Source organism: Streptomyces sp. S063 (genome assembly GCF_002832675.1).
GTDB classification, from domain to species: domain Bacteria; phylum Actinomycetota; class Actinomycetes; order Streptomycetales; family Streptomycetaceae; genus Streptomyces; species Streptomyces sindenensis.
The window spans coordinates 6,550,449-6,606,293 of the sequence record NZ_CP021707.1; the positions used below are offsets into that span (position 1 = coordinate 6,550,449).

52 protein-coding genes, 2 pseudogenes and 1 riboswitch (2 of these 55 running past the window's edge) are annotated in these 55,845 nt (G+C 72.1%); of the genes and pseudogenes, 40 read left to right on the forward strand and 14 right to left on the reverse strand.

Going from position 1 to position 55,845, the window contains the following annotated elements; translation table 11 throughout:
- Positions 1-763: the 3' portion of a DMT family transporter gene (locus CCZ36_RS29760; protein WP_069736774.1), read on the forward strand. 164 nt of this gene lie to the left of the window's left edge; the window shows 763 of its 927 coding nt (coding positions 165-927); its start codon lies off the left edge, out of view; the stop codon is at positions 761-763.
- Here the strand turns inward: CCZ36_RS29760 and CCZ36_RS29765 are convergent.
- Entirely contained in the window at positions 753-956 is a 204-nt protein-coding gene (locus CCZ36_RS29765) for a hypothetical protein (RefSeq protein WP_069736775.1), read from the reverse strand. The genes CCZ36_RS29760 and CCZ36_RS29765 overlap by 11 nt on opposite strands.
- A 146-nt stretch (positions 957-1,102) precedes the next feature.
- Between CCZ36_RS29765 and CCZ36_RS29770 the strand changes: the two genes are divergently transcribed.
- The 3 genes from CCZ36_RS29770 to CCZ36_RS29780 all read left to right on the forward strand — a co-directional run bounded on the left by CCZ36_RS29770 (position 1,103) and on the right by CCZ36_RS29780 (position 4,409).
- Positions 1,103-2,323, forward strand: a complete 1,221-nt coding sequence (locus tag CCZ36_RS29770; RefSeq protein ID WP_128818973.1) for a sensor histidine kinase — start codon at positions 1,103-1,105, stop codon at positions 2,321-2,323.
- 70 nt (positions 2,324-2,393) lie between these two features.
- Entirely contained in the window at positions 2,394-3,131 is a 738-nt protein-coding gene (locus CCZ36_RS29775) for a response regulator transcription factor (protein ID WP_128818974.1), read from the forward strand.
- An 81-nt stretch (positions 3,132-3,212) separates the two neighbouring features.
- Entirely contained in the window at positions 3,213-4,409 is a 1,197-nt protein-coding gene (locus tag CCZ36_RS29780; protein ID WP_128818975.1) for a cytochrome P450 family protein, read from the forward strand.
- Between the two features lie 17 nt (positions 4,410-4,426).
- Here the strand turns inward: CCZ36_RS29780 and CCZ36_RS29785 are convergent, their stop codons facing one another.
- Complete coding sequence (locus tag CCZ36_RS29785) at positions 4,427-5,446, reverse strand: Gfo/Idh/MocA family protein (RefSeq protein ID WP_128818976.1); 1,020 nt, start codon at positions 5,444-5,446, stop codon at positions 4,427-4,429.
- A 98-nt stretch (positions 5,447-5,544) separates the two neighbouring features.
- On the opposite strand from CCZ36_RS29785, the gene CCZ36_RS29790 reads away from it, so the two are divergent.
- From CCZ36_RS29790 to CCZ36_RS29835, 10 genes are all read left to right on the forward strand, one after another.
- Positions 5,545-6,303, forward strand: coding sequence for a GntR family transcriptional regulator (locus tag CCZ36_RS29790; RefSeq protein ID WP_176734537.1), 759 nt, complete (start codon positions 5,545-5,547; stop codon positions 6,301-6,303).
- 211 nt (positions 6,304-6,514) lie between these two features.
- On the forward strand, positions 6,515-7,519 hold the full coding sequence (locus CCZ36_RS29795; RefSeq protein WP_443069826.1) for a sugar ABC transporter substrate-binding protein: 1,005 nt from the start codon (positions 6,515-6,517) through the stop codon (positions 7,517-7,519).
- Complete coding sequence (locus CCZ36_RS29800) at positions 7,516-8,562, forward strand: ABC transporter permease (protein ID WP_069736780.1); 1,047 nt, start codon at positions 7,516-7,518, stop codon at positions 8,560-8,562. Before CCZ36_RS29795 ends, CCZ36_RS29800 begins: the two co-directional genes overlap by 4 nt.
- A complete protein-coding gene (locus CCZ36_RS29805; RefSeq protein WP_069736781.1) occupies positions 8,559-9,404 on the forward strand; it encodes an ATP-binding cassette domain-containing protein in 846 nt (281 codons plus the stop codon). The genes CCZ36_RS29800 and CCZ36_RS29805 overlap by 4 nt, the downstream gene beginning before the upstream one ends.
- Before the next feature lie 133 nt (positions 9,405-9,537).
- Positions 9,538-10,704 carry an ROK family glucokinase gene (locus CCZ36_RS29810; protein ID WP_069736782.1) on the forward strand — a complete coding sequence of 389 codons (1,167 nt, stop codon included), beginning with the start codon at positions 9,538-9,540 and terminating at the stop codon, positions 10,702-10,704.
- A gap of 77 nt (positions 10,705-10,781) precedes the next feature.
- Complete coding sequence (locus CCZ36_RS29815; RefSeq protein ID WP_069736783.1) at positions 10,782-11,378, forward strand: hypothetical protein; 597 nt, start codon at positions 10,782-10,784, stop codon at positions 11,376-11,378.
- 471 nt (positions 11,379-11,849) lie between these two features.
- Complete coding sequence (gene pcaDC / locus CCZ36_RS29820) at positions 11,850-13,223, forward strand: bifunctional 3-oxoadipate enol-lactonase/4-carboxymuconolactone decarboxylase PcaDC (protein ID WP_443069852.1); 1,374 nt, start codon at positions 11,850-11,852, stop codon at positions 13,221-13,223.
- A 12-nt stretch (positions 13,224-13,235) separates the two neighbouring features.
- Complete coding sequence (locus tag CCZ36_RS29825; RefSeq protein WP_069736784.1) at positions 13,236-13,889, forward strand: MBL fold metallo-hydrolase; 654 nt, start codon at positions 13,236-13,238, stop codon at positions 13,887-13,889.
- 42 nt (positions 13,890-13,931) lie between these two features.
- Positions 13,932-14,711: an exodeoxyribonuclease III gene (locus tag CCZ36_RS29830; protein WP_069736785.1), complete on the forward strand. Its 780-nt coding sequence runs from the start codon at positions 13,932-13,934 to the stop codon at positions 14,709-14,711.
- Positions 14,712-14,853: 142 nt separating this feature from the next.
- On the forward strand, positions 14,854-15,597 hold the full coding sequence (locus tag CCZ36_RS29835; RefSeq protein WP_069736786.1) for a Clp protease N-terminal domain-containing protein: 744 nt from the start codon (positions 14,854-14,856) through the stop codon (positions 15,595-15,597).
- Positions 15,598-15,630: 33 nt separating this feature from the next.
- Here CCZ36_RS29835 and CCZ36_RS29840 read toward each other — a convergent pair whose 3' ends face one another.
- Entirely contained in the window at positions 15,631-16,410 is a 780-nt protein-coding gene (locus CCZ36_RS29840) for an SDR family NAD(P)-dependent oxidoreductase (protein WP_128818977.1), read from the reverse strand.
- A gap of 109 nt (positions 16,411-16,519) precedes the next feature.
- Between CCZ36_RS29840 and CCZ36_RS29845 the strand changes: the two genes are divergently transcribed.
- The 5 genes from CCZ36_RS29845 (at position 16,520) to CCZ36_RS29865 (ending at position 20,345) form a co-directional block, all read left to right on the forward strand.
- On the forward strand, positions 16,520-16,960 hold the full coding sequence (locus CCZ36_RS29845; protein WP_069736788.1) for a DUF6278 family protein: 441 nt from the start codon (positions 16,520-16,522) through the stop codon (positions 16,958-16,960).
- A 145-nt stretch (positions 16,961-17,105) separates the two neighbouring features.
- A complete protein-coding gene (locus CCZ36_RS29850; RefSeq protein WP_069736789.1) occupies positions 17,106-17,849 on the forward strand; it encodes an amino acid ABC transporter ATP-binding protein in 744 nt (247 codons plus the stop codon).
- An 11-nt stretch (positions 17,850-17,860) separates the two neighbouring features.
- On the forward strand, positions 17,861-18,790 hold the full coding sequence (locus CCZ36_RS29855) for a glutamate ABC transporter substrate-binding protein (RefSeq protein WP_128818978.1): 930 nt from the start codon (positions 17,861-17,863) through the stop codon (positions 18,788-18,790).
- 17 nt (positions 18,791-18,807) lie between these two features.
- Entirely contained in the window at positions 18,808-19,452 is a 645-nt protein-coding gene (locus CCZ36_RS29860; RefSeq protein WP_069736791.1) for an amino acid ABC transporter permease, read from the forward strand.
- Entirely contained in the window at positions 19,449-20,345 is an 897-nt protein-coding gene (locus tag CCZ36_RS29865; protein WP_128818979.1) for an amino acid ABC transporter permease, read from the forward strand. The genes CCZ36_RS29860 and CCZ36_RS29865 overlap by 4 nt, the downstream gene beginning before the upstream one ends.
- Positions 20,346-20,377: 32 nt before the next feature.
- Here the strand turns inward: CCZ36_RS29865 and CCZ36_RS29870 are convergent.
- Positions 20,378-20,694 (reverse strand): annotated as a pseudogene (locus tag CCZ36_RS29870) (CocE/NonD family hydrolase C-terminal non-catalytic domain-containing protein); the annotation flags it as partial.
- A gap of 32 nt (positions 20,695-20,726) precedes the next feature.
- Positions 20,727-21,935 carry a L,D-transpeptidase gene (locus CCZ36_RS29875; RefSeq protein WP_069736794.1) on the reverse strand — a complete coding sequence of 403 codons (1,209 nt, stop codon included), beginning with the start codon at positions 21,933-21,935 and terminating at the stop codon, positions 20,727-20,729.
- 169 nt (positions 21,936-22,104) lie between these two features.
- Here CCZ36_RS29875 and murJ point away from each other — a divergent pair, with 169 nt between their 5' ends.
- Positions 22,105-23,754, forward strand: a complete 1,650-nt coding sequence (gene murJ / locus CCZ36_RS29880) for a murein biosynthesis integral membrane protein MurJ (protein WP_128818980.1) — start codon at positions 22,105-22,107, stop codon at positions 23,752-23,754.
- An 11-nt stretch (positions 23,755-23,765) separates the two neighbouring features.
- Here the strand turns inward: murJ and CCZ36_RS29885 are convergent, their stop codons facing one another.
- Complete coding sequence (locus CCZ36_RS29885) at positions 23,766-24,509, reverse strand: hypothetical protein (protein ID WP_128818981.1); 744 nt, start codon at positions 24,507-24,509, stop codon at positions 23,766-23,768.
- Between the two features lie 105 nt (positions 24,510-24,614).
- Between CCZ36_RS29885 and ggt the strand changes: the two genes are divergently transcribed.
- Together ggt and CCZ36_RS29895 are read left to right on the forward strand one after the other, a co-directional pair.
- Positions 24,615-26,432, forward strand: coding sequence for a gamma-glutamyltransferase (gene ggt, locus CCZ36_RS29890; protein ID WP_128818982.1), 1,818 nt, complete (start codon positions 24,615-24,617; stop codon positions 26,430-26,432).
- Positions 26,433-26,512: 80 nt separating this feature from the next.
- Complete coding sequence (locus CCZ36_RS29895) at positions 26,513-27,238, forward strand: glycoside hydrolase family 75 protein (protein WP_128818983.1); 726 nt, start codon at positions 26,513-26,515, stop codon at positions 27,236-27,238.
- A gap of 28 nt (positions 27,239-27,266) precedes the next feature.
- On the opposite strand, the gene map is transcribed toward CCZ36_RS29895, so the two are convergent.
- The gene (gene map, locus CCZ36_RS29900; RefSeq protein WP_128818984.1) at positions 27,267-28,034 is read right to left on the reverse strand and encodes a type I methionyl aminopeptidase; all 768 of its coding nucleotides are present in this window, start codon (positions 28,032-28,034) and stop codon (positions 27,267-27,269) included.
- A 72-nt stretch (positions 28,035-28,106) separates the two neighbouring features.
- Between map and CCZ36_RS29905 the strand changes: the two genes are divergently transcribed.
- From CCZ36_RS29905 to CCZ36_RS29940, 8 genes are all read left to right on the forward strand, one after another.
- Complete coding sequence (locus CCZ36_RS29905) at positions 28,107-28,406, forward strand: helix-turn-helix domain-containing protein (protein ID WP_069741546.1); 300 nt, start codon at positions 28,107-28,109, stop codon at positions 28,404-28,406.
- Between the two features lie 41 nt (positions 28,407-28,447).
- Positions 28,448-28,828, forward strand: coding sequence for a PPOX class F420-dependent oxidoreductase (locus CCZ36_RS29910; protein WP_128818985.1), 381 nt, complete (start codon positions 28,448-28,450; stop codon positions 28,826-28,828).
- Positions 28,829-28,988: 160 nt separating this feature from the next.
- Positions 28,989-30,404, forward strand: coding sequence for a hypothetical protein (locus tag CCZ36_RS29915; protein ID WP_128818986.1), 1,416 nt, complete (start codon positions 28,989-28,991; stop codon positions 30,402-30,404).
- A gap of 196 nt (positions 30,405-30,600) precedes the next feature.
- Positions 30,601-31,443, forward strand: a complete 843-nt coding sequence (locus tag CCZ36_RS29920; protein WP_069737273.1) for a nitrilase-related carbon-nitrogen hydrolase — start codon at positions 30,601-30,603, stop codon at positions 31,441-31,443.
- Positions 31,440-32,723, forward strand: a complete 1,284-nt coding sequence (locus CCZ36_RS29925; protein WP_069742181.1) for an aspartate aminotransferase family protein — start codon at positions 31,440-31,442, stop codon at positions 32,721-32,723. Before CCZ36_RS29920 ends, CCZ36_RS29925 begins: the two co-directional genes overlap by 4 nt.
- 98 nt (positions 32,724-32,821) lie before the next feature.
- Entirely contained in the window at positions 32,822-34,222 is a 1,401-nt protein-coding gene (gene hydA, locus CCZ36_RS29930; protein ID WP_128818987.1) for a dihydropyrimidinase, read from the forward strand.
- 11 nt (positions 34,223-34,233) lie between these two features.
- Positions 34,234-35,235 (forward strand): TIGR03842 family LLM class F420-dependent oxidoreductase, encoded by a 1,002-nt coding sequence (locus CCZ36_RS29935; protein ID WP_069737270.1) that lies wholly within the window; start codon positions 34,234-34,236, stop codon positions 35,233-35,235.
- Positions 35,236-35,324: 89 nt separating this feature from the next.
- Positions 35,325-36,875 carry an NCS1 family nucleobase:cation symporter-1 gene (locus CCZ36_RS29940; protein WP_069737269.1) on the forward strand — a complete coding sequence of 517 codons (1,551 nt, stop codon included), beginning with the start codon at positions 35,325-35,327 and terminating at the stop codon, positions 36,873-36,875.
- On the opposite strand, the gene CCZ36_RS29945 is transcribed toward CCZ36_RS29940, so the two are convergent.
- A complete protein-coding gene (locus CCZ36_RS29945) occupies positions 36,862-37,623 on the reverse strand; it encodes a hypothetical protein (protein ID WP_069737268.1) in 762 nt (253 codons plus the stop codon). The genes CCZ36_RS29940 and CCZ36_RS29945 overlap by 14 nt on opposite strands.
- Before the next feature lie 200 nt (positions 37,624-37,823).
- Here CCZ36_RS29945 and CCZ36_RS29950 point away from each other — a divergent pair, with 200 nt between their 5' ends.
- Positions 37,824-38,210 carry a hypothetical protein gene (locus CCZ36_RS29950; protein ID WP_069742184.1) on the forward strand — a complete coding sequence of 129 codons (387 nt, stop codon included), beginning with the start codon at positions 37,824-37,826 and terminating at the stop codon, positions 38,208-38,210.
- 170 nt (positions 38,211-38,380) lie between these two features.
- Positions 38,381-39,889, forward strand: a complete 1,509-nt coding sequence (locus CCZ36_RS29955; protein WP_128818988.1) for an amidase — start codon at positions 38,381-38,383, stop codon at positions 39,887-39,889.
- 10 nt (positions 39,890-39,899) lie between these two features.
- Here the strand turns inward: CCZ36_RS29955 and CCZ36_RS36470 are convergent, their stop codons facing one another.
- A complete protein-coding gene (locus CCZ36_RS36470; protein ID WP_257791375.1) occupies positions 39,900-40,034 on the reverse strand; it encodes a hypothetical protein in 135 nt (44 codons plus the stop codon).
- Between the two features lie 95 nt (positions 40,035-40,129).
- Here CCZ36_RS36470 and CCZ36_RS29965 point away from each other — a divergent pair, with 95 nt between their 5' ends.
- The 3 genes from CCZ36_RS29965 to CCZ36_RS29975 all read left to right on the forward strand — a co-directional run bounded on the left by CCZ36_RS29965 (position 40,130) and on the right by CCZ36_RS29975 (position 44,426).
- Entirely contained in the window at positions 40,130-40,360 is a 231-nt protein-coding gene (locus CCZ36_RS29965; protein WP_443069827.1) for a hypothetical protein, read from the forward strand.
- 104 nt (positions 40,361-40,464) lie between these two features.
- Positions 40,465-42,687 carry an NADP-dependent isocitrate dehydrogenase gene (locus CCZ36_RS29970; protein WP_069737264.1) on the forward strand — a complete coding sequence of 741 codons (2,223 nt, stop codon included), beginning with the start codon at positions 40,465-40,467 and terminating at the stop codon, positions 42,685-42,687.
- 158 nt (positions 42,688-42,845) lie between these two features.
- Positions 42,846-44,426, forward strand: coding sequence for a molybdopterin-dependent oxidoreductase (locus tag CCZ36_RS29975; protein ID WP_128818989.1), 1,581 nt, complete (start codon positions 42,846-42,848; stop codon positions 44,424-44,426).
- Between the two features lie 119 nt (positions 44,427-44,545).
- Here the strand turns inward: CCZ36_RS29975 and CCZ36_RS29980 are convergent, their stop codons facing one another.
- Together CCZ36_RS29980 and CCZ36_RS29985 are read right to left on the reverse strand one after the other, a co-directional pair.
- Positions 44,546-45,412, reverse strand: a complete 867-nt coding sequence (locus CCZ36_RS29980; protein WP_128818990.1) for an oxygenase MpaB family protein — start codon at positions 45,410-45,412, stop codon at positions 44,546-44,548.
- Positions 45,413-45,473: 61 nt separating this feature from the next.
- Positions 45,474-46,538 carry a lipoate--protein ligase family protein gene (locus tag CCZ36_RS29985; protein WP_069737261.1) on the reverse strand — a complete coding sequence of 355 codons (1,065 nt, stop codon included), beginning with the start codon at positions 46,536-46,538 and terminating at the stop codon, positions 45,474-45,476.
- Positions 46,539-46,823: 285 nt separating this feature from the next.
- Here CCZ36_RS29985 and CCZ36_RS29990 point away from each other — a divergent pair, with 285 nt between their 5' ends.
- Positions 46,824-47,315 carry a MarR family winged helix-turn-helix transcriptional regulator gene (locus CCZ36_RS29990; protein ID WP_069737260.1) on the forward strand — a complete coding sequence of 164 codons (492 nt, stop codon included), beginning with the start codon at positions 46,824-46,826 and terminating at the stop codon, positions 47,313-47,315.
- Positions 47,316-47,333: 18 nt separating this feature from the next.
- Here CCZ36_RS29990 and CCZ36_RS29995 read toward each other — a convergent pair.
- Positions 47,334-47,570: pseudogene (locus CCZ36_RS29995) on the reverse strand (IS5/IS1182 family transposase); the annotation flags it as partial.
- Positions 47,571-47,600: 30 nt separating this feature from the next.
- Here CCZ36_RS29995 and cobF point away from each other — a divergent pair.
- The gene (cobF, locus tag CCZ36_RS30000; protein ID WP_069737259.1) at positions 47,601-48,479 is read left to right on the forward strand and encodes a precorrin-6A synthase (deacetylating); all 879 of its coding nucleotides are present in this window, start codon (positions 47,601-47,603) and stop codon (positions 48,477-48,479) included.
- A 10-nt stretch (positions 48,480-48,489) separates the two neighbouring features.
- On the opposite strand, the gene CCZ36_RS30005 is transcribed toward cobF, so the two are convergent.
- Positions 48,490-48,687: a hypothetical protein gene (locus CCZ36_RS30005; protein ID WP_006128668.1), complete on the reverse strand. Its 198-nt coding sequence runs from the start codon at positions 48,685-48,687 to the stop codon at positions 48,490-48,492.
- Positions 48,688-49,120: 433 nt separating this feature from the next.
- A riboswitch (cobalamin riboswitch) is annotated at positions 49,121-49,335 on the forward strand.
- Positions 49,336-49,499: 164 nt separating this feature from the next.
- On the opposite strand from CCZ36_RS30005, the gene metE reads away from it, so the two are divergent.
- The 3 genes from metE to CCZ36_RS30030 all read left to right on the forward strand — a co-directional run bounded on the left by metE (position 49,500) and on the right by CCZ36_RS30030 (position 55,410).
- Complete coding sequence (metE, locus tag CCZ36_RS30015; protein ID WP_128818992.1) at positions 49,500-51,824, forward strand: 5-methyltetrahydropteroyltriglutamate--homocysteine S-methyltransferase; 2,325 nt, start codon at positions 49,500-49,502, stop codon at positions 51,822-51,824.
- A 564-nt stretch (positions 51,825-52,388) separates the two neighbouring features.
- A complete protein-coding gene (locus CCZ36_RS30025; RefSeq protein ID WP_237302763.1) occupies positions 52,389-53,942 on the forward strand; it encodes a pyridoxal phosphate-dependent decarboxylase family protein in 1,554 nt (517 codons plus the stop codon).
- A 70-nt stretch (positions 53,943-54,012) separates the two neighbouring features.
- The gene (locus CCZ36_RS30030) at positions 54,013-55,410 is read left to right on the forward strand and encodes a lysine N(6)-hydroxylase/L-ornithine N(5)-oxygenase family protein (protein WP_128818994.1); all 1,398 of its coding nucleotides are present in this window, start codon (positions 54,013-54,015) and stop codon (positions 55,408-55,410) included.
- Between the two features lie 65 nt (positions 55,411-55,475).
- Here the strand turns inward: CCZ36_RS30030 and CCZ36_RS30035 are convergent, their stop codons facing one another.
- Positions 55,476-55,845, reverse strand: partial view of an electron transfer flavoprotein subunit alpha/FixB family protein gene (locus CCZ36_RS30035; protein ID WP_128816916.1) — the final stretch only. The gene runs 593 nt beyond the window's last position; the window shows 370 of its 963 coding nt (coding positions 594-963); its start codon lies beyond the right edge, outside the window; the stop codon is at positions 55,476-55,478.

The following is a 55,845-nucleotide window of genomic DNA, read 5'->3' on the forward strand; positions in this document are numbered from 1 at the left end:
CGCGATCGTGCTGCCGGTTCTCGTGGCGGTCGGACGGCGCAAACTGCGGGCGCTGACCGGTGCGCAGTGGCGGGGCGCCGGAGTGCTGGGCCTGGTGCTGAGCGGCATCTTCCTGCTGGAGACATACGGGGTGGTGCACACCTCCGCCACCAACGCCGGACTGATCATCAGCCTCACCATGATCTTCACACCGCTGGCCGAGGCCGCCGTGACCCGGGTGCGCCCGTCGGCCGGATTCGTCGCCGCGGCCGGGCTCTCCGTCGCCGGGGTCGTCCTGCTGACCCAGGGCGGCGGATTCACCAGCCCCTCGACCGGCGATCTCCTGATGCTCCTCGCCGCCCTCGCCCGTACGGTCCACGTCCTGGCCATGGCCCGGATCAAGTCGGTGCGGGACGCCGATTCGCTCTCCCTGACCACCGTCCAACTCGGCGGCGCGGCCGCCGTCTTCGCCGTGCTCGCCGCCGTCCCCGGCACCGGAGCCTCGCCGTGGAGCACGGCCGTGGGCTTCGGTGCCCGGGAGTGGGCGGGCCTGGTCTTCCTCTCCGTGTTCTGCACGCTGTTCGCGTTCTTCGTGCAGATGTGGTCCGTACGCCGCACCTCGCCGTCCCGGGTCAGCCTGCTGCTCGGTACGGAACCGCTGTGGGCCGCCGCGGTCGGCATCGGCCTCGGCGGGGAACAGCTCGGGCTGCCCGGGGCGGCCGGGGCGGTCCTCGTGCTCGCGGGCACCGCGTGGGGGCGGCGGGCCGCCCTCGTCAGGTCTTGATCGAATCCGCCGCGATCATCACGGCCGCCCCCGCCACCACCAGCACGATGTTGACGAACAGCATGCGGTCGCTGAGGAAGTCGATGTGACGCACCAGCGTCCAGAACCGGAACCAGCCCGTCCACTCGTACAGCAGCCCGCCCACGCCCTGGACGAAGACGAGGAACCCGGCCGTCTCGACGATTTTCTTCATGGCCCGAGCCTCCCCCGCGCCCCGCGCCCGGCGCGTCGGCCACCGGTCCCGTCCCGCCGCGCCGAAAGTAGCGCGGGGCGCGACTTTGGTAGCTCCCGCGCCGCTCGAAGCCCTTCTCCGTCGTCCGGCTGCGTAACTTTGCCGACATGACGCGCACCGAGTACCGCTGGCTGCTCCCGTCGGCGATGGCCGACCCCGGTCTGCCGGTCGACCGGATCCGGACGCGGCGGACCGTGCGGGACTGGGCCGTCGACATCACGGCCTTCCTCATCGCCGCGGGCATCGGCATGCTGGCCCTCGGCACGATCGAGGCCGACGACACCACCGCCGACATCGTCGTCTTCGTCGACTCCGTGGTCGGCGCGGTGGCCTGCTGCGCCCTCTGGCTCCGGCGGCGCTGGCCCGTCGGGCTGGCCGTGGCCCTGACCGTCGTGTCCGTCGTCGAGCCCGTGGCCGCCGGAGCCCTGCTGGTCGCCCTCTTCAGCCTGGCCGTCCACCGCCCGTTCAAGCCGGTCGCGATCGTCGGGGCTTTCGCGCTGGCCCTGGTACCCGTGCAACCGCTCCTGCGCCCCGACCCGGCGACGTCCTTCCTCGCCTCGGTGCTCTTCGGCGTCCTGCTGATCCTCCTGGTGATCAGCTGGGGCATGGCCGTACGCTCCCGGCGCCAGCTCGTCGTCACCCTCCGCGAACGGGCCCGCCGCGCCGAGGCCGAGGCGGAACTGCGCGCCGAACAGGCCCAGCGCCTCGCCCGGGAGGCCATCGCCCGCGAGATGCACGACGTCCTGGCCCACCGGCTGACCCTCCTCAGCGTGCACGCCGGGGCCCTCGAGTTCCGGCCCGACGCCCCCGCCGCCGAGGTCGGCCGGGCCGCCGGCGTCATCCGGGACAGCGCCCACGAGGCCCTCCAGGACCTCCGCGAGATCATCGGCGTCCTGCGCGGGCCCGGCGACACGGACGAGGCCCACCGGCCGCAGCCCACCCTCGCCACCCTGGGCGCCCTCGTCGCCGAATCCCGGCTCGCGGGCATGAAGGTCGCCGTCGACAACCGGGTCGCCGAACCCCAGGACGCCCCCGCCGCCACCGGTCGCACCGTCTACCGCATCGCGCAGGAGGCCCTGACCAACGCCCGTAAGCACGCGCCCGGCACCGAGGTCTCCCTCACCGTGGCCGGCGGACCGGGCGAGGGTCTCACCGTCGAGGTGGTGAACCCGGCCCCCACCGAACCCTTCGAACGGGTCCCCGGCTCCGGCCAGGGGCTCATCGGCCTCACCGAACGCGCCACCCTCGCCGGGGGAGAACTGGAGCACGGCCCGACGAAGGACGGCGGCTTCGCGGTCCGGGCCCGACTGCCGTGGCCCGCCGCGTGAGCGCCGCCGTACGGGAACAGATGACGCCCGCCGCGCCGGCGCCGCGTACCGGCTGGCTACGGTGGCTGCCATGAACACCCCGGCGTCCCCGACACCACCCCCGGCCTCCTCCGCGCCCGTCCGGCTGCTGATCGTCGACGACGACCCGCTGGTCCGTGCGGGACTGACCCTGATGCTCGGCGGCGACCAGGGCATCGACATCGTCGGGGAGGGCGCGGACGGCGCCGAGGCCGAGGAACTGGTCGAGCGGCTGCGTCCCGATGTCGTCCTGATGGACATCCGGATGCCGGTCATGGACGGACTCACCGCCACCGAGCGGCTGCGCCGTCGGCCCGACGCCCCCGAAGTCGTCGTCCTCACCACCTTCCACGCCGACGAACAGGTGCTCCGGGCCATCCGGGCCGGGGCGGCGGGATTCGTCCTGAAAGACACCCCGCCGGCCCGGATCGTCGACTCGGTCCGCCGGGTCGCGGCCGGAGACCCGGTCCTCTCGCCCGCCGTCACGCGCCAGTTGATGGCCCGCGCCGCCGGCGGCGGGTCCGGCGACCGGGGCGACCGCACCGAGCGCGCACGCAGGCGCTTCGGCCAACTCGCCGAACGCGAGCAGGAAGTCGCCGTCGCCGTCGGCCGCGGCGGCTCCAACGCGGAGATCGCGGCCTCTCTCTACCTCAGCGTCGCCACCGTCAAGACCCACGTCTCACGGATTCTCGCCAAACTCGAACTCAACAACCGGGTACAGATCGCGCTGTTGGTCCACGACGCGGGTCTCCTCGACACGGACGGCGAGGGCGGGAGCCCCCTAGGCTGAACGCGACGCCCCCGCCCGCGGCGCCCCTCGAGGGCGCCGCGACGTCGTGACGCACCGCAACTCATCGAGAAGGGAACCGTGTTGACCACCGCACCCCTGGTCGATCTCGCCGCCCTCGGCGATCAGTTCACCCGCGATCCCTACCCGGTCTACGCCGCGCTGCGCGCGAAGGGCCCGGTCCACCGGGTCCGGATCCCCGAAGGGGCGGACGCCTGGCTCGTCGTCGGGTACGAGCCGGGCCGCGCCCTCCTCGCCGACCAGCGGCTCTCCAAGCACTGGAGCCGCGCCTCGCCCACGCTCGGGGTCGGCAAGGTGTCCGCGGGCTCCTCGATGCTCGGCTCCGACGCCCCCGACCACACCCGGCTGCGCAAGCTGGTCGCCCGTGAGTTCACCCCGCGCAGCATGGAGCAACTGGCGCCACGGATACAGGAGATGGCCGACGAGCTGCTGGACGCCATGCTCGCGGCTCCGGACCGCTCGGCCGACCTCGTCGAGGCGCTGTCCTTCCCGCTGCCCATGTCGGTGATCTGCGAGCTGCTCGGCGTGCCGTTCCTGGACCGCGAGGACTTCCGTACCTGGTCGGGTCAGGCGGTCTCCGCCATCGACCCGTCCGTGCGCGCCTCCTCCACCCAGGCCATGACCGCGTACATCGCCGGCCTGCTGGCCGACAAGCGCGAGAAGCCCGGCGAGGACCTGCTGAGCGCGCTGATCCACACCGCCGACGAGGACGGCGACCGGCTGTCGGGCGAGGAACTGATCGGCATGGCCTGGCTGCTGCTGGTCGCCGGACACGAGACCACCGTCAACCTCATCACCAACGGCGTGCACAACCTCCTCGCGCACCCGGATCAACTGGCCGCCCTGCGAGCGGACTTCTCCCTGATCGACAACGCCGTCGAGGAGATCCTGCGGTTCGAAGGCCCCGTGGAGACCCCCACGTACCGCTTCACCACCGAGCCGATCGAGGTGGCCGGCACAGTGATCCCCGGCGGCGGCGAACTGGTCCTGGTCGCGATGTCGGACGCCAACCGGGACCCCGACCGCTACCCCGGCGGGGACCGCTTCGACATCACCCGGGACGCCCGGGGCCACCTCGCCTTCGGGCACGGCATCCACTACTGCCTGGGCGCCCCGCTGGCCCGCATCGAGGCCCGGACCGCCATCCGGTCGCTGCTGGAGCGCTGCCCGGACCTGCGGCTGACGGCCGACCCCGCGACGCTGACCTGGCGCACCGGGATGCTGATGCGCGGGCCGCTGAGCCTTCCGGTCGCCTGGTAGCGGCGGCCGGGCCCCGTTCAGCCGCCGGGGATCTCGCCCATCGCCACCGGCCGGCGTTCGCGGCGGGAGACCTCGCACGCCTCGGCGATCCGCAGGGCGTGCAGGGCTTCCCGCCCGTCGCACGGATTGGCCAGCTCGCCGCGGGCCACGCGCAGGAACGCGTCCAGCTCCGCCTCGTACGCCGGGGCGAACCGCTCCAGGAAGCCCGGCCAGGGCTTCGCCGGGGCGCCGGGGCCGCCGCGCTCGGCCGAGGTCAGCGGCGTACGGTCGTCCAGGCCGACGGCGATCTGGTCCAGCTCGCCGGCCAGCTCCATCCGTACGTCGTACCCGGCGCCGTTGCACCGGGTCGCGGTGGCGGTGGCGAGCGTCCCGTCGTCGAGGGTGAGCAGGGCCGCGGCCGTGTCCACGTCCCCGGCCTCCCGGAACATCGCGGGCCCGGTGTCCGATCCGGTGGCGTACACCTCGCTCACCTCGCGGCCCGTCACCCAGCGCAGGATGTCGAAGTCGTGGACCAGGCAGTCGCGGTACAGCCCGCCGGAGAGCGGGAGGTAGGCGGCGGGCGGCGGGGCGGGGTCGGAGGTGACCGCCCGCACGGTGTGCAGCCGGCCGAGCCTCCCCTCCCGCACGGCGTCCCTGGCCTCGCCGTACCCGGCGTCGAAGCGCCGCATGAAGCCGAGCTGGAGCAGGCTCCCCGCCGCCTCGACCTCGGCCAGCGCGGCGAGCGTGCCGGGCAGGTCCAGGGCGATCGGCTTCTCGCAGAAGGCGGGCAGCCCGGCGCGGGCGGCGCGGGCGATGAGCCCGGCGTGCGCGGCGGTCGCCGAACAGATCACCACGGCGTCGGGCGCGCCCCGGGCCTCGCCCGCACCCGTGAACAGATCGTCGACGGAGACGGCCGTGGCCCCCGTCCGCCCGGCCGCGGCGGCCGCGCGCTCGGGGTCCGCGTCCGCCAGCAACAGGGCGTCCACGGCGGGGTGGCGGCTCAGCACCTCCGCATGGAATGTGCCGATCCGTCCCGTTCCGATCAATCCGATGCGCATGGGCCCCAAGGTGGCTTCGCCCGGTCGCCATGTCAAGCGTTTGTCCTGACAAACGCCATGCCATGGCTATGTCCGGACAAGCGAACTACGCTCGCCCCGTGACCGCACATGGAACCGACCGGCCGCTGCCGCTGAGCGTGGACCGCACCAGCCCGGTGCCGCTCTACTTCCAGCTGGCGCAGCAGCTGGAGGCAGCCGTGGAGCAGGGCCGGCTGGCCCCCGGTGCCCTGCTCGGGAACGAGATCGACCTCGCCGCGCGGCTCGGCCTTTCCCGGCCGACCGTCCGCCAGGCCATCCAGACGCTCGTCGACAAGGGGCTGATGGTGCGCCGGAGGGGGGTCGGCACCCAGGTCGTCCACAGCCAGGTCCGCCGCCCGCTGGAGCTCAGCTCGCTCTACGACGACCTGGAGGCGGCGGGCCAGCGCCCCGCCACCACGGTCCTGCGCAACACGACGGAACCGGCCGCGGCCGAGGTCGCCGCCGCGCTCGGCGTCGCCGAGGGCAGCGAGGTCCACCTCGTGGAGCGGCTGCGCAGCGCGCACGGCGAACCGATGGCGCTCCTGCGCAACCACCTGCCGCCGGGGCTGGTGCCCCTGCGCACCGAGGAGCTGGAGGCCACCGGCCTCTACCGGCTGATGCGCGCTGCCGGGATCACGCTGCACAGCGCCCGCCAGTCGGTGGGGGCGCGCGCCGCGGCGGCGGGGGAGGCGCGGTCCCTGGACGAGGAGCCGGGGGCGCCGCTGCTGACGATGGAGCGGGTGACGTACGACGGCACGGGGCGGGTGGTGGAGTTCGGCTCCCACGTCTACCGGGCGGCGCGGTACGCGTTCGAGTTCCAGCTCCTGGTCCGCCCGTAGGTCCGTCCCGGCGCGCCGGGGCGGGCCGAGGGGCCGCAATGGTGCGGGCACACGGGTTGCGCTCGGCGGCTCCGTGGCCCAGGCTCCTGTGACCGTCGGCCACCCGCGCAAGGCCCCTGGGCAGGGCTCGGGGATACTGGGCAGTCGGCCCGGGACCGTACACCCCCGGCCCGGTCAGGCGAAGCGCACAGCAGAAGAAGGGCACGGTGTCGTGGCAAGGGTTCGGACAGGGGTACGCGCACTGGGCGCCGTGCTGGCAGTGATGCTGGCGGCCGCGGGATGCAGCAGCACCGGCGGCAAGCGGGCGGAAGAACGCGCGGCCGAGGCCGCCGAGGGGCGGGCCGCGGTGAACACCCCGCGCTGGACCTTCGCCATGGTCACCCACTCGGGAGACGGCGACACCTTCTGGGACATCGTCCAGAAGGGCGCCGAACAGGCGGCCCTCAAGGACAACATCAACTTCCTCTACTCGCACAACGACGAGGGCAACCAGCAGGCCCAGCTCGTCCAGACCGCGATCGACAAGAAGGTCGACGGGCTGATCGTCTCGCTGGCCAAGCCGGACGCGATGAAGGCCGTGGTCGCCAAGGCCGTCAAGGCCGGCATCCCGGTCGTCACCGTGAACTCCGGCTCCGCCGAGTCGAAGGAGTTCGGGGCGCTCACCCACATCGGCCAGGACGAGACCATCGCCGGTGAGGCGGTCGGCGACGAGCTGAACAACCGGGACCGCAAGAAGGCCCTGTGCGTCCTGCACGAGCAGGGCAACGTGGGCCACGAGCAGCGCTGCGCCGGCGCGAAGAAGACCTTCGACGGCACGATGCAGAACCTGTACGTCGACGGCACCAACATGCCCGACGTCACCGCGTCCATCGAGGCCAAGCTCCAGTCCGACAAGAGCATCGACGCGGTCGTCACCCTCGGCGCCCCGTTCGCCGACGCGGCCGTCCAGGCCAAGCAGACGGCGGGCAGCAAGGCCGAGATCGACACCTTCGACCTCAACGCCAAGGTCGCCACCGGGCTCCAGACCGACAAGCTCGGGTTCGCCGTCGACCAGCAGCCCTACCTCCAGGGGTACGAGGCCGTCGACCTGCTCTGGCTCTACCGCTACAACCGCAACGTGCTCGGCGGCGGCCAGCCCGTCCTGACCGGCCCGCAGGTCATCACCAAGGACGACGCGGACGCCCTGGCCGACTACACCAAGCGGGGCACGCGATGAGCGGCTCCACCGCCGCCCCGGAGCAGCTCGACGAGCGGCTCGTGCACGCCTCGCCGCTGCGCAAGCTGCTCGGCCGCCCCGAGCTGGGCTCGGTCGTCGGCGCGGTCGCCGTCTTCGTGTTCTTCGCGATCGTCGCCGACAGCTTCCTCCAGGCGTCCAGCTTCGGCACCGTGCTGTACGCGGCCTCGGTCCTCGGCATCATGGCCGCCCCGGTCGCCCTGCTGATGATCGGCGGCGAGTTCGACCTCTCCGCGGGCGTCCTGGTGACCAGCTCCGCGCTGATCTCGTCGATGTTCAGCTACCAGATGACCGCCAACGTCTGGGTCGGCGTCCTCGTGTCCCTGCTGGTCACGCTCGCCATCGGCGCGTTCAACGGCTTCATGCTGACCCGCACCAAACTGCCGAGCTTCATCATCACGCTCGGCACGTTCCTGATGCTGACCGGTCTGAACCTCGGCTTCACCAAGCTCATCAGCGGCACCGTCTCCACCAAGGCCATCGGCGACATGGAGGGCTTCGACTCCGCCCACGCCCTGTTCGCCTCCACGCTGACCGTCGGCGGCGTCGAGTTCAAGGTGACCATCCTGTGGTGGATCGCCCTCGTCGCGCTCGCCACCTGGATCCTGCTCCGTACCCGCTTCGGCAACTGGATCTTCGCGGTCGGCGGTGAGGCCGACGCGGCCCGCGCGGTCGGCGTCCCCGTCGTCCGTACCAAGATCGGGCTCTACCTCGGCGTCGCCTTCGCCGCCTGGATCTCCGGCCAGCACCTGCTGTTCAGCTACGACGTCGTCCAGTCCGGCGAGGGCGTCGGCAACGAGCTGACGTACATCATCGCCGCCGTCATCGGCGGCTGCCTGATCACCGGCGGCTACGGCTCCGCGATCGGCTCGGCGGTCGGCGCCTTCATCTTCGGCATGACCAGCAAGGGCATCGTCTACGCCGAGTGGAACCCGGACTGGTTCAAATTCTTCCTGGGAGCGATGCTGCTCCTGGCCACCCTGCTCAACGCGTGGGTGCGCAAGCGCGCGGAGGCGACGTCATGACGGCCACGTCCGAGAAGAGCACGACCCCGCTCGTCGAACTGGCCGACGTGTCCAAGTTCTACGGCAACATCAAAGCCCTGGAGCACGTCTCGCTGGAGGTCCACGCGGGCGAGATCACCTGCGTCCTCGGCGACAACGGCGCCGGCAAGTCCACCCTCATCAAGATCATCGCAGGGCTGCACGGTCACGACGCCGGACGCTTCCTCATCGAGGGCGAGGAGACCACCCTCGCCAACCCGCGCGACGCCCTGGACCGGGGCATCGCCACCGTCTACCAGGACCTCGCCGTCGTCCCCCTGATGCCGGTCTGGCGGAACTTCTTCCTCGGCTCCGAGCCGACGACGGGCGTCGGCCCCTTCAAGCGCCTCGACGTCCGCAAGATGCGCGAGACGACCCGTACCGAACTGCTCCGCATGGGCATCGACCTGCGCGACGTCGACCAGCCCATCGGCACCCTGTCCGGCGGTGAGCGCCAGTGCGTGGCCATCGCCCGCGCCGTCCACTTCGGTGCCAAGGTCCTCGTCCTGGACGAGCCCACCGCCGCCCTCGGCGTCAAGCAGTCCGGCGTGGTCCTGAAGTACGTGGCGGCCGCCCGCGACGCCGGCCTCGGCGTGGTCCTCATCACGCACAACCCGCACCACGCCCACCTCGTCGGCGACCGGTTCGTCCTCCTCAAGCGCGGAGTGATGTCCGGCAGCCACACCAAGGACGACATCACGCTCGACGAGCTGACCCGGCAGATGGCGGGCGGCAGCGAGCTGGAGGAGCTCAGCCACGAGCTGGAACGCACTCCGACGCCCACCCTCCCGGGCACGTCCGCGGCGACCGAAGAAGGATCCTGACCGACGACCCGCCCCGGCGGGCCGACCCCGCCCGTCGGCCCGCCGGGGCCGGGCAGTGGCAGAATCGAGCGCGGCGGGCGCCGTCCGCCGCCGGTCGCGACAGCGGCCCGGCCCCCCAGACCCCGCAGGGACGATGAGCACGTACCGCGACTTCGCCCACCGCGGCTCCGCCCGCGCCACCGTCCTCAAGACAGTCGGCACCAAGGAACGCCGCTCGCACCTGTCCGCGCCCCGTGTCCCCACGGTCGGGATCGACATCGGCGGTACGAAGGTGATGGCGGGCGTCGTCGACGCCGACGGCAACATCCTGGAGAAGGTCCGCACCGAGACGCCCGACAAGTCCAAGAGCCCCAAGGTCGTCGAGGACACCATCGTCGAGCTGGTCCTGGACCTCTCCGACCGGCACGACGTCCACGCGGTGGGCATCGGCGCGGCGGGCTGGGTCGACGCCGACCGCTCCAAGGTCCTCTTCGCCCCCCATCTCGCCTGGCGTGACGAACCCCTGCGCGACGCCATCGCCTCCCGCCTCGTCGTCCCCGTCATGGTCGACAACGACGCCAACACCGCCGCCTGGGCGGAATGGCGCTTCGGCGCGGGCCGCGGCGAGGACCACCTGGTCATGATCACCCTCGGTACGGGCATCGGCGGCGCGATCCTGGAGGACGGCCAGGTCAAGCGCGGCAAGTACGGCGTGGCCGGTGAGTTCGGACACATGCAGGTCGTGCCCTCGGGCCACCGCTGCCCCTGCGGCAACCGGGGCTGCTGGGAGCAGTACAGCTCCGGCAACGCCCTCGTCCGCGAGGCCAGGGAGCTGGCGGCCGCCGACTCCCCGGTCGCCCACTATCTGCTGGACCGGGTGAAGGGGAACGTCTCCGACATCACCGGGCCGCTCATCACCGAACTGGCCCGAGAGGGCGATGCGATGTGCATCGAACTCCTCCAGGACATCGGTCAGTGGCTCGGCATCGGCATCGCCAACCTGGCCGCCGCGCTCGACCCCTCCTGCTTCGTCATCGGGGGCGGCGTCAGCGCCGCCGACGACCTCCTGATCAACCCCGCCCGGGACGCCTTCAAGCGCCACCTCACCGGCCGCGGCTATCGCCCCGAGGCGAGGATCGCCAAGGCGCAGCTGGGACCCGAGGCGGGTATGGTCGGCGCCGCGGACCTGGCGCGGCTGGTCGCCCGCCGCTTCCGCCGGACCAACCGGAGGCGCGTCGAGCGGTACGAGCGGTACGCCCAGATCTACGACCAGGCGGCGAGCACCATCCGCAACACGCGGTCCACCCGCACCGTCGACTGAACCGCGACCGCCCTCTTCGGCGTCCACCCCTCCGTACGCCTCGTCACGTCGCCGCAGCACCTAGGGACCACCTGATCATGATCGAAGCCGAGCACCCCGTGGTGCCGCACCAGTCGGAGTCGCCGGGCGACGGCGAGGGCAAACCGCCCGAGGACCGCCGGCGCGTGTTCAAGCGGCGCTTCATCACCGCCACGATCATCGTGCTGCTGATCGGCATCCCGGCCGGCTACCTGCTCATCTCGGCGGGCCAGAGCCGCCGCTCGGGCATGGACAAGGAGACCGAGGCGGCCGCGCAGGGGCTGCGCGAGGGCTGGCCCTCCAAGATGCAGCGCCGGATCTTCGAGATCCCGATCCCCGGCAACGGACAGGGCGTTCAGTACTACGAGACGAACAACTGGAAAGCCAGCCGGATGTACGCGAAGTTCCGCACCACCTCCGCGGGCCTCGACCGCTTCCTGACCGGCGTGGGCACCGGACGCGCGGCGCTGGAGCCGGACAGGATCACCATCAGTCCGCGGGACATCAAGATCACCGGCTGGTCCTTCGGCCCGGGCGAGCACTGGGCCGGTACCACGCACAGCAACAAGAAGCCGCGCCCCACCCAGAACATCGTGGTCAACATGACTGATCCGGCCAGCCCCGTCGTGTATGTCGTATCGGCGGCGACCCCCTGACCAGGGGCCGGAGGGGCGCTCAGTAACCTGGAGCGAGTGAGCGAAGTGAGCGAGACGACCCCGCAGCCCGTGCAGGCGCCCCACCCCGGTGGGCCCGCCCCGCATCCCGGAGCGCCTCACCGGGCGGTCCCGGCCCCGCACCAGGGACCGGACGCCGCGCACCTGTCGGCGACCGCCGCACCGGAGCCCTTCCCGGATCCGGCGTCGTCCTTCCCGCCTCCCGCCGGCCACGGGACGCCCGGGTTCCCGCAGGCCCCCGTGGCCGCACAGCCGGATCCGACCCCGCTCACCCCGCCGTCCCCGTCGGCTCCGGAGGGCCCGTTCGCCCCACCGCCGCCACAGGGCCCGTTCGCCCCGCAGGCCCCGCCCGGCCCGCAGGTCACTCCCGTATCGCAGGCAGCTTCGGCTGTTCCGGGCCCCCAGGCCACCCCCGTTCCCCAGGCCACCCCCGTTCCTCAGGCCACCACCCCTGTGCCGCAGGCCGCCCCGGCCGGCCCCGGTCCTCAGGCCGCCGCTCCCGGTCCGCGGACCTCGCCCGGTCCGCAGGGGCCGCACGCCCCCACCGGCTCCCCGCGCACGCTTCAGTACCGCTTCGACGGGCCCGAGGACGCCCCGGTCCTGGTCATCGGGCCCTCGCTCGGCACGACGTGGCACATGTGGGATCGCCAGATCCCCGAGCTGTCCCAGCACTGGCGGGTCTTCCGCTACGACCTGCCCGGCCACGGCGGCGCGCCCGCCCACGCCGCCGCCTCCGTCGCCGAGCTGGGCGACCGGCTGCTCGCGACGCTGGACGGGCTCGGCGTCCAGCGCTTCGGCTACGCGGGCTGCTCGATCGGCGGGGCGGTCGGCGCGGACCTCGCCCTGCGCCACCCGCACCGCGTCGCCTCACTGGCGCTCGTCGCCTCGTCGCCCCGGTTCGGCACGGCCGACGAGTTCCGCCGGCGCGGGGTGATCGTCCGCACCAACGGGTTGGAACCGATGGCCCGCACCGCGCCCGAGCGCTGGTTCACCCCCGGCTTCGCCGCCGCGCAACCCGCCATCGTGGAATGGGCCGTCCAGATGGTCCGCACCACCGACCCCGGCTGCTACATCGCCGCCTGCGAGGCACTCGCGGCGTTCGACATCCGCGGCGCCCTGAACCGGATCGGCGTCCCCACCCTCGTGCTGGTCGGGGCGGAGGACCAGGTCACCGGGCCCGCCGAGGCCCGCACACTGGTCGCAGGGATACCGGACGCCCGCCTCGCGCTCGTCCCCGGCGCCTCCCACCTCGCGCCCGTCGAGCAGCCCGCCGCCGTCAGCGACCTGCTGCTGATGCACTTCTCCACCGCCTGGCAGCAGGACACCTCGGCCGCGATCCCCGTGCTGCCCCACGCCACCGCGCCCGCCGCTCCCAGCGTGCCGCTCGTCCCGGTGGCCGAGATCGCCCCTGCCGCCACCGCCCCCGACGCCGTCGCGCCGTCCCCTGACGACCGGCACGAGCGGGGCACGAAGGTCCGTCGCGAGGTGCTGGGCGACGCCCATGTCGACGCGGTGAACGACACGGCCGACGCCTTCACCGAGGACTTCCAGGAGCTGGTCACCCGGTACGTCTGGGGCGAGGTCTGGAGCCGCGACGGCCTCGACCGCCGCACCCGCAGCGTCATCACGCTCACCGCGCTCGTCGCCTCGGGCCATCTGGAGGGCCTGGCCGCGCACACCCGGGCCGCCCTGCGCAACGGTCTGACGCCCGTCGAGATCAAGGAAGTTCTCCTCCAGACCGCCGTCTACTGCGGCGTCCCGGCCGCCGGAGCCGCGTTCGCCGTGGCGCAGAAGGTGATCCAGGAGGAAACCACCCCGCCCGCGTAGCAGGATGGAGCCATGAACGTATCGCCCGGGGCACTCACCCTCACCAAGAAGACCCACTCCTGCGTCCGGATCGAGAAGGAGGGGCGCATCCTGGTCATCGATCCCGGAGGCTTCTCCGAGGACGACGCGGCGCTCGGCGCGGACGTCATGCTGGTGACGCACGAGCACCCGGACCACTTCAACGAGGCACGGCTGCGCGCGGGCCTGGAGGCCAACCCGGCGGCCGAGATCTGGACGCTCCGCAGCGTCGCCGAGCAGCTGTCGGCCGCCTTCCCGGGCCGGGTGCACACCGTGGGCGACGGGGACGCGTTCTCCGCCGCCGGATTCGACGTCACCGTGCACGGCGAGCTGCACGCGGTGATCCACCCGGACATCCCCAGGATCACCAACGTCGGCTTCCTCGTGGACGGTTCGGTCTTCCACCCCGGCGACGCGCTCACCGTCCCCGAGCGCCCCGTGGACACGCTGCTGCTGCCGGTGATGGCCCCCTGGAGCAAGATCTCCGAGGTCATCGACTACGTACGCGAGGTGAAGCCGAGGCGCGCCATCGACGTCCACGACGCCCTGCTGACCGATCTGGCCCGTCCGATCTACGACAACCAGATCGGGGCCCTGGGCGGCGCGGACCACGGCCGGCTGGCCCCGGGCGGCACCACCGAGCTGTGACCCCGGCGGCCGCTGTCAGTGGGAGCGGCTAGGTTGGCTGCCATGCGCATCGCCACCTATAACGTCAATTCGATCACCGCCCGGCTGCCGAGGCTTCTCGCCTGGCTGGAGAGCAGCGGCACCGATGTGCTGTGCATCCAGGAGACCAAGTGCACGGCGGAGCAGTTCCCCGCCGAAGCCCTGCGCGAGGCGGGGTACGAATCCGCGGTCAACGCCACGGGCCGGTGGAACGGGGTCGCGCTGCTCTCCCGCGTCGGCCTCGCCGACGTCGTCAGCGGCCTGCCCGGCGGCCCGGAGTACGACGGGGTGCAGGAGCCCCGCGCGATCTCGGCGACCTGCGGCCCGCTGCGCCTCTGGTCGGTGTACGTGCCCAACGGCCGCGAGGTCGAGCACGAGCACTACGCGTACAAGCTGCGCTGGCTGGAGGCCCTGCGGAAGGCCGTGGCGGCGGACGCCGCCGGGTCCCTGCCCTTCGCGGTCCTGGGCGACTTCAACGTGGCCCCGACCGACGAGGACGTCTGGGACCCGGCTCTGTTCGAGGGCGCCACGCATGTGACGCCTGCCGAGCGCGCCGCCCTCGCGGCCCTGGAGGCGGAGGGCCTGAGCGAGGTCCACCCCCGCCCCCTCAAGTACGACCGCGCCTACACCTTCTGGGACTACCGCGAGCTGCGGTTCCCCAAGAACAAGGGCATGCGGATCGACCTGACCTTCGGCAACGCGCCGTTCACCGCCGCCGTCAAGGACAGTTACGTCGACCGTGAGGAGCGCAAGGGCAAGGGCGCGTCCGACCACGCTCCCGTGGTGGTCGACCTCGACCTCTGAGCGGAAGCCAGCAGGGGCCGGACGGAGACGGGCGGAGACCGGCCGGTAGTGAGCGCAAGGGCCTGTTAATAGGAAGGTGGATGGCCGCGTCACGTGACAACCCAAGGTTGACACTCGGGAGGTGTCAACCTACGGTTGTCACATGACGCAGCCTCTTCCCGTCACCCCTTCCGTACGTCTCGACGATCTGATCGAGGCCATCAAGAAGACCAACGACGACGCCCTGGAGCAGCTCTCCGGCGCGGTCCTCGCCGCGGACCACCTCGGCGACGTGGCCGACCACCTCATCGGCCACTTCGTGGACCAGGCCCGCCGCTCCGGCGCCTCCTGGACCGATATCGGCCGGAGCATGGGGGTCACCCGCCAGGCCGCCCAGAAGCGCTTCGTGCCCAAAAAGGGCGAGGGCTCATCGGACCTGGACCCGAACGAGGGCTTCAACCGCTTCACGCCGCGCGCCCGCAACGTGGTGGTCGCCTCCCACAACGAGGCCCAGGCCGCCCGGCACGCCGAGATCGTCCCCGCCCACCTGATCCTCGGCCTGCTCGCCGAGCCCGAGGCCATCGCCGCCCGCGTCCTCGTCGGGCAGGGCGTGCAGCCGGAGGCGCTGCGGGCAGCGGCGACCGCCGTGTTGCCCGCCCCGGTGGACGAGGCGCCCGAGCTGGTCCCGTACGACGCCGACGCCAAGAAGGTCCTGGAGCTGACCTTCCGCGAGGCGCTGCGTCTCGGCCACAACTACGTGGGCACCGAGCACATCCTGCTGGCCCTGCTGGAGTTCGAGGACGGCTCCGGCGTGCTCACCGGTCTCGGCCTGGACAAGGAGGCCGTGACCGCCGCGGTGGAGCGGGCGGTGGGCGAGGCGGCCGGGGCTCTCCGGCAGAAGTCCTGAGGCCCGGCGGCCCCGCGTTCCTGGACGGCGGGCTCAGTGCGCCGAGAACCCGCCGTCCACGAACAACGACTGCCCGGTGACGTACGCCGACGAGCGCCCCGCCAGGAACACGGCGGCCCCGGCGAAGTCCTCCGCGAGCCCGTTCCGGCCGACCAGGGTCCGCGCGGCCAGCGACGCGACCTTCTCCGGATCCGACTGGAGGCGCGCGTTCAGTGGGGTCAGCACGAACCCGGGCACCAGGCTGTTCACGGTGACCCCGTGCGGCGACCACGCCTCGGCCTGCGAGCGGGTCAGCGACTCCAGGCCGCCCTTGGACACCCCGTAGGCGCCGCTGCTCACGAAGGCCCGGTGCGCCTGCTGCGACGTGACGTGGATGATCCGACCGTACCCCCGCTCGGCCATGCCCGGCCCGAACCGCTGCCCCAGCAGGAACGGCGCCTTCAGGTTCACCGCCATCGTGGTGTCCCAGACGTCCTCGCCCAGCTCGGTCATCGGCGGGCGCAGATTGATTCCGGCGCAGTTCACCAGGATGTCCGGCTCCCCGAAGGCCGCCGCGGCCTCCTCCGCCCCCACGCGCACCCCTTCGGAGGTGCTCAGGTCCGCGCTCACCCAGGCGGCCCGGCAGCCCTCGGCGGTCAGCTCGTCCACGGTCGCCCGCAGCTCGGCCTCCCGGCGGGCCACCACGACGACGCTCGCGCCGGCCCGGGCCAGGGCGCCGGTGATCGCCCGGCCGATGCCGGAGCTGCCGCCGGTGACCACCGCCACCCGGCCTTCCAGCGAGAACAGTTCCGCGAGGTAGGTCTGTGTACTCATGTACGCACCTTAGATACCCGCTCGGATTCACGGTCGGGGCGGGGTGGGGGACCGGTGAACGCCGCGCGCCCTGTGGTGCGGAACCTGGCCGGGATGGGACCCTAGTGGTATGAACATCCCTTTCTTGGACAACTGGCGTAAGCGTCAGGGTGGTACGCAGTCGGGCACGCTCGCCGCCGCCGTCGAGGCAGACCCCGACGGTGTGGCCGAGCTGCTCGCCGAATGCGAACTGCTGCGCGTCCGGGCGGGGCAGCAAGGACTCGAACTCGACGACACCCCCGCCTCGTTGACCGCGCTCGACCAGCTGCCGCCCCGCTGGCGCGACGACCCCGAGGAACTGCCCTGGCTCGGCAACGACGCCGGCCTCTACCTCGGCACGGTGATCGTGCGGACGGTGCCGGGTGCCGCGTGGGACATCTGGCCGAGCGGTCAGCCCGTGGTGCGTCTGGAGTCGGGGCGGGAGATCGACGTCGTCTCGGCCGGACTCGACTGGGCGATGGCCGGCAGCCCGGAGCTCTCCCAGGTGTACGCGGAGTCCGCCGAGAACTGAACGGGGGTCGGAGGGCGGCCGCTCTCCTCGGCTAATCCAGTTAAAAAGCCTTTTGCGCCATTTACGCGTGTCGGGTGCGAAGTCCCTTTTCGCGATGGATAGTTTGCGCTGACCTCGACACAGCGACAAGTGGGTAGGGCAGCGCATGGCCGTCGATCCTTTGATCGAACTGAGGGACGTCAACAAACACTTCGGGGAGTTGCACGTACTTCAGGACATCAATCTCACCGTCGGCCGCGGGGAGGTGGTGGTGGTCATCGGCCCCTCCGGCTCAGGGAAATCGACCCTGTGCCGCGCGATCAACCGGCTGGAGGCGATCGAGTCCGGCAGCATCACGATCGACGGCAGACCCCTCCCCGAGGAGGGCAAGGGCCTGGCCCAGCTCCGTGCCGAAGTCGGCATGGTCTTCCAGTCGTTCAACCTCTTCGCCCACAAGACCGTGCTGGACAACGTCTCGCTGGCGCAGCTCAAGGTCCGCAAGCGCAAGAAGGACGAGGCCGACCGGCGCTCCCGCGAACTGCTGGAGCGGGTCGGGCTGGCCGCCCACGCCGACAAGTTCCCCGCCCAGCTCTCCGGCGGCCAGCAGCAGCGCGTGGCCATCGCCCGCGCCTTGGCCATGGACCCCAAGGCACTCCTGTTCGACGAGCCGACCTCGGCGCTCGACCCGGAGATGATCAACGAGGTCCTGGAGGTCATGCAGCAGCTGGCCCGGGACGGCATGACGATGATCGTCGTCACCCACGAGATGGGCTTCGCCCGGTCCGCCGCCAACCGCGTGGTGTTCATGGCCGACGGCTGCGTCGTCGAGGACCGCGTCCCGGAGGACTTCTTCACGTCCCCGTCGAGCGACCGCGCCAAGGACTTCCTGTCCAAGATCCTCAAGCACTGAGGGGGATTTCCGTGTTGCGTACGAGGAACACGCGTACGGGCAGGGCCGCCGCTCTCGTGGCCGGTCTCCTGCTCGCCGCACTCGCCGCGGGCTGCGGCAAGGACGGCAGCCCGCCGGTCAAGGGCCCCGAGGCCGAGGCCTTGCCCGTGTACCAGGTCGACACCGGCTTCGAACTGCCCGACTCCCGCACCTGGGCCAAGGCGAAGAGGCGCGGCTATCTGATCGTCGGAGCCAAGGAGGACCAGCCCTACCTGGGGGAGAAGGACCCGGCGAGCGGGGTCTACTCCGGGTTCGACATCGAGATCGCCCGCATGATGGCGGCCTCGCTCGGCTTCGAACCGAAGACGGTCCGCTTCCGCACGATCGCCTCCGCCAACCGCGAGACGGCCCTGCAGAACGGCCAGATCGACTACTACGTCGGCACCTACACCGTCAACGACATGCGCAAGAAGCTGGTCGGCTTCGCCGGGCCGTACTACATGGCCGGCCAGGGACTGCTGGTGCGCACCGACGAGGACGACATCAACGGCCCCCAGGACCTGGCGGGAAAGACCGTCTGCTCGGCGGCCGGCTCCACGCCCTACCAGCGGATCGCGGCCGACTACCCCAGGGCGACCCTTGTCGCGTACGACACGTACTCGATCTGCGTCGACAACCTCCTCACCTACCAGGTCGACGTCGTCACCACCGACGACGCGATCCTGCTGGGCTTCGCCGCCAAGGCGCCCGACGAGATGAAGGTCGTCGGCAAACCCTTCTCGGAGGAGCCGTACGGCATCGGCGTACCGCGCAGCGACAACGCCCTGCGCAACGCCCTCAACGACGCCCTGGAGACCAACGAGGAGAACGGCAACTGGAAGAAGGCGTACGAAGCGACGCTCGGCCTCTCCGGAGCACCCGCGCCGACCCCGCCGCCCATCGACCGCTACCCGGCGACCTGAGGGGACGCGCCTCACCCATGGACGTACTGACAGAAAACTTCTCCCTCTACGGCAAGGGCTTCCTCGGCACCGTCGAACTGACCGTCTACGCCTCGGCGCTGGCGCTCGTCCTCGGTTTCCTGATGGCCTCCTGCCGGGTCGCGCCCGTCGGCTCCCTCCGGGTGCTGGGCACGGTCTGGGTCACCGTGCTCCGCAACACCCCGCTGACGCTGCTGTTCTTCGCGGTCCTGCTGGGCCTGCCCCGCTTCGGCCTCGTCCTGCCGTTCCAGCTCTTCGCCGTCATCGCGCTCGGCTGCTACACCTCGGCGTTCATCTGCGAGGTGCTGCGCTCCGGCATCAACACCGTGCCCAAGGGCCAGGGCGAGGCAGCCCGCAGCCTCGGCATGAACTTCGGCCAGACCCTGAGCACCGTGGTCCTGCCGCAGGCGTTCCGGTCGGTGATCCCGCCGGTCGGCTCGACCCTGATCGCGCTGGCGAAGAACTCCGCCATCGCCGGGGCGTTCAGCGTCACCGAGCTCCTCGGCACCTACAAGACGCTCAACGAACTCGGCTACAGCATCATCTGGTCCTTCATCTGGATCGCCGTCGGCTACCTGATCATCACCTTGACCATCAGCGCGGTGTTCAACGTGATGGAGAAGCGCTGGGGAGTCGCACGATGACCAAGACCCTCACCCGCAAGCCGTCCCGGGCTTCGGTGCCCGAGGCCAGCGCGCTCTACGACATCCCCGGCCCGGTGACCCGCAGACGGCACCTGATGTACGGCATCGCCTCCACGGTCCTGATCCTGGCGCTGCTCGGCTGGATCGTCTATCTGCTCTTCGACACCGACCAGTTCACCGCGCAGAAGTGGACACCCTTCGAGTACAAGGGCATTCAGGAACTGCTGCTGCGCGGGCTCGGCAACACCCTCAAGGCGTTCGCGTACGCGGCGGTCCTCTCGCTCGCGCTCGGCGCGGTCCTCGCCGTCGGCCGGCTCTCCGAACACCGGGTGCTGCGCTGGATCTCCACCCTGCTGGTCGAGTTCTTCCGGGCCATGCCCGTGCTCGTGATGATCTTCTTCATCTTCGTGGCGCTGAAGGTCCAGCCGCTGCCCGCCCTCGTCACCGGGCTGACCCTCTACAACGGCTCCGTTCTCGCGGAGGTGTTCCGCACCGGGATCAACGCGGTGGACCGGGGCCAGCGCGAGGCGGCGTACGCGCTCGGCATGCGCAAGACCCAGGTCACCACGTACGTCCTCGCACCCCAGGCGGTACGCGCGATGCTGCCGACCATCATCAGCCAGCTGGTGGTCGCGCTGAAGGACACCTCGCTCGGCTATCTGATCACCTACGAGGAATTCCTCCACGCCGGAAAGCTGATCGCGTCGAATATCGACTACGATCTTCCCTTCATCCCCGTCGTGATGGTGATCTCGCCGATCTACATCGGGATGTGCATGCTGCTCTCGTGGTTCGCCACCTGGGTGGCCAAGAGGCAGCGGCGCAACCTGAAAACCAGGGGGGTCGGGGTGGCTCCGGCCGAACCGGGGACGCTGCTGCCGGGAGGGCGGTAGCCGGGCAGCGCCCGCCCGGCAGCAGTCGGTGATCACTTCTCGCGCGGCGGGACCGAGAGATGACTCGGGCCCGTGCCGGGCGAGGAGAAGGTCAGCTGCGCGCCGGTCGGGCTGTGCTCGATGTACAGCGGATCGACGGTGTCGATCGCCAGGGCGAGCCGGTGACCGGCCGGGACGTCGTAGGCCGTGGAGAACAGCTCCGGCCGACGGGGAACGGCCGGTCCGGCGTCTGCCAGGGGAAGAAGCACGGAGAGTCGCCGGCCCGTCCGCCGACGCCGAGCGGGCCCACGTCGTGGAGATGCGCGACGAGGGTGCCGCTCGGCATCGTGCTGGTGACCGTCGTGTGCAGCCCGTCCGAGGGTTCGAAGGGGCGTTACCGGGTCACTTCAGGGCGCTCTTGGCCTGCCAGTCCGCCCACGAGACGTTCCACGCGCCGTAGCCGTTGCCCTCGGCGACCGTGCCCTTGGACTCCGCGCCGGTCATCTCGAACGGGTCGCCCACCCGTACCTGCCCGTACAGCGCGGCGGCATCGCCGTCGCTCATCCCCAGGCAGCCGGAACTCCGGTTGGCCTGGCCGAAATAGCCCGCGTTCCACGGTGCGGCGTGGGCGTACATCCCCGACCAGGTCAGCCGCATCGAGTAGTCGACCATCTTGTCGTAGGCGTCGCCGAGGCCCACCGTCTCGGAGCGCATGTTGATCGTGCCCTCCTTCGACATCAGGACCGCCGTGCCCCGCCAGGACGCCTTCTCGCCGCCGGGGGTGCCCGCCGACATCGGCAGGTCCATGACCTGCTTCCCGTCCCGGTGCAGGGCGAGACGGTGCCCGTCGAGGTCGACCTTGACCACCTGGGCCGCGCCGATCGTGAACGTCGTCGCGTAGTCGCGGACGAACCAGCCGCCGTCCGCCCCCGTGTCGACGCCGTTCAGTCGCGCGTCCAGGGAGACTTTCGTCCCGGGCTTCCAGTACTCCTCGGGCCGCCAGTCGACGCGGTCCTTGCCCGAGTAGTCCCGCAGCCAGCCCCAGGAGCCCTCGGTGCCGTTGGAGGTGGACACCTTCAGGGCCTTCTCCACCGCCGCCTTGTTCTTCACCGGGTGGTCGAAGACGACGGACAGCGGCTGCGCGATGCCCACGGTCGTGTTCTTGCCCGGCGCCAGCGACAGCTTGTTGACCTTCTCCGCCTCGGCGGTGGCGAACGTCGCCCGGTCGCTGCCGCCGTCCGCGTCCGTCGCCTCGACCGTGTACGCGGTGCCCGGCGCGGCGACCCGGTCGGACGTCCAGGTCCGGCCGTCGGCGGATATCTTCCCGGCCAGCGGGCCGCCCTCGCCCGGCTTCACGGACACGGTCTTCAGCTTTCCGTGCCCCAGTGTCACCTTCACCGGCTCACCGGGCGCCGCCGCCTCGCCCCGGAGATTCACCGTGATGCTGGTGTCGGGGGCCTTGCCGTCCCCGCCCACCTCGGCGGAGCCCGTACCGCCGCCCGAGCACGCGGTGAGCGCGGCGGCGAGCAGCGCCGCGGGCCCGGTCAGGGCGAGCCGGGCCCTCCGGCCGGCCGGGGCGGAACGACGGATGCGCGGGCGTGCGGAACTCACGGAAAGACCTCCAGGGCTGGGTGCTCAGAAGGGGAGAGGTGATTTCCCCCATGTCGGGTTCCTTCCGGGCGCCGGGCAATCCGTTCTCCCCGAGCACCGGAAAGTCCGACCGCACGCGCCGCGTTACGATCGCCCGTCGGCCGACACGAGGAACGCGGGGGGACCACCAGTGAGCGCGACCACCACCAGCACCACCGGCCCCCCGGTCCGGAGCGCCTCGGTGCTGCGCAGCGGGGCCGTGATGGCGGCGGGCTCCGTCGTCTCGCGCGCCACCGGTTTCGTCCGCTCGGCGGTCGTCGTCGCCGCGCTCGGCACCGGCCTCACCGCCGACGGCTACACGGTCGCCAACACCGTCCCCAACATCCTCTACATCCTTCTCATCGGCGGCGCGCTCAACGCGGTCTTCGTCCCCGAACTGGTCCGCGCGGCCAAGGAGCACGCCGACGGCGGAGCCGCGTACACCGACCGGTTGCTCACCCTGTGCACGATCGGCCTCCTCGCCCTCACCGCGCTCGCCGTGGTGGCGGCCCCCGTCGTCGTCGGCCTCTACACCGACTACGACGGCCGCCAGGCGGAGCTGACGATCGCGCTGGCCCGCTACTGTCTGCCGCAGATCCTCTTCTACGGATTGTTCACGCTGCTCGGCCAAGTCCTCAACGCACGCGGCCGGTTCGGCGCGATGATGTGGGCCCCGGTCCTCAACAACATCGTGATCATCGGGGTGTTCGGCTTCTACATCGCCGTCGCCGCGAACTCCGACGGCACCCTCTCCGACACGCACGCCCACCTCCTCGGCTGGGGCACCACCGCGGGAATAGCCGTACAGACGCTCGCCCTGATACCCGCGCTGCGCGCCGCGAAGTTCCGCTGGCGGCCCCGGTTCGACTGGCGCGGCAGCGGACTGACCCGGCCGATACGCGCCGCCGGCTGGCTGGTGCTGCTCGTCCTCACCAACCAGCTCGCGTACTGGGTCGTCACCCGGCTCTCCACCGCCAGCGGCCTCCATGCCGCCGAGCAGGAGATCGCGGGCGGGGCGGGCTACACCGCGTACAGCTACGCCTACCAGCTCTGGGTCGTCCCGCAGGGCATCATCACGGTCTCGCTGGTCACTGCCCTGATGCCCCGGATGAGCAGGTACGCCGCCGACGGCGACCTCGCCGGGGTGCGGCGCGACGTCGCGTACGCCCTGCGCACCAGCGCCGCCGCCGTGGTGCCCGCCGCCACCGCCCTGCTGGTGCTCGCGCCCTGGGTGATCGGCTCCGTCTTCGGGTACGGGCGCACCACCCCCGCCGACATCACGGTGATGGCCGGAATCATGATGGCCTTCGCCCCCGGACTGATCGCCTTCTCCGGACAGTACGTCCTCTCGCGCGGCTTCTACGCGATGAGCGACACCCGCACCCCCTTCCTCCTCAACCTGGTGATCGCCGCCGTCCAGGCGGGCCTGACGGCCGCCGCCTACCTGCTGCTCCCCGCCCGCTGGGCGGTGACCGGAATGGCCGGAGCGAGCACGGTCGCCTTCTGTGCCGGATTCGCCGTCACCGCCCTCGTCCTGTCCCGCCGGCTCTCGGGTCCCGGCGCCGGGTCCCCGCTGCGCTCGCCGACCCTCGGCGCGCACGCCCGCCTGATCGCCGCCTGCCTGCCCGCCGGTGCGCTGGCGTACGGCGCGGCGCGCGCGGTGGAGGGGGCGGGCGACGTGGCGGCGGCCGGGGCCGGGACGCTCGCCCTTCTCCTCGGCGTGGTGCTGCTGGCCCGGCCGCTCGGGATAACGGAGATCACCGGGATGCTGGCGTCCGGCCGGGCGCGGCTGCGCCGCTGAGGCGGGCCCGGTCAGCTGCCCGCCCGGTGCGAGACGGGCGTACTGGGGATGGGGGACTGGGCCTCGCGGGTCACGTCGCCGACCAGTTCGACCACATCGGGGCCGTACGCCTGGGAGTTGACGACCTTCAGCAGCAGGCAGAACGACTTGTTCCCGTGCTTGCGGCGCAGCTTGTCGTGGTTCCGGGCTACATAGCGGGTGGCCGCCTGATTGGTGATGGCCCGCTGACCGCAGAACAGGAAGACCGGGCGGGACTCCTGACCTCCTGTCAGCCGTGCGAGCAGGACGTACTCCGCGGTGCCCGGCTCCATCCGGTAGCGCTCCGAGCCGACCTGGAACGCCACCCGGTCCGGCCCCGGGTCCTGCTCGACGTTGATCCGCACCCCGGGCAGCAGGGTCCGCAGATGCGCCGCCATCCGCTGGTTGGACGTCGGGCCGCCGACGCAGTACTCCGTACGCTCCCCGAACCCCTGCTGGGCGTTGTCATGGGTGACGATCTGCGCGTGGGCCCCGCAGTCCTTGATGAGCGCGGAGAGTTCGAGCAGGGCGAAGGCGTCGTGCCGGTGCACCGCTCCCTCGGCGCCCGCGTAGCGGTTGACGACCAGCAGGCATTCGGAGTTCGCCGGCAGCCCGAAGAAGGCCTGCTTGCGTCGGAGCCCCCGCCGCCAGAGATAGGTTCGGGCGAGCCAGCCCAGCGAGGCACTGATCCCGGCGGCTATCACGCCCAGCACGATGTTGCGCACGTCGTCCGTCATGGGCGCGCATGGTATCGGTCATTCGGGTAACCGTTCGAGGCGGTCCTGACGATCCCGGATTCCCGGGGCTACCCTGCGGGCGAGATCCGTTGACTGGAGGTACGTATGCGCCGTTCCGTCGGTCGGAACACGTCCCTGCTGGCCGTACTCGCCGTGGTCGCCTCGATCGGAGCCGCCGCCCCGGCGACCTCGGCGGCGACCGCCATGCCACGCCCCGCGCCGCCCAAGTCCCCGGTGGCGGTGGGACACGGGGGAGCGGTGTCGAGTGTCGACCCGGATGCCTCGGCCGCCGGGATCGAGGTACTGCGCAAGGGCGGCAACGCGGTGGACGCGGCGGTGGCCACGGCCGCGGCGCTCGGCGTCACGGAGCCCTATTCGGCGGGCATCGGCGGCGGTGGCTACTTCGTCCACTACGACGCGAAGACGCGCCAGGTGCGGACCATCGACGGCCGCGAGACCGCCCCGCGGAGTGCCGACGCGTCCCTGTTCCTCGAGCACGGCAAGCCGATCCCGTTCGAGGAGGGGGTGACCAGTGGCCTGGGCGTCGGCACACCCGGCACCCCGGCCACCTGGGAGCGGGCGCTGGACGCGTGGGGCTCCAAGTCCCTGCGTACGCTGCTGAAACCGGCCGAACGCCTGGCCCGGGACGGCTTCGTCGTGGACGGCACCTTCCGCTCGCAGACGGCCTCCAACCAGGCCCGGTTCGCCGACTTCCCGGCCTCCGCGAAGCTCTTCCTGCCGGGCGGCGAACTCCCCGTCGTCGGCTCGGTGTTCAAGAACCCCGACCTGGCGCGTACGTACGAGAAGCTCGGCCGCGAGGGCGTCGGCGCGCTGTACCGGGGCGCGTTGGCCGACGACATCGTCCGTACGGTGCGCAAGCCGCCCGTCGACCCGGACGCCACCCGGGTCGTCCGCCCCGGCGATCTGACCCGCGAAGACCTGGCCTCGTACCGGACCCTGCGCAAGGACCCGACCAAGGTGAACTACCGGGGCCTGGACGTCTACGGCATGGCTCCCTCCTCGTCCGGCGGCACCAGCGTCGGCGAGGCCCTCAACATCCTGGAGTCCACCGACCTCTCCCGGGCCGACCGGACCCAGTACCTCCACCGGCTCATCGAGGCGAGCAGGATCGCGTTCGCCGACCGGGGCCGCTGGGTCGGCGACCCCGCCTTCGAGGACGTACCGACGAAGGAGTTGCTGAGCCAACGGTTCGCGGACTCCCGGGAGTGCCTGATCCGGGACGACAGGGCCCTGACCAGCCCGCTGGCACCGGGCGACCCACGCGACCCGGAGCGGTGCGACAGTGGCGGCACGCCCGCGCCGACGACGTACGAGGGCGAGAACACCACCCACCTGACGACGGCCGACAAGTGGGGCAACGTCGTCGCCTACACGCTGACGATCGAGTCCACCGGCGGCAGCGCCATCACCGTGCCCGGACGGGGCTTCCTGCTCAACAACGAGCTCACCGACTTCTCCTTCGCGCCCGCCAACCCGGCGGTCCACGACCCGAACCTGCCGGGGCCGGGCAAGCGGCCGCGCTCGTCGATCTCCCCGACCATCGTGCTCGAGCACGGCAAGCCGGTCCTCGCCCTCGGCTCGCCGGGCGGGGCCACCATCATCACGACCGTCCTCCAGTCGCTCACCGGCCACCTGGACCGGGGACTCCCCCTGGTCGACGCGATCGCAGCGCCGCGCGCCAGCCAGCGCAACGCGCCGACGACCGACATCGAGCCGGACTTGTGGAACAGCCCGGTCCGCGCGGAGCTGGAGAAGCTCGGTCACGCCTTCAGGCAGAACCCGGAGATCGGCGCCGCCACCGGGGTGCAGCGGCTGCCCGACGGCCGCTGGCTGGCGGCGGCGGAAAAGGTGCGCCGGGGCGGGGGCTCGGCCATGGTGGTGCATCCGGGCCGCGGGCACTGAGGCGGGAGGGGGCGCGCCGCCGGATGCCGACAACGGGGCCCGCACGGGTCCCTCGCCTACGGGAAAGGTCCTTCCGCGCCATGCGCACCCGCCTGCTCGCCCTGACATCCGCCGCCTGTGGCGCGGCGCTCCTCGGAGCGGCGGCGCTGCCCGCGTCCGCGTCCGACCCCGCGTCCGACCCCGTGTCCGCCTCCGGTCGGGAAGCGGACGCGGGGTCGGACGAGGTGACCGCCGCCGAACTGCTCGCCGAGGTCCGCGCCTGTTCACGGATCTCGAAGGGCAAGTACCGCACCGACAGCGGCAGCGCCAAGGCCACGGTCCCGGTCTGCGGCATGCGGGACGCCGTGTTCTGGAAGGCGGACATGGACATCGACTGCGACGGCCGGAAGACCAGGCTCTGCAACCGGAAGACCGATCCGTACTTCCTGCCGGAGACCGCGTTCCAGAGCTCCCGCGGCGAACCCCTCGACTCCGCCGCGCTGCCCCATGTGGTCGTACCGGGCCCGAGCAGGGTGTGGGACTACCGGAAGTCGGGGCTCACCGGCGGCAGCGTCGTGGCGGTCGTGTACCGGGACCGGGTGCGGTACGGCGTGATCGGCGACACCGGCCCCACGGGCATCATCGGGGAGGCCTCGTACGCCATGGCGAAGGCGCTGGGCATCGACCCCGACCCGTCGACCGGGGGCGCCGAGTCCGGCGTCACCTACATCGCGTTCAGGGACTCCCGCATCTCCCCGATCGAGAGCCGCGCGCGGGCGCAGAGCAGGGGAGCGGCCCTGGCCAGGGAGTTCGTCGGGCGCTCTTAGCCGGCGGCCGTGGTGCCGGGAGGGGCGCTCAGAGCGCGGTCAGGACGCGCGGGCCGTCGTTCGTGATCGCCACCGTGTGCTCGGCGTGCGAGGCCCGGCTGCCGTCCGTCGTCCGCAGCGTCCAGCCGTCGGGGTCGTGGCGGAACTCGTCGAGGCCCCCGGCGAGCAGCATCGGCTCGATGGCCAGGACCATCCCGTGCCGCAGCGCCATGCCGCGCCCGGCCCGTCCCTCGTTCGGCACGGAGGGGGCCTCGTGCATGGACCGGCCGATGCCGTGGCCGCCGTAGCCCTCCAGGATGCCGTAGCCCGCGTCGCGGCAGACCGTGCCGATCGCGTGCGCGATGTCGCCGATCCGGTTGCCGACCACGGCCGCGGCGATCCCGGCCGCCAGGGCCTCGTCAGCGGTGGCGATGAGCCGGGTGTCCTCCGGGCGGGCCTCGCCCACGATGAAACTGACCGCCGAGTCGCCGGCCCAGCCGCCGAGGAGGGCGCCCGCGTCCACGCTGACCAGGTCCCCGTCCCGCAGGGGCTCGGCGGAGGGGACGCCGTGCACGACCGCGTCGTTGACCGAGACGCAGATGACGGCCGGGAAAGGAGTGGGCGCGAAGTGCGGCTCGTAGTTCAGGAAGGGGGAGTCTGCCCCGGCCTCGCTCAGCACCTCGCGGGCCGCTTCGTCCAGCTCGCGGGGGGTCACGCCGACCGCTGCCACCTCCCGCGCCCGGGCCAGGATCCGCGCGACGACCCGGCCGGCCTCGCGCATCGCGTCGAGCTGTGTGTCTGTCTTGATATGCACCATGCCCATTACTATACCGGTCGGAGCGGTATAGTAATGACGGTATAGAAATGGCATCCCGTGTAGGATGGCCGCATGGTCCGTACCCCTCTGACCCCCGAAGAGCGCCTGCGCGGCGAACGGCTCGGCGCGCTGCTCCGTGCGGCGCGCGGGGAGCGCAGCATGGCCGCCGTCGCCGCGAGTGCCGGAATCTCCGCGGAGACCCTCCGGAAGATCGAGACCGGCCGCGCCCCCACCCCCGCCTTCTTCACCGTGGCCGCCCTCGCCGGTGCGCTGGGCCTCTCGCTGGACGAGATCCTCGGCCGCTGCGCGGCGGAGCCGGCGGCGACCGGGGCACCGGCTCCGGTGCCTGCCGCGGTGCCGCTGATCGCGTAGCGGCCCGGCGGCCGGAACAGGCAGGGCGTAGGGTCGCGCCCGTGACTCTCCAGGACTTCGCGCGCAGCGAGTACGTCAGCCTGACCACGTTCCGGAAGAACGGCACACCTGTCGCCACGCCCGTCTGGGCCGCCGCCGAGGGGGATGTGCTGTACGTCTGGACCCGCTCCGACTCGTGGAAGGTGAAGCGCCTCCGCAACAGCGGCAAGGTCGTCGTCACCGTCTGCGACGTGCGCGGCCGGATCGCCGAAGGGGCCCCCAGCGCCGAGGGCGAGGCCAGGCTCCTCGACGAGAACGGCACCCGTGCGGCGCGCGGACTCCTGGCCCGCAAGTACACCTGGAAGTTCTGGCTCGTCGACTGGCCCGCCACCATCGCCCGGCTCGGCAAGCGGCCGCACACCGGGATCGCCATCACGTTCTGAACCTTCTGGGCCCGCTGAGCCCGGGGGCGCGTGCCCGGCGGCCGTGCTCCCGCCGCAGCGCGCCCGAAAGCTGCGCGTAGCCGCGCTGTAACACGACTGCGGTCGAATGCCTCCGGACCGGAAGGCTCCAGTCCACGGTCGGCGGTCGGTGAGGGCGGTGATGACGGTTCATCAGCAGGCACAAGAAGTAGGGGCGTTCGCGCAGTACCTGCGGGATCTCGTGGCGCGCCTGGACCCCGGACGGGGTTGGTACGGGGTCTTCGCCCGGCGCGACCCGGCGGGTATGCGGTCCTGCCTCGACGGGGTGGAGATTCCGCCCTGGGACGTGGTGGAGTCGCTGCTCGCGGACTTCGCGGCCCTGCACGGCGCCCGGTTCGCCGAGCAACTCTCGGTCCGGGCCGCCACGCTGTACTCCGCGTCCGCCGCCGCGTACGACCGGCGGCCCGGTGGGCGCCAGGAGCTCGCCCGCCGGCTGGAGTTGATGGTCCGCGAGCAGCACCGGGCGGCGGAGCGCCTGCGCGGCGCGGGGCCCGGCGGCCCGGCCCCGGCCGAACCGGACGCGCTGGCCTGGGCCCGCGACGACCACGAACGGGCCACCGCCCGCTGCACGGAACTCCGCAAGCGGCTGGCGGCGGTGGCGGCCCCCGATGACTGGTTCCGGGCGGAGGACGGCGAGAGGCCGCGCGCGGGGACCGGGGCGTCCTCACGGGGCCCACGAGCCCCACGGGATCCCCGAGTCCCCACGGCCCCGGGCGACCCCGCCTCCACCCCTGCCCCCCGGCGGGAGAAGCCCCGTGGCGCCCGGTTCGCCGGGCTGGAGGCCGACGACGAAGGGGCGGCCGAGTACGCCCCTTCGCCGCTGCCCGGGCCGGCCGGACCCGGGCACTCCGGCGCACCCGCCCCGCGCGGCGCCCGTTTCGGCGGTGCGGCGGCGGAGGCGAAGGCCCACGGGGGCCGAGGAAGCCGCGAAGGTCACGGAGGCCGGGGGCGTGGCGGGCGGGCCCGTGACGCCGACGGCACCACGGGCCCGGTCGTCCCGGACCCGGCTTCCGGGCAGGCCGTCGCCGGGGCCGTCGCCCAGCTGGTCCGGCTCCGCGCCGGGGGCCGCAGCGGCGAGGCACACGTCGTGCTCTGCGAGGTCGCGGCCTGGCCCGCGCCCCGGCTGCCGCTGCTCGCCCTCGCCCTGCACCGCGCCGGCCTCGCCGCCGACTGGACGACCCTGCTCTGGGAGGTGTCCTCGCTCCCGCCCGCCGGATTCGCCGCCGCGGCGGGCGCGCTGGCCGCCGCCGGGCGGGAGGCGGACTGCGGGCTGCTCCTGCGGCAGGGGGTCGCCCGGCCCGCCGCCGAAGTGGCCGACGCGGCGCTCGCCCTGGACGGTGCGGGCCGTCACGACCAGGCACGGGACCTGCTCGGCGCCTTCGTCCGCGTACACACTCCGCAGGAGGCCGCCGAGCTGGCCCGGGCAGCCGGGGCCCGGTTGCTCCCGCTCCTCCTGGCGGCGGCCCGCGAGGTGTCGGGGGAGGCGGAGTGGGACCTGGTCCACGCGCTGCGGGTGGCCGGCGTGCCGGGGGTCTGAGGCCCCGCGACACCGCCGACGACCGGAAGCGTGTCCGTTGTGGACCGGTCGGGTGCGAAACATGATCGACTCCGCCGGTTCACGGCGATGGTCTTGCCCCGCCGGACGGAGGGGCTTACGTTCTCCATCCATGCACCGATCTACGTGCGTAGAGAACGCGTGCAGGCTCTCTGACGCCGCGTCGAAGGAGCAGCTCATGTCCCACGTCGTACGCGCCGCACTCGTCCAGGCGACCTGGACCGGCGACACCGAATCGATGATTGCCAAGCACGAGGAGCACGCGCGCGAGGCCGCCCGGCAGGGGGCGAAGATCATCGGCTTCCAGGAGGTGTTCAACGCCCCCTACTTCTGCCAGGTCCAGGAGCCCGAGCACTACCGCTGGGCCGAGCCGGTCCCCGGCGGGCCGACCGTCAAGCGCATGCAGGACCTGGCCCGCGAGACCGGCATGGTGATCGTCGTCCCGGTCTTCGAGATCGAGCAGTCCGGCTTCTACTACAACACCGCGGCCGTGATCGACGCCGACGGCTCCTACCTCGGCAAGTACCGCAAGCACCACATCCCGCAGGTCAAGGGATTCTGGGAGAAGTACTACTTCAAGCCCGGCAACGCCGGCTGGCCGGTCTTCGACACCGCCGTCGGCAAGGTCGGCGTCTACATCTGCTACGACCGGCACTTCCCGGAGGGCTGGCGGCAACTCGGACTCGGCGGAGCCCAGTTGGTGTACAATCCGTCGGCCACTTCGCGCGGACTCTCCAGCCACCTCTGGCAGTTGGAGCAACCGGCCTCCGCCGTCGCCAACGAGTACTTCGTCGCCGCGATCAACCGCGTCGGCCGCGAGGAGTACGGCGACAACGACTTCTACGGCACGAGCTACTTCGTCGACCCGCGCGGCCAGTTCGTCGGGGAGGTCGCCAGCGACAAGGAGGAGGAACTCGTCGTACGCGACCTGGACTTCGACCTGATCGAGGAAGTCCGCACCCAGTGGGCCTTCTACCGGGACCGACGACCCGACGCCTACGACGGGCTGGTGGAACCGTGAGCGGCCTGTACGAGCGCCATCTCGCCGTCAGCCCCGAGTGGCTGGCCCTCTACTACCGCAACCCCGTCGAGCTCACCCACGGTGAGGGCCGCCATGTCTGGGACGCCGACGGCAACCGCTACCTCGACTTCTTCGGCGGCATCCTCACCACCATGACCGCCCACGCCCTGCCCGAGGTGACCAAGGCCGTCGCGGAGCAGGCCGGGCGGATCATCCACTCCTCCACGCTCTACCTCAACCGCCCGATGGTGGAGATGGCCGAGCGGATCGCCACCCTCTCCGGCATCCCCGACGCCCGGGTCTTCTTCACCACCTCCGGCACCGAGGCCAACGACACGGCCCTCCTGCTCGCCACCGCGTACCGCAGGTCCAACCAGATCCTCGCGATGCGCAACAGCTACCACGGCCGGTCGTTCTCCACCGTCTCGATCACCGGCAACCAGGCCTGGTCGCCCACGAGTCTGTCCCCGCTCCAGACGTTGTACGTCCACGGCGGCGTCCGCACCCGGGGCCCGTACGCCGAGTTGAGCGACGAGGCGTTCATCCGGGCCTGCGTGGCCGATCTGGAGGACCTTCTCGGGCACACCCGCAACCCGGCGGCCCTGATCGCCGAACCCATTCAGGGCGTGGGCGGGTTCACCTCCCCGCCCGACGGGCTGTTCGCCGCGTTCCGTGAAGTCCTGGACCGGCACGGGGTGCTGTGGATCTCCGACGAGGTGCAGACCGGCTGGGGCCGCACCGGCGAGCACTTCTGGGGCTGGCAGGCGCACGCCGAGAACGGTCCGCCGGACATCCTCACCTTCGCCAAGGGCATCGGCAACGGCATGTCCGTCGGGGGAGTGGTGGCCCGCGCCGAGGTGATGAACTGCCTCGACGCCAACTCCATCTCCACGTTCGGTGGTTCACCGGTCACCATGGCGGCCTCGCTCGCCAACCTCTCGTACCTCCTGGAACACGATCTCCAGGGCAACGCCCGGCGCGTCGGCGGACTCCTCATCGAGCGGCTGCGGTCCGTCGCCGCCGCTTCCCCCGCCGTACGCGAGGTGCGCGGCCGGGGTCTGATGATCGGCATCGAACTGGCGAAGCCCGGCACCGACGAGGCGGACCCGGAGGCCGCGGCGGCCGTCCTCGAAGCGGCCCGCGCCGGCGGGCTCCTCATCGGCAAGGGCGGCGGCCACAACACCAGCGTGCTGCGCATCGCCCCGCCGCTGACCCTGACCGTCGCCGAGGCCGAGGAAGGCGCGGCGATCCTCGCGGACGCCCTGCACGCGGCGGGCTGACCCCGCCCGTCGGCCCCGTACGCCCACGAACCGCGCGGGGCCGCTCCGGCCGTAGGCCTTGAGGGCGGGCCGGGGCGCCCCGAGTTGAGGAGATTCCCATGAGTCGCACCGTCATCCACGGTGGCCTCGTCATCACCGCGTCCGACGAGATCCACGCCGATGTGCTCGTCGAGGGCGGCCGGATCGTCGCGCTCGCCGCCCACGGGACCGACGCCGCCGAGAGCTGGAGCGCCGACCGGAGGATCGACGCGACGGGCAAGTACGTCATCCCGGGCGGCGTCGACGGACACACCCACATGGAGATGCCGTTCGGCGGGACGTACGCCGCCGACACCTTCGAGACCGGCACCCGCGCCGCCGCCTGGGGCGGCACCACCACCATCGTCGACTTCGCCATCCAGAGCGTGGGCAAGTCCCTGCGCGAAGGGCTCGACGCCTGGTACGCCAAGGCCGACGGCAACTGCGCCATCGACTACGCCTTCCACATGATCCTCGCGGACGTGAACCCGTCCTCGCTCAAGGAGATGGACCGCCTCGTCTCCGAAGGCGTGACCTCCTTCAAACTGTTCATGGCCTACCCCGGGGTCTTCTACTCCGACGACGGCCAGATCCTGCGCGCCATGCAACAGGCCTCCGGCAACGGCGGGTTGATCATGATGCACGCCGAGAACGGCATCGCCATCGACGTCCTGGTCGAGCAGGCGCTCGCCGCGGGCCACACCGACCCCCGCTACCACGGCGACGTCCGCAAGGTCGCCCTGGAGGCCGAGGCCACCCACCGCGCCGTCCAGCTCGCCCGGGTCGCCGGATCCCCGCTCTACGTCGTCCACGTCTCCGCCGACGAGGCCGTGGAGGAGATCGCCGCCGCCCGCCACAAGGGCCTCCCGGTCTTCGGCGAGACCTGCCCGCAGTACCTGTTCCTCTCCACCGACAACCTCGCCGAACCCGACTTCGAGGGCGCCAAATACGTCTGCTCCACCCCGCTGCGCCCCAAGGAACACCAGGAGACCCTGTGGCGGGGCCTACGCAACAACGAACTCCAGGTCGTCTCCACCGACCACTGCCCCTTCTGCTTCTCCGGGCAGAAGGAGATGGGCCGGGGCGACTTCTCCAAGATCCCCAACGGCATGCCCGGCGTCGAGCACCGCATGGACCTGCTGCACCAGGCCGTCGTGGACGGGCACATCACCCGCCGCCGCTGGATCGAGATCGCCTGCGCCTCCCCGGCCCGGATGTTCGGCCTCTACCCGAAGAAGGGCACCATCGCTCCGGGCGCCGACGCCGACATCGTCATCTACGACCCGGAAGCCGAACAGACCCTCTCCGCCGAGACCCACCACATGAACGTCGACTACTCGGCGTACGAGGGCAAACGCATCACCGGCCAGGTGGAGACCGTGCTCTCACGCGGCGAAGTCGTCGTCGACGGGAGGAAGTTCACCGGCCGCGCCGGCCACGGCATCTACACCCCCCGTGCCACCTGTCAGTACCTCGACTAGGAGATCCCGCCATGGACTTCGGCCTCGTCCTCCAGACGGACCCGCCCGCCTCCGCCGTCGTCGGCCTGATGCGGCGCGCGGAGCGCAACGGGTTCCGCTACGGCTGGACCTTCGACTCGGCGGTGCTCTGGCAGGAGCCGTTCGTCATCTACAGCCGCATCCTGGAGCACACGGAGAAGCTGACCGTGGGCCCGATGGTCACCAACCCGGGGACCCGCACCTGGGAGGTCACCGCCTCCACCTTCGCCACCCTCAACGACATGTACGGCAACCGCACCGTCTGCGGAATCGGGCGCGGGGACTCCGCGATGCGCGTCGCGGGCCGCCGGCCCAACACCCTGGCCCGCCTCGGCGAGGCCATCGACGTCATCCGGGACCTCGCCGAGGGCCGGGAGGCGACGGTCGACGGGCAGCCCGTGCAGATCCCCTGGGTCAAGGGCGGGCGGCTGCCGGTGTGGATGGCGGCGTACGGGCCCAAGGCCCTGGCGCTGGCCGGGCAGAAGGCCGACGGCTTCATCCTCCAGCTCGCCGACCCCTTCCTCACCGAGTGGATGATCAAGGCGGTACGGGACGCGGCGGCCGACGCCGGACGTGACCCCGACTCCGTCACCATCTGCGTCGCCGCCCCCGCCTACGTCGGCGACGACCTCGACCACGCCCGGGAGCAGTGCCGCTGGTTCGGCGGGATGGTCGGCAACCACGTCGCCGACCTGGTCGCCCGCTACGGCGAACACTCCGGGATGGTGCCGGACGAACTGACCGCGTACATCGCAGGACGCTCCGGCTACGACTACAGCCACCACGGCCGCACCGGAAACCCGGACACCGCCTTCGTCCCCGACGAGATCGTCGACCGGTTCTGCCTCCTCGGGCCCGCCCGGGCGCACATCGAGAAGCTCCAGGCGCTACGGGACATGGGCGTCGACCAGTTCGCGGTCTACAACATGCACGACGCCCGCGAGGCGACCATCGACGCCTACGGGTCCGAGATCATCCCCGCCCTGACCGGCTGAGCCCCGCCTCCGACCCCGCTGCCCGTCCGTACGCGCCCCCCCCCGCGTCGCCCCGCACGGCACCGCTCCCGAGCGAAGGGCTCCACCGCATGACCGCCACCGTCCCACCCACCCCACCGCCCCCGGACGCGATACCCGCGCCCCCCTCCGACGCGTCCGGCCGCGTCGAACTCGACCCCGGACAGCTCCCCGACGACCCCCGCTTCGCCAACGACGACCTGCTGCCCGTCCCCGTGGAGCGGCGCACCTGGACGACGTACAACTTCGCGGCCCTGTGGATCGGGATGGCCCACAACATCCCGTCCTGGCTGCTCGCCTCCGGTCTGGTGGCGCTCGGCATGGACTGGAAACAGGCCGTGTTCACCATCGCGCTCGCCAATGTGATCGTGCTGGCCCCGATGCTGCTGACCGGCCACGCCGGACCCAAGTACGGCATCCCCTTCCCCGTTCTGGCCCGCGCCTCCTTCGGTCTGCGCGGCGCCAATCTGCCCGCCCTGATCCGGGCCGCCGTCGCCTGCGCGTGGTTCGGCATCCAGACCTGGATCGGCGGCGTCGGCATCTTCACGCTGCTCGGCAAGATCTTCGGCGGCTGGGCCGGCGCGGCGGAGATCGGCGGGCAGCCCTGGACGCTCTGGCTCTGCTTCGTCCTCTTCTGGGCCCTCGAACTGGCCATCATCTACCGGGGGATGGACACCCTGCGCCGCTTCGAGAACTGGGCGGCGCCCTTCGTCCTGGTCGGCGCGGTCGTGCTGCTCATCTGGGTCGCGGTCAAGGCGGGCGGTTTCGGTCCGCTGCTGGACCAGCCGTCCGCGCTCGGCTGGGGCGCCGACTTCTGGCCGGTCTTCTTCCCCTCGCTGATGGGCATGATCGCCTTCTGGTCGACGCTCTCCCTCAACATCCCCGACTTCACCCGCTTCGGCGCGGGCCAACGCGCCCAGATCCGGGGCCAGTCGCTGGGTCTTCCGACCACGATGACGTTCTTCGCCCTGCTGTCGGTCTTCGTCACCTCCGGTTCGCAGGCGGTGTACGGGGTGGCCCTCTGGGACCCGGTCCAGCTCGTCGCCCGGACCGACAACGTCTTCGGCCTGGTCTTCGGTCTGGTCACCGTGCTGATCGCGACGGTCTCGGTGAACATCGCGGCGAACGTGGTCTCACCCGCGTACGACCTGGCGAACCTCGCGCCGAAGCTCATCAGCTTCCGGACCGGGGCGCTGATCACGGGCGTGATCGGGGTCGTCATCATGCCCTGGAAGCTCACCGAGACGCCCGAGCTGTACATCTTCACCTGGCTGGGCCTGGTCGGCGGTCTGCTCGGTACGGTGGCGGGCATCCTGATCGCCGACTACTGGATCGTCCGCCGTACCGTCCTCGACCTGGCCGACCTCTACCGGCCGGGCGGCCGGTACTGGTACCGGAGCGGCTGGAACTGGCGGGCGGTGGCTGCCTTCGCGGTCGGCGGCGTCCTCGCGGTGGGCGGTTCGCACTCGGCCCCCGGGAAAGGTCCGTTCCCCGCGGACGGCCTGATCCCGTTCCTGAAGCCGCTGGCCGACTACGGCTGGGCGGTCGGGCTCGGCTCCTCACTGCTGCTGTACGTGGCGCTGACGCGGCGGTCGTCGACCCGGCCGGTTACACCGGCTTGATGCTGCGGCCCAGCAGGGCGGTGATGTCCACCGTCTCGTCCGCCGAGGGAGTGGCCGTGGGCACCGGCCGGTCGAAGCCGGAGAAGTCCACGGTCCCTTCCCCGTCACCGCCCCGCACGGTGATCCGCACCGGGTACGGCGTGCCCTCGGCGGCCACATGGACCGTCAGGCGCTCCCCGCCCTCGGCCCGGGTCACCGGGACGGTCGGCGCGCCGTTCACCTCGGTCCTCGCGCCCTTCGTCAGCCCGTCGAAATCGGCGTCGCCGGCGTTGTCCGTCATCAGCTCGCGGAACGTGTCCAGATCGCAGACCTCGGTCACCTCCAGCAGCCGGGGGTCATCGGCCCCGGCCTTCATGTAGCGGCCGTCGAGGATCTCGTCGAAGGTGGAACCGCCGATCGGGACATGCTTCTTCCAGAAGGCGGCGTCCGGTTTCAGCCAGACGTCGTCGCCGCGTTTCACGATCTCCACCGAACCGTCGTCGCCCATGTCCACCCCGCCCGCGCAATTCCCCTCGCGGTCCAGGGTGAGGTCGATGTTCATCTCCTCCCCGGTCCCGTCGACGCTGCCGCGCGCGCTCAGATGCAGGGACCGGACGTCGACCAGGGCGTCGCGGGCGCGCTCGGCGATCTCCTCGGCGGGGAGCGTGTCGATGTCGTCGTCAGCCTGCGCGAGGGTGCCACCCGTCACGGTGAGAGCGACGGCCGCCGCACCCGCGGCCGCCCGGGCGGCCCATCGGTGTCCGCTCACGTCGCCTCCTCGGAAAGGCCCCGGTCAGGGCGTGCGAACCACGATGACCGGCACATTCGAGCGTACGCCGGGAGTCGGGGCGCCGCCCGGCGCGCGTACGGAGAGTGAAGCGCCACGGTGTTTTCGACCACGGAGCGTGGGCAGAGCTGCGGTGATCCCGCCCGGGGTCACGCACGTACGCAGCACGAAGGAGACCATCGATGAACCTGTTCACGGGGACGAGGAGTAAGCGCGGCACGGTCGCGGGGAAGCGCTCCCGGTCCGTCCTGCGGGCGCTCGCCGCCGCAGCGACGGTGGCCGCGCTGGGGGTCTCGGTCACGTCGGCGACCGCGACCGCCGCCCCGGCCGCGATCCCGCCCGGCCTGTCCTGCGACACCGGCAAGCACGCCATCGACGAGTACACGGGCTTCGCACTCTGTCGCAACAACGGCAGCCAGACGCAGACCTTCTGGGTTCATCTCGTCTGCGGCTGGGCTCCGGACGTGGACGGCAATCATGTCACCCTCAGGCCCGGCGAGTCCGGCCAGTCCACCGCCCACTGCGGGAAGATCGGCACCGGAATCGGCGAGATCCACGTACGCCCGTGATGCCGGAGCTGTGAGAACCGGCGACACCGGCCGCACCGGCCATTCCCGCAACGGCTGGAGCGGCCCTACCGGTTGAGCGTGCCGCCTCCTCTCGTTACCCTCCAGTAAGTACGTGTGGGCGCAGCCGGGACGACCGGCCGGCCCCGCGACCCGAGGGAGGCGGCACGCCCATGTCCTCAGCGGAGCCCACCGAAGCCGAGCCGCCCGGAGCGCGACCCACCGGGCAGACCGGCCCGGCCGTACGGGAGCCGGGTCGCGCCCCCCGCCCGGCGGCCCCTGCCCCGCCGCCGCTCCCCGGACTCGCCGAGAGCGCGCGCCGGCTCGCCGACGCCACCACCTCCTCCACCGCACTCGTGGCCGACGCCCTCGCCCGTATCGAGGCCTCACAGCCCACCCTCAACGCCTTCCGCCACCTGCGGGCCGAGGCTGCCCTCGCCGAGGCTGCGGAGGCCGACCGCAGGCTCGCGGCGGGGGAGCGGCTGCCGCTCCTGGGCGTACCGGTCGCCGTCAAGGACGACACCGATGTGGCGGGGCTGCCCACGCACTTCGGCTGCGACGGCGACCTGCCCCCGGCCGCGTCCGACAGCGAGGCGGTCCGCCGGCTGCGCGCCGCCGGAGCCGTCGTCGTCGGCAAGACCAACTCCTGCGAACTGGGCCAATGGCCCTTCACCGAGGGATCCGCCTTCGGCGCCACCCGCAACCCGTGGAACACCGCGCACACCCCGGGGGGTTCGTCCGGTGGTTCCGCCGCCGCTGTCGCCGCCGGGCTCGTCCCCGCAGCGCTCGGCTCGGACGGCGCAGGATCCGTGCGCATCCCCGCCGCGTGGACGCACCTCGTCGGCATCAAGCCGCAGCGCGGGCGCATCTCGGTCCACCCGCACAGCGACTCCTTCCAGGGGCTCACCGTCAACGGCCCCCTCGCTCGTACGGTCGCCGACGCCGCGCTGCTCCTGGACGCCGTCGCCGGGGCGCACCCCGAGGACCTCCACCGGCCGCCCGCCGTACGCGCTTCCGACGCCGCCCGCCGCGACCCGGGCCGTCTGCGCATCGCGCTCGCCTGGCGCCCCCCGCTCACCCTCACCGGCGCCGGGCCGGACCCGGAGGTGCGCCGGGCCGTCACCGCGCTCGCCGACACCCTCGCCCGGCTCGGCCACCACGTCGAGGAGGCCCGCCCCCGGTACGGGCTGATCGGTCTCGCCTTCGTGCCCCGTGCCACCGTGGGCATCGCCGAGTTCGCCGCCCGGCACCCCGAACCGGCCCTGCTCGACCCGCGCACCCGCAGCGCCCTGCGCACCGGGACGCGGCTGGGCGGCCGGGTGGTGCGGGCCGCCCGCGCCCGCGAAGTGCGCCAGCACCGCAGGATCGGCGCCCTCTTCGACGCCTCCGGGTTCGACGTGCTCCTCACCCCGACCACGGCCGCGCCGCCGCCCCGGATCGGCCGGTTCGACGACCTGAGCGCCTGGCGCACCGACATCGCGATGGCGGCCGCCTGCCCCTACGCCTGGCCGTGGAACGTCCTCGGCTGGCCCGGCGTGAACGTCCCGGCCGGCTTCACCCGCTCCGGCCTCCCGGTCGGCGCCCAACTGCTGGGCCCCTCCCGCAGCGAGGAGCGACTGATCGCGCTCGCCGCCCAACTGGAGGACGACCGCCGCTGGTTCGACCGGCGCCCCCCGGCCTGACGGCCGCCGCTCACGCGCGGGCCGCGCCTGTCATCCCCTCCGCCACCCGCTCCACGGCCGGCATCGCGCCGAATGCCACCCGGCGGACCTGACCCTGATCGGTGTACGGCTCGACCCGACAGGACTTCACGTCCTCGTCGGTCATGCGGTACGGGGCCCGCGCCGCGAGCAGCGCCGGCCGGGCCCCGGCCGCTCTGCCCGGTCCGGCGGCCCCGCCCCGCCGCGCTCGGCGGCAGCGGCATGCGTGAACGCGTCGCGGTCCTCGGCGGCACCCTGTCCGCCGCCCCGCGCCCGGACGGCGGCTTCGCCGTCCACATGGTGGTCACTCCCTGCACCGCCAAGGCCCATGTGAGCCGCGCGATGAGCAAGCTCGGGGCCCGCGACCGGGCCCGGTTCGTCGTCTTCGCGTACGAGTCCGGGCTGGTCGAGCCCCGGTCGTGGCGTGATGGCGGCCCGGCCCCCGCCCGCTGACGTGTCCACGGTGCGTGAAGCCGTGCGGGGGCCTTGTGGAGCCCGGCACGCCGAAGAGATATCTTGATGTCAAGCAATGTTGCAGACGTGGAGCGGAGCACCCGGTGACTGACTCGACCATCATCTATACGCACACCGACGAGGCCCCTGCCCTGGCGACCTACTCGTTCCTGCCCGTCGTCGAGGCCTACGCCTCGACCGCAGGCGTCACGGTCGAGCGCCGTGACATCTCCCTCGCGGGCCGGATCATCGCCAGTTTCCCGGAGCACCTCAAGGCCGAGCAGCGTATCGATGACGCACTCGCCGAGCTGGGCGAGCTGGCCAGGACGCCCGGCGCGAACATCATCAAGCTGCCGAACATCTCGGCGTCGATCCCGCAGCTCAAGGCCGCCATCGCCGAGCTCCAGGAGCAGGGCTACGCACTCCCGGACTACCCGGACGACCCGCAGACCGACGCGGACAAGGACGTCCGCGCCCGCTACGACAAGGTCAAGGGCAGCGCCGTGAACCCGGTGCTGCGCGAGGGCAACTCCGACCGGCGCGCCCCCGCCTCCGTCAAGAACTACGCCAAGGCCCACCCGCACCGCATGGGCGCCTGGACGGCCGACTCGAAGACGAACGTCGCCACCATGGGCGTCGACGACTTCCGCTCCACCGAGAAGTCCGCGGTCATCGCCGAGGACGGCACGCTCCGCATCGAGCTGCACGGCGACGACGGCACCACCACCGTGCTCCGCGAGTCCGTACCCGTCCTGAAGGGCGAGGTCGTCGACGCGGCCGTCATGCGCGTCGCCGCGCTGCGCGAGTTCTTCACCGCGCAGGTCGCCCGCGCCAAGGCGGAGGGCGTGCTGTTCTCGCTGCACCTCAAGGCCACCATGATGAAGGTCTCCGACCCGATCATCTTCGGCCACGCGGTCCGCGCCTTCTTCCCGAACACCTTCGCCAAGTACGGCGACCAGCTCGCCGCCGCGGGCCTCACCCCCAACGACGGGCTGGGCGGCATCCTCAAGGGCCTCGGCTCGTTGCCGGGTGTCGGCGCCGAGATCCAGGCGTCCTTCGAGGCCGAGCTCGCCGAGGGCCCCGCCCTCGCGATGGTCGACTCCGACAAGGGCATCACCAACCTGCACGTCCCCAGCGACGTCATCGTCGACGCCTCCATGCCCGCCATGATCCGCACCTCGGGTCACATGTGGGGCCCCGACGGCAACGAGGCCGACACCATCGCCGTCCTCCCGGACAGCAGCTACGCCGGTGTCTACCAGGTCGTCATCGACGACTGCCGCGCCAACGGCGCCTTCGACCCGGCCACCATGGGCTCGGTGCCCAACGTCGGGCTGATGGCGCAGAAGGCCGAGGAGTACGGCAGCCACGACAAGACCTTCGAGATCCCCGCCACCGGCACCGTGCGCGTCGTCGACGCGAGCGGCGCGGTCGTGCTGGAGCAGGCCGTCGGCGCCGGCGACATCTTCCGCATGTGCCAGACCAAGGACCTGCCGATCCAGGACTGGGTCAAGCTCGCCGTCACCCGCGCCCGCGCCACCGGCAACCCGGCCGTGTTCTGGCTGGACGAGACCCGCGCGCACGACGCCAACCTGATCGCCAAGGTCAAGACGTACCTCGCCGACCACGACACGGACGGCCTGGACATCTCCATCAAGTCCCCGGTCGAGGCCACCGCCTTCTCCCTGGAGCGCATCCGCCGCGGCGAGGACACCATCTCCGTCACCGGCAACGTGCTCCGTGACTACCTCACGGACCTCTTCCCGATCCTGGAGCTGGGCACCAGCGCCAAGATGCTCTCCGTGGTCCCGCTGATGAACGGCGGCGGCCTCTTCGAGACCGGCGCGGGCGGCTCGGCCCCCAAGCACGTCCAGCAGCTCGTCAAGGAGAACTACCTCCGCTGGGACAGCCTGGGCGAGTTCCTGGCCCTCGCGGTCAGCTTCGAGCACCTGGCCACCACCACGGACAACGCGCGGGCCCAGGTCCTCGCCGACACCCTGGACCGGGCGACGGGCACCTTCCTCAACGAGGACAAGTCCCCGAGCCGTCGCCTCGGCGGTATCGACAACCGCGGCAGCCACTTCTACCTGGCCCTCTACTGGGCGCAGGAGCTGGCGCAGCAGACGGACGACGCCAAGCTCGCCGAGGCGTTCGCGCCGCTCGCCAAGACCCTGTCCGAGCAGGAGGAGACCATCGTCGCCGAGCTGATCGCGGTGCAGGGCTCCCCGGCCGAGATCGGCGGCTACTTCCAGCCCGACCCGGCCAAGGCCGCGGCGGTCATGCGCCCGTCCGCCACGTTCAACAACGCGATCGCGTCCCTCGCCTGAGGTGACGTGAGACCGGGGCGGCCGAGTCGCCCCGCCCGTGACCGCCCCGGTCGGCCCTGGTGCCGACCGGGGCGGTCCGCGTGCGCCTACTCCCCGAACGGGTGGGCTCACGGACCCGAACGGGTGGCCGGGGCAATCCGGCGGCCTCCCGGTTCCGAATGAGGACCGTGAGGATCAACCGCACCGCCCTGACCCGCCCCGCCCTCGCCGCCCTGAGCGGGCTGCTCGCGGGGTTCGCCGCGCTGACCGTCGCCGAACTCGTCTCGGCCGCCGTCAGACCCGAGTCGAGCCCCGTCACGGCGGTCGGCGGCGCCGCCATCGACCGGACGCCCACGGGGGTGAAGGACTGGGCGATCCGTACGTTCGGCGAGAACGACAAGATCGTCCTCCAGCTCGGCATCGTCACCACGCTCGCCCTCTTCGCCGTCGCCGTCGGCCTGCTCGCGCTGCGCCACCGGCGTACGGGCTCCGCCGCCGTCCTGGTCTTCGGCGTGGTCGGCACGGCGGCCGCCGTCAGCAGGCCCGACGCCACCGGGTTCACCGACGGGCTGCCGTCCCTGGTCGGTGCGGTGGCCGGGGCCATCCTGCTGTACGTCCTCGTCGGCAGGCTCACCGCCGAGCGCGCGCGGCCGCAGGGCGAGGAGAGCGGCTGGGACCGGCGCGGCTTCCTGATCGCGGCCACCGCGGCGGCCGCCGCATCCACCGCCGCCGGAGCCGTCGGCCGGGCGCTCAACGGCCGCAGCGCCCAGGACGCCATCGCCTCCCGGGACGCCGTACGGCTGCCCGCCCCGGCCTCCCCCGCCCGGCCCGTCCCGGCGGGAGCCCAGCCGAGGGTGCGGGGCATCAGCCCGTTCACCACGCCCAACGACACGTTCTACCGGGTCGACACCGCCCTCGTGATCCCCAAGGTCGACGCGAACACCTGGCGGCTGCGCGTCCACGGCAAGGGCGTACGGAAGGACCTGGAGTTCAGCTACCAGGACCTGCTGAACCGGCCGCTGATCGAACGCGAGATCACCCTGTGCTGCGTCTCCAACGAGGTCGGCGGCCCCTACATCGGCCATGCCCGCTGGATCGGCGTCCGCCTGGCCGATCTGCTCAAGGAGGCCGGGGTCAAACCGCCGTCCCGGGGCGGCGAGGCGGACCAGATCATCGCCCGCTCGGTGGACGGCATGACGCTCGGCACCCCCGTCGAGGACGTCATGGACGGCCGGGACGCGATGCTCGCCGTAGGTATGAACGGTGAGCCGCTGCCGTTCGTCCACGGTTTCCCCGTCCGGATGCTCGTCCCCGGACTGTACGGGTACGTCTCGGCCTGCAAGTGGATCGAGGACATCGAGCTCACCGCCTTCGACGCCTACGACGCGTACTGGGTGAAGCGCGACTGGGCCCGGGAGGCCCCGATCAAGACCCAGTCCCGGATCGACACCCCCAAGCCCTTCGCGCGCCCCGAGGCGGGCACGGTCATGGTCGCCGGGGTGGCCTGGGCCCAGCACCGGGGCATCGAGAAGGTCGAGATCCGGATCGACGACGGCCCCTGGCGGCCCGCCCAACTCGCCGACCAGGCCACCGTCGACACCTGGCGCCAGTGGACCTACCCCTGGAAGGCGACCCCCGGCAGCCACACCCTCACCGTCCGCGCCACCGACGGGACGGGCGAGACGCAGACCGAGAAGCGCACGAAGACCGTCCCGGACGGGGCGAGCGGATGGCACTCGGTGGTCGTCAGCGTCGACTGACCTGGATCGCCCCGGAACTGGACTGCCGGTGCGAAGCCCCTGCCCGGACCCGCCGGTCTGCGGATGGATGTGCGCCCGTCCCCGGCGACGGACACCGGCCGCCGGCACCCGGGCGGTCCTCAGCCTCCCGCAGGCGGGGTCATCGCCCACCGGATGGTCTTGGTCAGGGCCTTTCCGGCGGGACGTACGCAGATCTCCTCCACGCCCGGCACCCGGGGCAGCCGCAACGGCTCCCGGGCCCACGGCGGGAGCGCGGCCACGGCGTTCGCGGCGAGCACGGCGTACGGAGGACGGGCCGGCCAGGGCAGTGGCGGGTGCAGCAGGATGAAGCGGGCGGCGTCCAGGGCCTCCTGGGTGGCGCGCAGCTCGGGGCGGTAGGCGGCGATGCGCGCGGCCAGTTCCGCCCGGTCGTGCGGCGGGTCGGGGATGCCGAGGGCCTCGGCCACCGTCGCCATGTCGTGGAGGTAACCGTCGCACCCCGCCCCGTCCAACGGGTTTTCCCCGTACCGCTGGTGGGCGCGGAGGAAGCTGTCCGCCTCGGCGATGTGCACCCAGCACAGAAGGTGCGGATCGGCGGCGTGGTACGGCTCCCCGCAGGGCGTGGTCCCGCGCACTCCCTCGTGCACGGACCGTACCCGGTCCACCGCTTCCTGGGCGTGCTCGGCCGTGCCGAACGTGGTCACCGCCAGGAACGTGCTGGTCCGCTGGAGCCGCCCCCACGGATCGCCCCGGAACCCCGAGTGGCCCGCGACGGCGGCCATGGCGAGAGGGTGCAGCGACTGGAGGAGCAGGGCGCGCAGCCCGCCGATGAACATGGACGCGTCCCCGTGCACCCGCCGCACCGGCCGGTCCGGGCCGAACCAGCGGGGGCCGGGGGTGTCGTGGATCCGGGCCCGGTTCTCCGGCCCGGAAGGCCCCGCCACCCGGGCGAAGAGGTTCTTGCCGAGCCGCTCCCGTATGCCGGAGCCGGACGCCGCCTTGTCCATGGACCCAGTATGCGGGCACCGATCCGGTGGGCGGCGGCCGAGCCCACCCGGCGAGGGAGCCCTACGGCACCCGGGCCGTCCACTCCGGCGTGGCGAACTTCGTCCGTACGAGCTCCTGGGCGCGGGCGAGCTCGGCGTCGGTCACGCTTCCGGTGGTGAGGCCGTGGCGCCTGCGGAACGAGTCGATCATCCGCTCGATCACCACCTGGCGTGGCAGCCCGGTCTGCCGCCGCAGCGGGTCCACGCGCTTCTTCGCCGACCGGGTGCCCTTGTCCGACATCTTCTCCTTCCCGATGCGGAGCACCTCCAGCATCTTGTCGGCGTCGATGTCGTACGCCATCGTCACGTGGTGGAGCACGGCCCCCGGGCCGCCGTCCGGCCCCACCACCCGCTTCTGCGCGGCCCCCGCGATCTTGCCGACCTCGGTGGCGATGTCGTTGAGCGGCTGGTACCAGGCCTTGATGCCCATGTCCGCGAGGGCTTCCAGGACCCAGTCGTCCAGATAGGCGTAACTGTCGGCGAAGGACAGTCCCGACACCAGCGCCTGCGGCACGGCGAGCGAGTACGTGATGGTGGAGCTGGGCTCGGCGAACATCGCGCCTCCTCCCGAGATCCGGCGTACGACGTCGACGCCGTGCCGCTCCGCGCCCGCCGGGTCCACCTCGTTGCGCAGCGACTGGAAGCTGCCGATGATCACGGCGGGGGCGTCCCATTCCCAGACCCGCAGGGTCGGCGGCCGCAGCCCCGCCGCGACCTCGGCCGTGATCACTTCGTCCAGCGCCATGTGCAGCGCGGGCGACTGCGGAGCCTCGTGGATCAGCTGCCAGTCGTAGTCGCTCCACTCCGTGGCCCGCGCCAGGGCCCGGCGTACGGCGACGGCGACGCCCTCCGCGCTCAGTCCCAGCATCACCGTGGAGTCGGGCAGCGCCGCCTCGATCCGGGCCGCGAGCCCGGCGGTGTCGGTGGTGGCGGGGGCGCCCTCCAGCGCCGCGTCGATGGCGAGGATCGCCTCGTCCGGTTCGAGGAAGAAGTCCCCGGCGACCCGGACGTCCCGCAACGCCCCGCCCTCCACCTCCAGGTCCACCACGACCAGCTTGCCGCCGGGAACCTTGTACTCACCGTGCACAGCGCCGCCTCCAGCTCTCTCCAGGGTCCGGCTCGCCACATGAGCCAGACACAACCGGATACAACGCGCATCACGGTATGGATCATCCCCGGTGCGGCGCGTGGACGCGGCCGGATGGGGCGAGGCCGAGAGCGGGCCAGCCTGCGGTGGCGGCCGTCGCCGTGGCCAGGGAGACGGTTCGATGACGAGCCCTCCAGTGCGCTCGGCCCGGCCGCGCAGTCCTTGAGGCGGGGATCCAGCGTTCGCCAGTGACCACGTGTACGGCGGCGGTGTAGCGTCGCGATCATGAAACCGTTAAGCGACAGCATCACTGACCAGGCGCCGGCTGATCCGTCCGCCACGGACGACGTGTTGGCCAGCCAGCCCGTCGGCTACTGGGCCGGCCTTGTGCACGAGGCCGTGACCCGGCGTCTGCGTGACGCCATGGCCAAGATCGACGTCACCCAGCCGCAGTACTGGGTACTCAACCGAGTATCCGGCGGGCCCACGGCACCCGGCCGTGAAGAGGTGATTGCCCAGCTGACCCCTCTCGCGGGCGGGCAGCACGAGATCCCTCGGGTGATCGACCAGCTGCTGCACCGAGGCTGGCTACGGATCGACGCCGACCAGAACCTGGACCTCACCGATGCAGGCGAGGCTGCCAGGGTCCGGCTGCGCGGGCTGGCCACGGAGCTGCGCGCGGAGGTCCACAAGGGCATCAGCGACGAGGAGTACGTGGCCGCGCTGAAGGTACTGCGCACGATGATCGCCAACGTCGAGGGAGACGGGAGCTCCTAGCCACTTCGTTGCGGTTCGTCAGCTGCGGGTCCACATGAGGATGGCGGCGAGGCCGAGGGCGCCCTGGTGGGCGATGGCGAGTTTGTCGGTCCGCATGGCCAGGCCGCGCCAGTGCTTGAGCCGGTTGGTGCATCGCTCGACCGCGTTGCGCTGCTTGCGTACCTCGGCGTCGAAGGCGAGTGGTCGGTCTCGCAAGCGGTGGCAGATCTGGTCGGAGGGCTGGGGGATGGCAGCGCGGACTCCTCGTCGGCGGAGCACGCTCCAGTCCTGGCATGATCGGCAGACATGGCAGACACCGCAGACGTCAGCGAAGCCCCCCGGCACCTCCTCGTCATCGGCATGGGCGCGGGCGACCCCGACCATCTGACCCTCGCCGCGGTGAAGGCCATGCGCAGGGCCGACGTGTTCTTCGTGCTCGGCAAGGGCAAGGAGAAGGAGTCACTGACCCGGCTGCGGCGCGACATCCTCGACGAACATCTCACCGGCCCCTACCGCGTGGTGGAGGCCGACGACCCGTGGCGCGACCGTACTCAGGGCGATGCCGCGCGTTACACCTCGGCGGTGCACGACTGGCGTCACCGCCGTGCGGACATCTGCGAACGCCTGATCATCGAGGAGCTGGCACCGGGGCAGTGCGGAGCCTTCCTGGTGTGGGGCGATCCGGCGCTGTACGACAGCACGCTCGCCGTCCTCGACGACATCCGGGGGCGCGGCACGGTGGAGTTCGGCCATGAGGTGATTCCCGGCATCAGCAGCGTCTCCGCCCTCGCCGCCCGGCACCGCGTCACCCTGAACCAGGTCGGCCGCCCCATCCACATCACCCCCGGCAGACGGCTGGCCCAGGGCTTCCCCGAGGACGACGGCGACATCGTCGTGATGCTCGACGGCCATGAGACCTTCACCCATCTGACGGGCCGGGGCCTGTGGATCCACTGGGGCGCGTACATCGGGACCCCCGACGAGATCCTGGTCTCCGGCCCGCTCGACGAGGTGGCCGGCGAGATCAGCCGTGTGCGCGCGGAGGCCCGCGAACGGCACGGCTGGATCATGGACACCTACCTGCTGCGGCAGGGGCCGCGCGACGAGAAGTCGGCGGGCGACGAGGAGGCGGCGGGCCGCCCGGCGGACGGCACGGACGGTTCGGTGGGCGGCCCGCTCGGCTGACGGTCCCGGGTCAGCGCCGGGACTCGTGCTCCCGGATGACGCCCAGTCCATGGCCGAGGCTCGGGCACTCGGCGCTCAGATCGTCACCCCGGACCAGGTAGTTGTCCACCCGGCCGCCTGTCGGCCGCTCGATGGCGCGGTACTGCGTGCCGTTCACGGTGATCGTCCAGTCGTCGCCGTCCTGGGCCCACCCAACTGTCTTCTTCATATGACGTTTTCCGTTCCTCGATCGGCACCGCCGGGGATCGGCGGGCCGTGTAGTGGGAAGAAGAACGGCTTGTGACGCTCCGTGGTTCCGCATTCCCCTACGCCATTCGGTTACATCTGGGTCACTGCCTCCGCACAGTCGAGACGCATGATCTGACCGGCGGTCAGGGAGCGGGTGGCGAACAGCCGAACGATCGGGGAACCCATGACGCCCACCACCGGGCAGAACCGTCTGCGCGGTGGTGCTGGAAGTTCTCCGCGGCTGGGGCTGCGGGAGATCGGCCGGTGTGCCGGTGTATCGCACGGCGTCCCGCGCCGCCGCACCGGACCACCACCGGGCGGCGCGGGGCGCGGACGGCCGGAAAGGGCCGCCCCGTGTCCCACCTCACCGTCCGGAGTGCGAACGACGGTGTGCGCCCGGCGGTCGTCCCCTTAGGCTGACCGGTGCAGCTGGTTCGCCCTGTCCGCCAGGCAGGGTGTCGTAAGAGGGAACCCGGTGGGAATCCGGGACTGCCCCGCAGCGGTGAGTGGGAACGACCGCCGTCATACGCACTGGGCCCGACCGGGCCCGGGAAGCGACGGCCATTAGGTGTCTGCCCCGGCAGACGTGCCCGCGAGTCCGAAGACCTGCCCGTTGCCCGCACGCGACCGTTCGCGTGCGGAGATCTCGGTGACCTCGTGGGTGGGTCGGCGTAACCATCAGGTGGACGGGCACAGTTCGACGTGTCCGGTGTCCGCCCGATGTGTCATCCCTTCGCGTCCGCGTCCCGTCCCGGGGTCTGCACCGCAGACACGCTCGCGAAGGAGAGTCACGTGACAGCGAAGCCCGCAGCCGCGGCAGCACGGGCCACCGTGTACGGCTACCCCCGCCAGGGTCGGAACCGTGAACTGAAGAAGGCCATCGAGGGCTACTGGAAGGGCCGCGTCAGCGCCGACGCCCTCCGGCAGACCGCAGCCGACCTGCGCCGGGCTACCTGGCAGCAGCTCGCCGAGGCCGGTGTCCACGAAGTGCCGACCGGTGATTTCTCGTACTACGACCATGTCCTGGACACCAGTGTCATGGTCGGCGCTCTCCCCGAGCGGCACCGCGACGCGGTCCGCGCCGACGCCCTCGACGGCTCCTTCGCCATGGCCCGCGGCACGCAGGACGTCGCGCCGCTGGAGATGACGAAGTGGTTCGACACGAACTACCACTACCTGGTGCCCGAGCTGGGTCCGGACACGGTGTTCACCGCCGACTCCGCCAAGCAGGTCGCGGAGTTCAAGGAGGCCCTCGCGCTCGGCCACATCCCGCGCCCGGTCCTCGTCGGCCCCGTCACCTATCTCCTGCTCGCCAAGGCGGCCCCCGGTGTGGCCGCCGACTTCGAGCCGCTGACCCTGCTGGACCGGCTGCTGCCCATGTACGCCGAGGTCCTCGCCGACCTGCGTGCGGCGGGCGCCGAGTGGGTGCAGCTCGACGAGCCCGCCCTCGTCCAGGACCGCACCCCGGCCGAGCTCAGCGCCACCGCCCGCGCCTACCGCGACCTCGGCGGCCACACCGACCGGCCCAAGCTGCTGGTGGCCTCCTACTTCGGGCGGCTCGGCGAGGCCCTGCCGGTCCTGGCCAAGGCCCCCGTCGACGGGCTGGCACTCGACTTCACCGAGACCGGCGCCGGGAACCTCGACGACCTCGCGGCGGCCGGGGGGCTGCCCGGCAAGCGACTGGTCGCCGGTGTCGTCAACGGCCGCAACATCTGGATCAACGACTACGAGAAGTCCCTCGCCACCCTCGGCACCCTGCTCGGTCTCGCCGGCCAGGTCGACGTCTCCGCCTCCTGCTCCCTGCTGCACGTCCCGCTGGACGCGAAGGCCGAGCGGGACATCGACCCGCAGATCGCCCGCGGGCTCGCCTTCGCCAAGCAGAAGACGGCGGAGATCGTCGTCCTGGCCCGCGGTCTGACCGCCGGCACGGACGCCATCACCGCCGAACTCGCCGCCAACCGCGCCGACCTGGCCGCCCGCGCCTCCGCCGCGATCACCCGCGATCCGGCCGTACGCGCCCGTACGGCGGCCATCACCGATGCGGACGGCCGCCGCTCCCATCCGTACGCCGAGCGGACCGCCGCCCAGCGGGCCCACCTCCGGCTGCCGCTGCTGCCGACGACCACCATCGGCTCGTTCCCGCAGACCTCCGAACTGCGCACGGCGCGGGCGGATCTGCGGACGGGCCGGATCGACGAGGCCGGGTACGAGGAGCGCATCAAGGACGAGATCCGCGAGGTCCTCTCCTTCCAGGAGAAGGCCGGGATCGACGTCCTGGTGCACGGCGAGCCCGAACGCAACGACATGGTGCAGTACTTCGCCGAGCAGCTCACCGGCTACCTCGCCACCCAGCACGGCTGGGTCCAGTCCTACGGCACCCGCTACGTCCGCCCGCCGGTCCTCGCCGGAGACGTCTCGCGCCCCGAGCCGATGACCGTGCGCTGGACCGCGTACGCGCAGTCGCTCACCGACCGCCCCGTCAAGGGCATGCTCACCGGGCCGGTCACCATGCTCGCCTGGTCCTTCGTCCGCGACGACCAGCCGCTCGGCGAGACCGCCCGCCAGGTGGCCCTCGCCCTGCGCGACGAGGTCAATGACCTGGAGGCGAACGGGACTTCGGTGATCCAGGTCGACGAACCCGCGCTGCGCGAGACACTCCCGCCGCGCGCCGCCGACCATGCCGGGTACCTGGAGTGGGCGACGGAGTCCTTCCGGCTCGCCACCGCCGGAGTGCGGCCGGACACCCAGATCCACACCCACATGTGCTACGCCGAGTTCGGCGACATCGTCCAGGCCATCGACGACCTCGACGCCGACGTCATCAGCCTGGAAGCCGCCCGCTCCCACATGCAGGTCGCCCGCGAGCTGGCCGCCCACGGCTACCCGCGCGAGGCTGGACCCGGCGTCTACGACATCCACTCACCCCGCATCCCCAGCACCGAGGAGGCAGCGGCCCTTCTCCGCAAGGGACTTGAGGCGATCCCGGCCGAGCGCCTGTGGGTGAACCCCGACTGCGGCCTGAAGACCCGTGGCTGGCCCGAGATCCGGGCCTCCCTGGAGAACCTGGTCGCCGCCGCGCGGGGGATCCGCGCGGAGCTGCCCACCGAAGCGGCGTGATCCGGGCCCGGTGCGGGAGCGGCCACCGTCGCTCCCGCACCGGGTGCCCATCCGCACCGGTGTGTCCGAGCCCGCTGATAGCGTGCCGCTTCGGACCGAAGGGCGGCGGGGCGGTGGCACGGCATGCGCCACGACGACCCGTCCCCGCGGCGCGTGCGCGAACTCGCCGGGCCCCGCACCCTGCTGCCGCTCGACACCCTCGCCCCGGCCGCCGTCGCCGTCCAGGTGCACCGGTGGGAACCGGGCGTCCGCTCCGGCTGTTTGCCGGCCGAACTGCTGGGACCGACGGACGCACTACGCCGGGCGGCGGAGTCGGAATCCGGCAACTGGGGCCCCTCGTACGCGAAGCAGCCTCCCGAGCGGGCGGGTCACGCATCATCCACACCCCCGAAGTTAGGTTAACCTAACCGCCGAGCCCCGGTGGTGGATCTTTCCGCCTCAGGGGCCGCCCGCGCGGCCCCGCTGCCGTGCGCCTCGTCCGCACCCCGACAGAAGGTCCTCGCCATGCCGTCTGCTCCGCCTCCGCCACCCGGTGAACACTGCGCGAAACGTGCGGAGTTGGGCGTGAGCTCCGGTACGCCGACGGCTCCTGGTGGTGGCGAAGGCGTACGGGGAGGACGCGTCGCGGGCGGTGCGCACGGGCCGGAACACCTGCGGGCCCTCACCGCCGTCGTCCTGGACGCCCTGGCGGAGGCCGCCCCGGCCCGGGGTGGCCCGCTGCCCGCCGGAGGGCCCGAGGCCGTGGAGCAGGACACGCGCGCCCTCTGCTCCCCGGTCCTGCCGGAGGAGGGCATCGGACCCGAGGTCGCGCTCGGGGACCTCGTGCGCGCGGTCGCGGAAGGGGCCGCGGACCCGGCCGACCCCGCCTGCGTCGCCCATCTGCACTGCCCGCCCCTCGCCGTGGCCGTCGCGGCGGACCTGGCGGCGGCGGCCCTCAACCCCTCCATGGACTCCTGGGACCAGGCGCCCGCAGCCGGGGTGATCGAGAAGCTGACCACGGCCGCCCTGGCCCGCCTCGTCCACCCGAGCGCCCCCGCCCCCGACGCGCTCATCACCAGCGGCGGCACCGAGTCCAACCTGGTCGCCCTGCTCCTCGCCCGGGAACGGACGGCAGGCGGCCCGCTGCGGGTGGTGACCGGCGCCAACGCCCACCACAGTGTCCACCGCGCCGCCTGGATGCTCGGCCTGCCCGCCCCCACGGTCGTCGCCTGCGACAACGGCAGGATCGACCCGGCCGCCCTCGACCGTGCCCTGACCGGGCTCGCCGGAGCACCGATCCTGGTCGTCGCCACCGCCGGGACCACCGACGAGGGGCGCATCGACCCGCTGCCGGAGATCGCCCGCATCGCCGAACGGCACACGGCCCAGCTCCACGTCGACGCCGCGTACGGCGGTCCGCTGCTGTTCAGCGACCGCCTGGCCGCACAGCTCGCGGGCCTGGAGCGCGCCGCCACCGTCACGTTCGACCTGCACAAACTCGGCTGGCAGCCCGTCGCCGCCGGGGTGCTGGCCGTCGCCGACGCCGGGATGCTCGCCCCGCTGGCCCTGCGCGCCGACTACCTCAACGCCGACGACGACACCGAGGCCGGCCTCCCGGACCTGCTGGGCCGCTCGATCCGCACCACCCGACGCCCCGACGCCCTGAAGATGGCGGTCACCTTCCGGGCTCTCGGGCGTCGGGGGCTCGGGGAACTGGTGGAGCACTGCGTACGGACGGCCCATGAGTTCGGCCGGGCCGTTGAAAAGCACCCTCAACTCCGCCTGCGCCCCGGCGGGATCGGGATCAGTACCGTGCTGTTCCGCCCTGCCGCGGCCGACACGCTGGACGACGAGGCGGGCGACGCCGTGGTCGCCGTGGTCCGCCGCACCCTGCTCGCCGAGGGACGCGCCGTTCTCGGGCGGGCGGTGGCGGAGGACGGGGACGGCCACAACCGCCTCTGGCTGAAGGCCACCCTGCTGCACCCGAACGCCGTGACGGCCGATCTGCTCCCGCTGCTCGACCTCGTCACGGCGGCGGCGGACCGCGCCGTGAGCGCATCGGCCGCGGACCGCGGAGCGTCCGAAGCCCCGGCGGCCCACGGTACCGGGGCCTCCGGGACGGAAAGGCTGTCGCCATGACGTCGACGATGCGCACGACTCGCCCGGGACCGACCCTCGCCGTACTCGCGACCCCCGCCGGAGGAACCCGATGACACCCGGACCGCGCACGCCGCCCCTCGACCTGCTGGGGGTGGGGGCAGGGCCCTTCAACCTCTCGCTCGCCGCACTCGCCGACGGTGTCCCGGGGCTGCGCGCCGCCTTTCACGAGCAGCGGGCAGCCTTCCACTGGCACCCCGGGCTGCTCATCGAGGGCGCGACCCTCCAGGTGCCCTTCCTGGCGGACCTGGTGAGCCTCGTCGAGCCCACCAGCCCCTGGTCGTACCTCAATTACATCAAGGTCCGCCGCAGGCTCTTCCCGTTCTATTTCGCCGAGCGCTTCCACATCCACCGCTCGGAATTCGACAACTATCTGCGCTGGGTGAGCACCGAACTGCCCTCCACCCGCTTCGGCCACCGCGTCGAGACGGTCGCCTGGGACCCTGGACAGGGCGCGTTCGCCGTGGAGTTCACCCGGCTCGACCCCGACGGGGAGGCCCTGACGACCGGGCTGGCCCATGCCCGTAACCTCGCCCTCGGCGTCGGCACGGCACCCCATGTCCCCGAGCCGCTGCGGGAGCTGGTCCGGGACCCTGCCTCCGTCGTGCTGCACTCGGCGGACTATCTCGCCCAGCGCGACCGGCTGCTGGCCGCCCGCCACATCACCGTCGTCGGCTCGGGCCAGTCGGGCGCCGAAGTCCTGCTGGACCTGCTGCGATCGAGGCCCGAGGGGGCGGAGGGGCTGACCTGGCTGGCCCGTACGCCGGCCTTCGCGCCCATGGAGTACAGCAAGATCGGCCTGGAGCAGTTCACCCCCGACTACACCCGCTACTTCCACGGGCTCCCGCAGGCCACCCGGGACCGGCTCCTGCCCCGCCAGTGGCAGCTCTACAAGGGCGTCAGCGGGGACACGCTCGGGGACATCCACGACGAGCTGTACCGGCGCAGCCTCGGCGGCGACTGGCCCGACGTCACCCTGACCCCCGGCATCGAGGTCACCGGGGCCGCCACCACGGGGGAGGGGCGCGTCGAACTGAGCGTCGAGCACGGCCAGCAGGAGGTGAAGGGCCGACTCGTCACGGACGCCGTCGTCCTCGCCACCGGCTACCGGGAGCGCCCCGTCGACACGCTGCTCGCCGCCCTCGACCCGTACGTCGTGCGCGACGAGGCGGGACGTCCACAGGTCGACGCGGCCCAACGGCTGGTACTGGCACCGGAGATCGCCGGTTCCGTCTTCGTGCAGAACGCCGAACGGCACACGCACGGCGTCGGCACACCGGATCTGGGCCTGGCCGCCTGGCGGTCCGCCGTCATCGTCAACGCGCTGACGGGCAAGGAGTTCTACCCGCTGCCGGAGCGCACGGCGTTCACCACGTTCGGCCTCGGCACACAGGACCGGGACGGGGACGACCGGGCTCCCTCGGCGCGTCCGGCCGAAGACCGAAGCTGACAGACGCGGCCGGGCCGCGCGGTGGGGTTCACCGTGCGGCCCGGCCACGTCCGTGCACCAGGAGGTCAGCCCTTGCGGGTGTTGATCTCCTCGGTGAGCTGGGGAACGACGGTGAAGAGGTCGCCGACGACGCCGTAGTCGACGAGTTCGAAGATCGGGGCCTCGGCGTCCTTGTTGATCGCGACGATCGTCTTCGAGGTCTGCATCCCCGCCCGGTGCTGGATGGCACCGGAGATCCCCGAGGCGATGTACAGCTGCGGGGAGACGGACTTGCCCGTCTGCCCGACCTGCGAGGTGTGCGGGTACCAGCCCGCGTCGACCGCCGCACGCGACGCGCCCACCGCAGCCCCCAGCGAGTCGGCCAGCGCCTCGATCAGCGGGAAGTTCTCCGCACCGTTGACCCCACGGCCCCCCGAGACCACGATCGCGGCCTCG

Excerpts from the sequence above, each read along its gene's own strand:
- CCZ36_RS29765 (WP_069736775.1), bottom strand. The coding sequence starts at position 956 with ATGAAGAAAATCGTCGAGACGGCCGGGTTCCTCGTCTTCGTCCAGGGC.
- CCZ36_RS29770 (WP_128818973.1), top strand. The coding sequence starts at position 1,103 with ATGACGCGCACCGAGTACCGCTGGCTGCTCCCGTCGGCGATGGCCGAC.
- CCZ36_RS29775 (WP_128818974.1), top strand. The coding sequence starts at position 2,394 with ATGAACACCCCGGCGTCCCCGACACCACCCCCGGCCTCCTCCGCGCCC.
- CCZ36_RS29785 (WP_128818976.1), bottom strand. The coding sequence starts at position 5,446 with ATGCGCATCGGATTGATCGGAACGGGACGGATCGGCACATTCCATGCG.
- CCZ36_RS29800 (WP_069736780.1), top strand. The coding sequence starts at position 7,516 with ATGAGCGGCTCCACCGCCGCCCCGGAGCAGCTCGACGAGCGGCTCGTG.
- CCZ36_RS29805 (WP_069736781.1), top strand. The coding sequence starts at position 8,559 with ATGACGGCCACGTCCGAGAAGAGCACGACCCCGCTCGTCGAACTGGCC.
- CCZ36_RS29810 (WP_069736782.1), top strand. The coding sequence starts at position 9,538 with ATGAGCACGTACCGCGACTTCGCCCACCGCGGCTCCGCCCGCGCCACC.
- CCZ36_RS29815 (WP_069736783.1), top strand. The coding sequence starts at position 10,782 with ATGATCGAAGCCGAGCACCCCGTGGTGCCGCACCAGTCGGAGTCGCCG.
- CCZ36_RS29825 (WP_069736784.1), top strand. The coding sequence starts at position 13,236 with ATGAACGTATCGCCCGGGGCACTCACCCTCACCAAGAAGACCCACTCC.
- CCZ36_RS29830 (WP_069736785.1), top strand. The coding sequence starts at position 13,932 with ATGCGCATCGCCACCTATAACGTCAATTCGATCACCGCCCGGCTGCCG.
- CCZ36_RS29835 (WP_069736786.1), top strand. The coding sequence starts at position 14,854 with ATGACGCAGCCTCTTCCCGTCACCCCTTCCGTACGTCTCGACGATCTG.
- CCZ36_RS29840 (WP_128818977.1), bottom strand. The coding sequence starts at position 16,410 with ATGAGTACACAGACCTACCTCGCGGAACTGTTCTCGCTGGAAGGCCGG.
- CCZ36_RS29845 (WP_069736788.1), top strand. The coding sequence starts at position 16,520 with ATGAACATCCCTTTCTTGGACAACTGGCGTAAGCGTCAGGGTGGTACG.
- CCZ36_RS29850 (WP_069736789.1), top strand. The coding sequence starts at position 17,106 with ATGGCCGTCGATCCTTTGATCGAACTGAGGGACGTCAACAAACACTTC.
- CCZ36_RS29860 (WP_069736791.1), top strand. The coding sequence starts at position 18,808 with ATGGACGTACTGACAGAAAACTTCTCCCTCTACGGCAAGGGCTTCCTC.
- CCZ36_RS29865 (WP_128818979.1), top strand. The coding sequence starts at position 19,449 with ATGACCAAGACCCTCACCCGCAAGCCGTCCCGGGCTTCGGTGCCCGAG.
- CCZ36_RS29885 (WP_128818981.1), bottom strand. The coding sequence starts at position 24,509 with ATGACGGACGACGTGCGCAACATCGTGCTGGGCGTGATAGCCGCCGGG.
- ggt (WP_128818982.1), top strand. The coding sequence starts at position 24,615 with ATGCGCCGTTCCGTCGGTCGGAACACGTCCCTGCTGGCCGTACTCGCC.
- CCZ36_RS29895 (WP_128818983.1), top strand. The coding sequence starts at position 26,513 with ATGCGCACCCGCCTGCTCGCCCTGACATCCGCCGCCTGTGGCGCGGCG.
- map (WP_128818984.1), bottom strand. The coding sequence starts at position 28,034 with ATGGTGCATATCAAGACAGACACACAGCTCGACGCGATGCGCGAGGCC.
- CCZ36_RS29905 (WP_069741546.1), top strand. The coding sequence starts at position 28,107 with ATGGTCCGTACCCCTCTGACCCCCGAAGAGCGCCTGCGCGGCGAACGG.
- CCZ36_RS29915 (WP_128818986.1), top strand. The coding sequence starts at position 28,989 with ATGACGGTTCATCAGCAGGCACAAGAAGTAGGGGCGTTCGCGCAGTAC.
- CCZ36_RS29920 (WP_069737273.1), top strand. The coding sequence starts at position 30,601 with ATGTCCCACGTCGTACGCGCCGCACTCGTCCAGGCGACCTGGACCGGC.
- hydA (WP_128818987.1), top strand. The coding sequence starts at position 32,822 with ATGAGTCGCACCGTCATCCACGGTGGCCTCGTCATCACCGCGTCCGAC.
- CCZ36_RS29935 (WP_069737270.1), top strand. The coding sequence starts at position 34,234 with ATGGACTTCGGCCTCGTCCTCCAGACGGACCCGCCCGCCTCCGCCGTC.
- CCZ36_RS29940 (WP_069737269.1), top strand. The coding sequence starts at position 35,325 with ATGACCGCCACCGTCCCACCCACCCCACCGCCCCCGGACGCGATACCC.
- CCZ36_RS29950 (WP_069742184.1), top strand. The coding sequence starts at position 37,824 with ATGAACCTGTTCACGGGGACGAGGAGTAAGCGCGGCACGGTCGCGGGG.
- CCZ36_RS29955 (WP_128818988.1), top strand. The coding sequence starts at position 38,381 with ATGTCCTCAGCGGAGCCCACCGAAGCCGAGCCGCCCGGAGCGCGACCC.
- CCZ36_RS36470 (WP_257791375.1), bottom strand. The coding sequence starts at position 40,034 with ATGACCGACGAGGACGTGAAGTCCTGTCGGGTCGAGCCGTACACCGAT.
- CCZ36_RS29965 (WP_443069827.1), top strand. The coding sequence starts at position 40,130 with ATGCGTGAACGCGTCGCGGTCCTCGGCGGCACCCTGTCCGCCGCCCCG.
- CCZ36_RS29975 (WP_128818989.1), top strand. The coding sequence starts at position 42,846 with ATGAGGACCGTGAGGATCAACCGCACCGCCCTGACCCGCCCCGCCCTC.
- CCZ36_RS29980 (WP_128818990.1), bottom strand. The coding sequence starts at position 45,412 with ATGGACAAGGCGGCGTCCGGCTCCGGCATACGGGAGCGGCTCGGCAAG.
- CCZ36_RS29990 (WP_069737260.1), top strand. The coding sequence starts at position 46,824 with ATGAAACCGTTAAGCGACAGCATCACTGACCAGGCGCCGGCTGATCCG.
- cobF (WP_069737259.1), top strand. The coding sequence starts at position 47,601 with ATGGCAGACACCGCAGACGTCAGCGAAGCCCCCCGGCACCTCCTCGTC.
- CCZ36_RS30005 (WP_006128668.1), bottom strand. The coding sequence starts at position 48,687 with ATGAAGAAGACAGTTGGGTGGGCCCAGGACGGCGACGACTGGACGATC.
- CCZ36_RS30030 (WP_128818994.1), top strand. The coding sequence starts at position 54,013 with ATGACACCCGGACCGCGCACGCCGCCCCTCGACCTGCTGGGGGTGGGG.